Here is a 43,246-nt window from a genome sequence, read left to right on the forward strand (position 1 = left end):
TCATGCCGTGAGTCTGACCAGTCTGCCCCCGACACGCACCAAAGTTTCTCCCACCGCGCGACCGTCCGACGCGGCGCGAGGTTAAAGAACAAGCTTAGGGAGTGTCTTCGAAGGAGCGTCGTCCGCCCGAAGGCAGACGGGACTTTGAAGACACTCCCTAGAGCGGGGCGAGCAGCCAGGTGAGGATCCGGGGAAGGGCGTGCAGCGCGTCGAAGTGCGCGGCGGCCGGTTCCAGTACGGCCGTCGCGCCCGGGATGCGCTGAGCCAGCCAGCGGGAGTGGCCGACCGGCGAGAAGACGTCCTTCTCGCCGTGCCACAGCAGCACGGGCGACGTGATGTCCGCGGGGTCGAACCCCCAGGGGCTGCAGAACGCCAGGGCGTCGTCGATCCAGCCGTACGCCGAAGTACGCAGCGCCTCCTGGTAGTTGCGCAGCAGCATCGTCCGTACACCGGCGTCCGCGACCACCATCCGGTCGGAGTCGGTCAGCTCCCGGCGCAGATCGTCGAGGAGTCTGACCGGATCCCGCCGGATCTCCGCCGAACGCAGGATGAACCGCGCGGTGAGCCCGTCCGGGTCGACGGTGGCCCTCGTGTACTCCAGGACGTTGGAGGCGGCCATTCCCTCGAACCAGTCCAGACCGTCCGCGTCCCGCGGCGCGAGCGTCACCAGCGCCGCGGCCCTCGTCACCCGGTCGGGCAGCAGCGCGGCGCAGGCCAGGGCGTGCGGCGCGCCGCCGGAGCGGCCCACCACGGCGAACCGGTCGAGCCCCATGGCGTCGGCGATCGCCTGTACGTCCTGGACCACATCGGCCACGCTGCGGCCCGCCAACCGGTCCGAACCGCCGTAGCCGGGCCGGTCGTACGCGATCAGCTGCATCCCGCGCTGGTACAGCACCATGCCGCGCGGGGCCGGGCCCAGCCTGCTGCCCGGGGTGCCGTGCAGCAGGAAGACGGGCCTGCCCCGCGGGTCCCCGAGGCGCTCCACCATCAGATGCCGCCCGTCCGACGCGCGCACCCGACGTCGCACCCGCCGCCTCCTTCGCCATCGGGTCCGGTTCTTTCGTATTTGCCGTGTACAGCAATACTGTCCTGGCATTCCCCGCCTCTTCGATGATTACCCATCAAGGGGCGGTGTACGGAAGGCCTCCGTGAGCCCGTTCCCCGTCGAGATCTGGACAGGACTAGTCCTTACGGGCTGCCCATGGCCCTGTCGCACGGGGTGTTCGCAAACGAAACCGACCTGTGGTGACCGCCGGTAGTGAAGAAGCAGAGGGCGCATTGGTGGTGTCGTGTGCGCGTCCTGAAGTCGACCTTGTGTGCTACCGGCGCGTATCGGAATAGTGGGCTCCCCATCCTCCGTGTCCGGGCACCCCACTTGCCCGAATGCGGCCCCCACAGGAGGTCGATGTTGAACCACCGACGTATACCCAAGAGGCGCGCGGCGATGGCAGGTGGAGCCGTCGCCGCACTCGTTGCCGCGGGAATCACCTTCCAGACTGCGAACGCCAGCGAGGAAAAGCCCTCGTTCACCGTCAAGACACTGTCGGCCACAGCGGCCGGAAACCTCGCCTCCACCCTGGGCCAGGACCTGGGCGGCGACGCGGCGGGCGCGTACTACGACACCAAGGCCAAGGCCCTGGTGATGAATGTGGTGGACGAGGCCGCGGCCGATGCCGTGCGCAAGGCGGGCGGCAAGGCCAGAATCGTCGAGAACTCGCTGGCGGAGCTGAAGTCCGCCCGGCAGACCCTCACCGACCGTGCCACCATTCCCGGCACCTCCTGGGCGACCGACCCGGTGACCAACAAGGTGGTCGTCACGGCCGACCGCACGGTCAAGGGCGCCGACTGGGCGAAGCTCGAGGGAGTCGTGAAGGGGCTCGGCACGAAGGCGGAACTGAAGAAGACGGCCGGGGAGTTCAAGCCCTTCATCGCCGGTGGTGACGCCATCCACAGTGGCGGCGGGCGCTGTTCGCTCGGCTTCAACGTCGTCAAGGACGGCGAGCCGCACTTCATCACGGCCGGCCACTGCGGCGAGGCCGGCAGCGAGTGGGCCGAGTCGGCAGGCGGCCCGGCCATCGGCACCATGGTCGACTCGCAGTTCCCCGAGAACGACTTCGCGCTCGTCAAGTACAGCGGCGACACCGAGCACCCGAGCGCCGTGAACCTCTACGACGGCGGCTCGCAGGAGATCACCAAGGCGGGCGAGGCGACCGTCGGCATGCAGGTCTCCCGCAGCGGCTCCACCACGCAGGTGCACGACGGCGAAGTCACCGGCCTCGACGCCACCGTGAACTACGGCAACGGCCAGATCGTCAACGGCCTCATCCAGACGACGGTCTGCGCCGAGCCCGGCGACAGCGGCGGCTCGCTCTTCGCGGGCGACACCGCGATCGGTCTGACCTCGGGCGGCAGCGGTGACTGCTCCTCGGGCGGCGAGACGTTCTTCCAGCCGGTTCCGGAGGCGCTGGAGGCGTTCGGCGCCGAGATCGGCTGACGCCGGGGGAACCGCCCCGAGCTGAGCCGAAGGCCCGGGCCGCCCTCAGGGGCGGGCCGGGCCTTCGGCGCCTGCCTTCTGGATCAGGCCGGATCAGCCCGGCCTGATCCAGAAGGCAGGCCCTGGCCGTGTGTGGCGCGCAGTGCCTGGCGGGCCGCCCAGATCACGGACACCACCGGTACGGCCACGACGGCGCCGATCACCCCGGCGGCGATGGCCCCGCCGATGACCGAGAGCGCCACGACGACCGGATGCAGCCGGACGGCCCAGCCCATCACGATCGGATGCAGCACATGTCCCTCGATCTGGCCGATGACCACGATCAGGGCGATGACCACCGCGGCGATGACCGGGCCCTTGGCCGCCAGTGCCACGATCGCGGCGACGGCGAGCGCGATGGGCGAGCCGATCAGCGGAACGAAGGCGGCGAAGAACTCGAGCAGTGCCAGCGGCACCGCCAACGGGACACCGAGGGCGAAGAGCGCCAGCCCGACCAGGATCGCGTTGGTCGCCGCCACCAGCACGATGCCGTGGGTGTATCCGGTGAACGTCCGCCATGCCGCGCGCCCCGCCACCGCCACCCGGTTCCGGGCCGGCACCGGAAACTGCTCGCAGAACCAGCCCCACTGGCGGTCGCCCGAGTGCAGGAAGAAGACCGAGCAGAACAGTGCCAGCGCCACCGTCGTCAGCACCTCCACCAGCCGGCCCGCGCCGCTGAGCGCCGTACTGATCAGCTTCGACCGGTGCTCGGACAGGAACTGCCCGATCCTCGACTGGAGGTCCGTGAGGGCTTCGGGGTTCAGCCGGAACGGCGGCTGCTCCAGCCACTTCTCGATGCGTCCGATCCCGGCGCCGAACTCCCGCTGCAGCGTGACCCGCTCATGGGCGACCGTCTCACCCACAAGGGCCAGGATGCCGAGGACGACGACGATGCTGCCGAGCAGCGCCACGGTGACGGCGAGCGGTCGCGGCAGCCGGCGGGCCAGCAGATCGGCCACCGGCCGGAGCACCGCCGTGACGACGAGACCGAGGAAGACGGCGACGCCGATCTCGTGAAAGCGCCCGAGGATCATGAAGAGGGCGTACACGACGGCGCCGACCGCCAGGAGCCGCCACGCGTACGCGGCGGCGATCCGCAGCACGGGGGAGACCGGTGGGCCGGTACTCGGCCCGGCGGCTTCCCCGGGGGAGCGGGACACCGGGCGGGCGGGACCGCGCACCGCGCGGCGCGCCGTGCGGATCCGGTGTCGTCGCTGCGCGGATTGCCTGGGCATCGCCCCGACTCGTACCACCGGCGGCGCCCGGGCCAACGTACCGAGCCCGACATTCGCCCGAAGGCACCGCGGACCGGGGGAGGGGTCGGGCGCGTTCGGCCGACCGGGCTCAGGCGCGTTCGACCAGGCGCTGCGCCGCCGAGCGGGCCGAGGCGAGGGCCTGGCGCCGGTCGGCGCCCCGCTGCCCCGGCGCCACCCGGGTGCCCAACCCGTCGAGCAGCGCGAGGAGTTCCGACGGGCGGCCCGGCTCGTCGAGGCCGGGCACGAAGCCGGCCCGGTCCACTCCCTCGGTGAGGAGCGCCTCAAGGTCCCGCTGCCGGCCCCGGTCCATCTCCTCCTGGGCCTGCCGGAGCGGTCGGCCGAGAGGTGGTGCACACGGTCTGATCACCCCGGCGGGGCGGGGTTCCACCGGTCCGGGGCCCCGCCCCGCCTCGCCGGTGGGTGCCTCGCCGGCAGGCGACGACCTGGGGCCTGTCCGAGGCCCCACGGCGCGCCACACAGCCCGGCAGCGCACCCAGCACCGGACCAGGCATGTGCGCAGGTGGGACGGGGTCGAACGACGGATTCCCCGCCCGGCCCCACAGGGATCGCACGAATGTTCGAAACTTGGTCTATGGTGGAGGTGGGGAGGTGAGAACGGATTGATCCAGGAGGTGCGGGTGCCCGGTTTCACGCATCTGCACACCGCGTCCGGATACTCCGTGCGGTACGGGGCCTCGCATCCGGAACGGCTGGTCGAGCGCGCCGCGGAACGGGGCATGGGCGCCCTCGCCCTGACCGACCGCGACACCGTCGCGGGCGCGGTCCGCTTCGCCAAGGCCTGCGTCAAGGAGGGAGTGCGCCCGCTGTTCGGCGCCGAGCTCGCCGTACGGGAGCACGAGCCCACGGCCGCCGCGCGACGGCGCACACCCGCCAAGGGCGGAGCCTTCATCGACGAGTCCGCACCCCGGGTCACCTTCCTCGCCCGCGACGGCGCCGCCGGCTGGGCAGAGCTCTGCCGGCTGATCACCGCCGCCCACACCGCCGACGGCCGGCCCTCCGTCGACTGGCCCACCCTGAGCGGCCCCGCCGGACTCACCGTGCTGCTCGGGCCGGCCTCCGAGGTGGGCAGGGCGCTGGCCGCCGGCCGCCCCGACCTGGCCGCCCGGCTGCTCGCGCCCTGGCGGGAGCGGTACGGCGACGCACTGCGCCTCGAAACCGTGCACCACGGTCTGGCGGGCACGGGCCCCGGCTCGCTGCGGCTCGCCGCCCGCACCGCCGGTTTCGCCGCCGAGCAGGGCGTACGGGCCGTACTGAGCAACGCCGTACGGTACGCCGACCCCGGCCAGGGCCCGGTCGCGGACGTCCTCGACGCGGCCCGCCGGCTCGTCCCGGTCGACCCGGCCAGGGGACTCGACAGCGGTGAGCGCTGGCTCAAGGGCGCGGACGACATGGTCCGCGCGGCCGAGCTGATCGCCGAGGCCGCCGGATGGCGGCGCGACGCGGCGCACCGGCTGCTTGCCGTCACCGAGGAGACCGCCGCCGAGTGCCTCGTCGACCCCGAGGGCGACCTGGGCATGGGGTACGCCTACTACCCGGAGCCGCATCTCGTCGGCGCCGGCCGGCGCACCGCGCAGCGCGTCCTCGCCTCCCGCGCCGCCGCCGGGATGGTGCTGCGCGGTTACGACCGGATGCCGAAAGCGCGCGAGTACTGGGAGCGGATGCACTCCGAGCTGGACATCATCGCCTATCACGGCAACGCCACCTACTTCCTGACGGTCGCTCAGGTCGTCGACGACGTCCGCCGCATGGGCATCCGGGTCGCCGCGCGCGGCTCCGGCGCCGGATCCCTGGTGAACCACCTGCTCGGCATCGCGCACGCCGACCCGGTCGAGCAGCATCTGCTGATGGAGCGCTTCCTGTCCAAACGCCGGTTCGCGCTGCCCGACATCGACATCGACGTCGAGTCCGCGCGCCGGCTGGAGGTGTACCGCGCGATCATCGACCGCTTCGGCGAGGAGCGGGTCGCGGCCGTCGCCATGCCCGAGACCTACCGGGTGCGGCACGCCATCCGGGACGTGGGCGCCGCGCTGAGCATGGACCCGGCCGAGATCGACCGGCTCGCCAAGGCGTTCCCGCACATCCGCGCCCGCGATGCCCGCGCGGCGATGGAGGAGCTGCCCGAACTGCGCGAGGTGGCACGGGAGTACCGGCCTGACGGGGGCCGGTACAGCAGGCTCTGGGAGCTGGTCGAAGGACTGGACGCGCTGCCGCGCGGCGTCGCCATGCATCCGTGCGGGGTGCTCATCTCGGACTCCTCGCTGCTGCGGCGTACGCCGGTGATGCCGACCAGCGGTGAAGTCCCCCACAGTCCTCCGGGCGTGGGTGGTTCCCCCTTCCCCATGTCGCAGTTCGACAAGGACGACGTCGAGGACCTCGGGCTGCTCAAGCTCGATGTGCTGGGCGTACGGATGCAGTCCGCGATGGCGCACGCCGTCGCCGAGATCGAACGGGCGACGGGCCACCGGCTCGATCTGGACGACCCGAAGCAGGTGGCGCCGGGCGACCCGGAGACGTATCGGCTGATCCGCTCGGCGGAGACGCTGGGCTGCTTCCAGATCGAGTCGCCGGGCCAGCGCGATCTCGTCGGCAGGCTGCAGCCCGCGACCTTCCACGATCTGGTCGTCGACATCTCGCTGTTCCGGCCGGGGCCGGTCGCCGCGGACATGGTGCGGCCGTTCATCGAGGCCCGGCACGGACGGGCGCCGGTCCGCTTCCCGCACCCCGATCTGGCCGGACCTCTGGGAGAGACCTACGGAGTGGTGGTCTTCCACGAGCAGATCATCGAGATGGTGAACATCATGACCGGCTGTGGCCGGGACGAGGCCGACCGGGTCCGGCGCGGGCTCTCCCATCCGGAGTCGCAGGGGGAGATCAAGGCGTGGTTCGCGCGGCAGGCGGAGCGGAAGGGGTATGCGGCCGAAGTGATCGCGCGGGCCTGGGAGATCATCGAGGCGTTCGGCTCGTACGGCTTCTGCAAGGCGCACGCGGTCGCCTTCGCCGTACCGACGTACCAGTCGGCGTGGCTGAAGGCGCACCACCCCGCGGCCTTCTACGCCGGGCTGCTCACGCACGACCCCGGGATGTATCCGAAGCGGCTGCTGCTGGCGGACGCGCGGCGGCGGGGGGTGCCGGTGCTGCCGCTGGATGTGAACCGGTCTGCGGTCGCGCACCGTATCGAACTGGCGTCCGGAGAGAAGGGGGAGGAAGGGGTGTGGGGTCTACGGCTGGCGTTCTCCGACGTCCACGGCATCAGTGAGGCGGAGGCGGCACGGATCGAGGCCGGACAGCCCTACTCCTCGCTGCTGGACTTCTGGGAGCGGGCCCGTCCCGGGCGGCCGGTCGCGGAACGGCTCGCGCAGGTCGGCGCACTGGACGCGTTCGGCGCCAACCGGCGCGATCTGCAGCTGCACATCGCCGAACTGCACCGTACGCAGCGCGGCCTGGCCTCCCACGGTGGCCAACTGCCCCTGGGAGGCGGCCGCAGGACCGCGTCCGTCGGGCTGCCCGACCTCAACGAGGCCGAGCGGCTCAGCGCCGAACTGGGCGTTCTCGGCATGGACGCGTCCCGCCATCTGATGGCGGACCACCATGGCTTCCTCGACGAACTCGGCGCGATCCCCGCGAAGCGCCTGCGCGATGTCGAGCACGGGGCGACGGTGCTGGTCGCGGGAGCCAAGGCGGCCACCCAGACCCCGCCGATCCGCTCCGGCCGCCGGGTCATCTTCACCACCCTGGACGACGGTACGGGCCTGGTCGACCTGGCCTTCTTCGACGACAGCCACGAAGCGTGCGCGCACACCGTCTTCCACTCCTGGCTGCTGCTGGTCCGCGGCGTCGTCCAGCGCCGCGGCCCCCGCAGCCTCAGCGTGGTCGGCTCCGCCGCGTGGAACCTCGCGGACCTGATCGAGGTCCGGCGTACGGGCGGTCTGGACGCGGTGGCCCAGCGGCTGGCCGCGGCGGACGCGTCCACCGGCCCGGCCGCCGGTACCGGCTTGGCCGCCGGTTCCGCTCCGGCCGCCGGCCGCAGCATCCGCATGTCCACCGGCTACGAGATGAACGCCTGGGCGGATCTCCGGCCCGCGGGTGAAGGAGCCGCGGCGGTGAGGAAGTTGTGGCACCAGAGTCCGGGGAGCGCGGGATGACGACAGAGACATCGGTTCTGTACCTGCGGTTCCGCGGGGCGGACGGGGCGGCGCCGGACGCGGCCGCGTACGCGGGGCTGCTCGGGCTGCTCGGGGCGTTCACCCCGGTGGTGGAGGCGGTGGGGCCCGATGGGGCGCTCGCCGATGTGCGGGGCGCGCTGCGGTACTTCGGGCGGGATGCCGCCGGGCTCGCCGCCGTGATACGGGTGCGGGCGCTCGCCCTGTACGGGGCCGACTGTGTGATCGGCGCCGGCCCGAACCCGCTGCTGGCCAGGATGGCGGCGCGTGACGCCGGGCCCGGCACGACCCTGGTCGTGGGCGACGCGGCGGAGTTCCTCGCCGGGCGGCCGGTCGCCGCGCTGCACGGCGTAGGGCCCGCGACGGCCCGGGCCCTCTGCGGATACGGGCTCGACACCGTCGACCGGGTCGCCGCCGCGCCCCTCGCCGTACTGCAGCGGATCCTCGGCGCGCGCGCCGGGCGCGAGGTGTACGAGAAGGCCCACGGCATCGACCGCACCCAGGTCGTCCCGAACGCCGCCGCGCGCTCCGTCGCGGCCGAACGCACCTTCCCCCGCGACGAACTGGACCGCGACCGGCACCGTCGTGCCCTGCTCTCGCTCGCCGAGGAACTGGGCGCCCGGATGCGCGGCGACGGCCAGGTGTGCCGCTCGCTGACGCTCACCGTGCGCTACGCCGACCGCACCACGACCACCAGGTCGCGCGCCCTGACCGAGCCGACCGCGCACTCCGCGGCGCTCACCGGCGCCGCGTACCGGCTCCTCGACGCGCTCGGCCTGCAGCGCGCCCGGGTGCGCGCCCTCGCGCTCCGCGCCGAAGGACTGATCCCCGCCGAGCGGGCCGCACATCAGCTCACCTTCGACCCGGCCGACGAGAAGGCCCGCCGCCTGGAGGCGGTGGCCGACCGGGCTCGCGCCAAGTACGGCCCGCGGGCGGTCATTCCCGGCTCGCTCGCCGCGTAGCGCCGCGCACAGTCCGCCGGGGAAGTCTTCCATGGGCCTTCATGGGTGCTCATGAGCCTCCCACGGGCCCCCACGGGCCTTTCAGGGGCTTGCCGACCCGATGCTCTGTGTCTGTGAGTAACCGAACAGACACCGATCTTGACGGTTCTTCAGTTTTTACCGACGCGTAACTTCCCACTCTTAGTTACTCGCGCGTACGTTGACATGAGTACAGCCCTCTTCTTGTGGTCCGGGCCGCAGGGTGAATCCCCACATCCCCACATCAGCCTCGCAATTCCCTTGAGCCGCAAGGAGAACGCACGATGCTGTCCTTGAAGCGTGCCCTCAGACCGCTGACCGCCGTCCTGCTGGCGGTGGCGATCGGACTCGCTCCGGCCGCCACTGCCAGCGCCACCGCCGCCGAGCCCAGCAGCGGATGGAACAACTACTCGTGCAAGCCGTCCGCCGCCCACCCCCGCCCCGTCGTCCTCGTCCACGGCACCTTCGGGAACTCCGTGGACAACTGGCTCGCCCTCGCGCCGTACCTCGTCAAGCGCGGCTACTGCGTCTTCTCGCTCGACTACGGCCAGCTGCCCGGCGTACCGCTCTTCTACGGCCTCGGCCCCATCGAGAAGTCGGCCGAGCAGCTCGACGCGTACGTCGACAAGGTCCTCGCCGCGACCGGAGCCGTCGAGGCCGATCTGGTCGGCCACTCCCAGGGCGGCATGATGCCGCGCCACTACCTCAAGTTCCTGGGCGGCGCGGACAAGGTGAACGCCCTCATCGGCCTGGCGCCCGACAACCACGGCACCACGCTCAACGGGCTCACCGGCCTGCTCAAGTACTTCCCGGGCGCGGCGGACCTGCTCAGCTCGAAGACCCCGGGCCTCGCCGACCAGATGACCGGCTCCGCGTTCCTGACCAAGCTCAACGCGGGCGGGGACACGGTCCCGGGCGTCCGCTACACCGTCATCGCCACCAAGTACGACGAGGTCGTCACCCCGTACCGCTCCGGGTTCCTCGACGGACCGGACGTCCGCAACGTAACGCTCCAGGATCTGTGTGCCCTTGACCTCTCGGAGCACGTGGCGATCGGGCTGCTCGACCTGATCGCGTTCCACGAGGTGGCCAACGCGCTGGACCCGGCGCACGCGAAGGCGACGACCTGCGCGTCGGTCTTCGAGTAGGTCCCTTCCACATCCCTCCGGGATCAACACCCGTTGCCGGCAAGCAGAGTTGGCTTGCCGACAACGGGTGCGCCGCGCCCGTTGGCTCCACCGTGCAGGTAACGGCGCCGAAGCCCGCCAGACCCAGGGGGCTACCTGCTGCCGGTGGGCTGGAACCGGAAGACGGGCACGACGTACGTCATCAACGAGGGAGACGGCATTCGCGTGGAGCTCATGCCCGGCACACATGGAGTGAGCCGGGCATGAACGCATGACCGCCGTGCCGCCCGCGTCAGCGGCTGTGACGACCGCCGGCCGGGGTGGCCTTGCGGCGGGCCGTGGCGAACATGACCGCGGCACCGAGCGCGAGGACGGCGGCGCCACCGACGGCGAGGTACGCGGTGTTGCTGTCGCCGCCGGTCTCGGCGAGGTTCTCAACGGCACCGTTGGAAGCGGGGGTGTTGACGGTGTCCGCGGCCTCCGTGGTCTCCGTCTGCGGGGCGGCCGTGGTCTCCGGAGCCGTCGACGGCTGCTCGGAGTGGTCGTCCCCGCCGTGACCGCCATGGTCGACCGTGGACTTGTCCGTGCCGTCCTCGATCTGCTCCTCCGAGGGCGCGGACGCGGTCGGCGCCGGCGCGCCACCGGGCGCGGAGCCACCGTTGTCCTGGCCGAAGACCACGTCCGAGCAGGTGTAGAACGCCTCGGGCGAGTCGGACCGCTGCCAGACCGAGTAGATCAGGTGCCGCCCGGACGTGTCCGGCACGACGCCGTCGAAGACGTACTCCCCGTTCACCAGCTTCGGGTCGGTGACCTTCGCGAACGGCTGCGCCTCCAGGTCCGACCACTTCAGCGGCTTCGACGGGTCGTACCCGTCCTTCGTGATGTACAGCTCGAAGGAGCCCTTGTGCGGGGCGGTGCCCTTGTAACGGAACGTGTGGTTCCCGGCAGCGAGCTTCGACGACGGCCAGTCCGCACGCGGCAGATCCAGTCCCTTGTACTTGTCCCGGCCCGCACTGCACAGCTTGCCGTCCGGAATCAGCTGCTTGTGGTTGCCCGCCGCATTGGCGATGTTGACCTCGTTCCAGTCGTAGAACGCCTGAGGCCCACTGGCCGCGACCGCCGCCTTGCACGCCGCCGACTGCGGGCTCTCCGGGCCCTCGGCGTAACAGGCGGACACCCGGCTGACCGGATCCGTCATCGACCCGTGCGCGGCGGCCGGGGATGCGGCCAGCCCGGTCAACGCGAGCGGCGCGACCCCGAGCACGGCGACGGCGGCGGCCCTACGGCGAGCGGTCATGGTGACGATCTCCTTCAACAGCGGCGTATGGGGGAGGGGGATCCGAGGCGCGGGGTCCGCTGCGGCGGCACAGCCCCCCGGAACCATCAGCGGCACCGACGCTCGAACCCCGCCCCGGCGATCAGCAAGCTAGTCCCTCGAAACCGCGAAATCGCCTGCTGGGACGGGGTGATGGCGATCCTTATGCTCGCTTTAAGGGTGGGGAAAGAGGGGGCTGAGGAACGCTGCGGAGTGTGGTGGTCTGACCACGGCGTTCGTGGTGCCGGCGTCCGTGGTCGTCCACGGTGAACCACCTTGTGCCGCCTCGTTTGGCTCCTCGTTTGGCTCCCCGACGTGGCTGGCGCCGGAGGGAACACGGCTCCGGTGGACATGCGGAGAGATGCCTGCACCGGATGCCGACTGTGCTCCTCCAGGCGTTGGGTCCTGGGGCATGACCGTTCACGGTCGCGCCGGGGGTCTGTCCGCTGCCGTTGATGTCACCTGGTGATGTCAGGTTGGATGGCCGTATGGAGCGTGTCGAGGCTGAGCTGTTCACGGATGGTGGCAACAACGCAGTGGTACGCCTGGCCGGTCGCCGCTTCCCCGGTGTACTGATCCAGGGTGACTCTCTCGCCATCCTCCGCAGCGATGTCGCTGAAGTAGTGGAGGCCTTCGACCAGGGCGACGTGGCTGGAGCCCGCGAAACTGCCGGCTTTCTCTTGGACGACCTCGACGTGCTGCTCGCGCGCTACTCCGCTGCGCTGGAAGTCCACGAGATCCCGCTGCCTTACCGCCCCTGAGCTCTGAGCTTGGGAATCACCGTGCTTCTGGAGGCTGTTGGCGGCCTGAACAGCGGCAATGGGTGCCAGGGGTGAACCCCCTTCTGATCCGTAGCTCTATGCAGAACGGTCATCGATGTCCGAACCGGCCTCGCCAGGGCATCCGGAGCCCGGGCGGTCCAAGGTCAGTCGACGGGGTTGCTGTACTTCACTGCTGTACCGCAGCCTGGCACCTCGGCGCCAGCCCGGCTCGTGGCTGTAGCCGTGCGCCACGGGCGCCCGGGGGCGAGCGAGTCTTCTCGCCTTTGGGTAGCTTCCCGGCCACGGCCGGGGAGCAGCTCGAGGACACCCCGGCTACGGCCTCGCCGCCGAGATCGCCGACGCCCTGGATAACAACTGCACGGCCTGACATAGGCACGGCCCCGGCACTTCCTCGGAGGCTCGCCCTCGAGCAGCCTCACCCCCGGCGCGGGGGCGGGGCACTGCTGGTGAACCCATTTGGATTGCTCCGCACTGCACGCAACGGAACATTGCCGAATCATGATCGTGGACGACCGAAGGACGCGCCCTGCCACCCCGGAAATGACATCCCACGACGAAAGCAGGTCAGTCATGCGTGCTCGACCCCGATTCGGGCCCCTTCCGCGCGGTACAAAAGTGCTGGCTGGCGGCCTCATGGCCGTGACGGCTCTGTTGAGTTTCGACCTGGTCACACCCGCGCTTGCGACGGGCCCCGCTCCTCGGTCGGGCGCCGAGACTGCCCCTGCAGGCCTCTTTGCGGACCGTCGTTGCGACAAGCACCCCCATGAAGACAGTCTTTCGCGCGTTCAGAGCGGCCGAGACAAGTGCAGGGGGGCAACTGGAGCTACGGGCCCGACGGGTCCGACCGGCCCGACGGGAGACACCGGCCCGACGGGAGACACCGGTCCGGCCGGCCCGACGGGAGACACCGGCCCGACGGGAGACACCGGTCCGGCCGGCCCGACGGGAGACACCGGCGCCACGGGGGCGACCGGCGCCACGGGGGCCACCGGAGCGACGGGGGCAACTGGCGCTACGGGGGCCACCGGAGCGACGGGGGCGACTGGCGCTACGGGGGCCACCGGAGCGACGGGCGCCACGGGCTCTGGCCCGGTCACTGGGTACGAAAGGGTCTCCAACACCGTGCCGTGCACCGGTGACAACATCTGCACCATCTCGGTGAGCTGTCCGGAGGCTGGCCAGGTGGTCATGGGTGGGGGCTTGGACAGTGCCGTCCTCGCCAGCAGCGGTCTCTATGTCATGGAGACTTTTCCGAGCAGCAACACCACATGGACCGGCACCTACCGCAACGCCACCGGCACCTCCATCAACATCACTGTCTGGGCCGTCTGCGTCGACGGCACGTGACTCGGGTGAGCTGACGTGCCGTAAAGCCCAGGGACGCAGCCGTCTTGCGCCCCTGGGGGGCGGTCCGCGCCACGCCCTCCCGGCGTAAACGATCGTGACTCACGCGTCGGCCCCGGGCCTGGCGCTCGCCGGGCCCGGGTTCTACGAGGATGCCGTGGCTCACCCAGGTGTTTCAGCATGGCGCGCATGCCCTCGGGGTGCCGTGTCCGACGGCCGGGCGGAGCGGGGCGGAGACAGGAGCGTCGCCCGGCGTTAAGCCGGGTAGATGCCGAAGGAGGCCCGACAGCTCCGCGTCGGCCGATCGCTCACCACCACCAGGTCCGTGCCTACGACCTGCTGCGGATGTTCGGCCCCGAGGCCACCCCACCCCGCTGGCCGCCGCGTTCGCCGATTACGAGCACCACGACATCAAGGAGGTGGACAGCCTCAGTCCGGACAGAACTGGGCAGTCGGACCTCCGCACTCTCTCAGCCGGTGTGAAGGATCCGAAAGCGATCGGGTTCCGCCGGATCTCGATCAACGACTTGGATCGGCGTCCGAGCCCATTGCCACACGCTGATGCCTGGCGTGCGGGAGAACCGGATCTGCCCGCGGGTGCCTTCGACGGCAACGCGCGGCCACGAATCGGCAGTGCGCGTCCGGTCCGCGCCGTGAGAACGCAGCACATCGGCGAGGACGGCGACCGTGTCGTAGCCCTCGAAGGCGACGAAGGAGGGCGCTTCGGCCAGCCGCTCGCGGAGGGCCGTCCCGACTCGTGCACCGAGTGGGCCGAGGTGCTCGGGCAGGTAGCGCAGGAACGGGATCGCGGCGCCGTCGTCGCCCAGCAACGTCGCCCATTCGGCGAACTCCGGTTGCCCGGCCGGAGCACCGATCATGATCTCGGCGAGGCGCTGGTCGCGGCGGACAGCCTTGACGATCGGCACTGCCGGCTCCGGGTGGCCGACCAGGAGAAGGAGGGCTGTCGCGCGATTGTCGACGAGTTCGTCGCACACGGCCGTGGGCGTGAGCGCGCGCATGTCGAGTTCGATGACGGTGCCGCCGCGTGGGGCGAGGCAGTCCCGCAGAATGCGGGTCCCGGATGCCCAGTAGACACTCGGCTGGGCTGCTACGGCGATTCGGCTGTGGCCCGCGCTGAGGAGGAAGTCTGCGTAGACCTGCCAGCCGCGGGACTGCGGCGGGGAGAGGCGCGCGACCCACTGCGTTGGCTGTTCGGTGAGCGCGTCGAGAACCGCTGACGAGCAGAGGAAGGGCAGGCCGAGGGCGTCGGCCCTGGCGGCGGCGGCGCGAGCGACGACGCTGTGATACTCCCCCGCCAAGGCAGCCACGCCCAGGCGGGCCAATTCATCCACGGCCGCCGCGGCCCTCTGTGGATCAGCCGCGGTGTCTCGGAACACCAGCTCGAGTGGTCTTCCGACGATCCCGCCGGCGTCATTGACTTCGCGAACGCCCAGCTCGAGGCCGGCGAGCAAGTGGTGGCCTGCCTCGACCCAGCCAGGCCGAGTCAGCGGAACGAGAGCGCCGATCCGGACGGACGATCCGTCAGTCCGCTCCGCTCCAGCCGGCGACGGTGGTGTGTTCATGCGTCGGCGTCTCCCGTGTGACGATCCGGTTGCCGTTCGCCCGGTTCGCAGAGTGGCAAGGCCCGGTAGTACGCGTTCATCTCATCTCGCCGTGGTGGGCGCACCTGCGTGGCCATGCCGGACATTGCATCCACCACCATCGCCGACAGGCAACCGATTTCTCACCCGAGCCGCCGGTACCGCCGCTCCGGACGCCCCGTCCCCCCGTACTTGAGCGTCACCTCCGCGCGCCCCGTCTCCGCGAAGTACTCGAGGTAACGGCGGGCGCTCACCCGGGACAGGGAGCCCGCCTCGGCGCATTCCGAGGCGGAGAGACCCTCGGGATGGGCGCGGAGGATGCGGTCGACCAGGTCGGCGGTGTGGGCGGCGAGGCCCTTGGGGAGTTCGCGGGAGCCGGGTGGGCGGGTGCCGAAGATCTGGTCGACGTCCTCCTGGCGGGCCTCGTCCAGTGCGTCGAGCCGGGTCCGCAGGGACGCCACATGCCGCATCTGCTCCTGGAGCGCCGCCTGGCTGAAGGGCTTGATCAGATAGTGGAGGGCGCCGGCGCGCAGTGCGGTGCGGACCGTTCCGGCGTCCCGGGCGGCCGTGATGAACAGGACGTCGGCGGGCTGCCGGTCCTTGTCGCGCCCCTCCGCCGCGCGCAGCTCGCGCAGCACCCCGATGCCGTCCATGTCGGGCAGATAGATGTCCAGCAGCACGAGATCAGGGCGGAGCCGGTCGGCCGCGCGCAGCGCTTGGGCGCCGCTGTGCGCCACCCCGACGACCGTAAAACCGGGCATGACGGACACATAGCGGCTGTGCAGCTTCGCGACCATGAAGTCGTCGTCCACCACCAGCACGTTCACCGGGAGTCACCTCGCGAAGCCGGCCCGGTCAGCCCTGGGTTTCTGCTCTTCGACCGGGGGTCCGGGGGCGGTCCCCCGGGAAAGCACAGCGTCACGCCGACACGCTAGGCGGCGACCGCAAGGACCACAACGTCCGTTGATTCCGGAAGAGAGACAGCTTCTTAACGCGCAGGCAACATGTGGGCCACTTCACAAGGTCCCTGCTCTGCTCGAAAGGCGGCACGCGTGCGATTGCGCACTCCACTCGCTCTGCTCGGGGCGGCGCTGCTGGTGCTCGTGGGCCCGCCGCTGCTCACCACCGGCAGTGGCGCCGATACCGGCACCCAGATTCCCGGCCTGCGCTTCATGGTCCCCAATTCGCCCGGCGGCGGCTACGACATCACCGCCCGTACGGCGGCCAAGAACGCCGAGGACGCCGAGCTCACCCACAACATCGAGGTGTTCAACCTGCCCGGGGCCGGCGGCACCGTCGGCCTGACACGGCTCGTCGGCGAGCACGGAAACGGCAAGCTCGCCATGTCCATGGGCCTCGGGGTCGTCGGCGCCGTCCACACCAACAAGTCGCCGAAGAGTCTCGCCGACACCACCCCGATCGCCCGGCTCACCGAGGAGCAGGACATCGTGGTGGTCGCCAAGGACTCCCCGTACAAGACCGTCCAGGACCTCATCGACGCCTGGAAGAAGAACCCGGGCAAGCTGCCCGTCGGCGGCGGCTCATCGCCCGGCGGGCCCGACCATCTCGCCCCGATGCTGATGGCGCAGGCCGCGGGCATCGCACCCAAGTCCGTCAACTACATCCCCTTCGACGGCGGCGGCGAACTGCTCGCCTCGATCCTCGGCAACAAGGTCGCCTTCGGCGTCTCGGGCGTCGGCGAGTACCTCGACCAGATCAAGTCCGGGGAGCTGCGGCTGCTGGCCGTGACCGGCCCGAAGCGGGTGCCCGGACTGGACGCCCCCACCCTCCGTGAAGCCGGACTCGACACCGACTTCACCAACTGGCGCGGCATCGTCGCCCCGCCCGGGATCTCCGACGCCGAACGCGACAAGCTCATCGGCCTCGTCCAGAAGCTGCACGACTCCGAGCAGTGGCAGGACTCGATGAAGAAGAACGGCTGGGACGACGCGTTCCTGCCCGGAGACGAGTTCGGCGAGTTCCTCGACGAGCAGAACACGCGCGTCGACTCGGTGCTGAAGGAGCTGGGGCTGTGAGCAGCACGGAAACCACGACCGAAACCACGACCGGCGCCACGAAGGCGTCACGCCACTCCTGGGTGCGGGAACACTCGGAACTCGGCGTCAGCCTGCTGCTGTTCCTCATCGGGGTGCTCGTGCTGACGGACGCGCTCACGATGGACGTCGACATCGCACAGCGCGGTCCGATCGGGCCCAGGACCGTACCCGTCGTCGTCGGCGCCGGCTTGCTCCTTGTCGCCGTACTCCTCGCCGTCGACGTACTGCGCGGCGGCCGCGGAGAATCCGAGAGCGGCGAGGACATCGACCTGTCCGAGCCCAGCGACTGGCGTACGGTGCTGCTGCTCGCCGGGGTCTTCCTCGCGGGCGCCGTCCTCATCGGCCCGCTCGGGTTCCCCGTCTCCGGGGCGCTGCTCTTCTGGGGCTCGGCCTACGCGCTCGGCAGCCGCCACCTCCACCGCGACCCGCTGATCGCGGCCGTTCTCTCCCTCGTCACCTTCTTCGTCTTCAACAACCTGCTCGGGGTTCCGCTGCCCGGTGGCCCGCTGATGGGGGTGCTCTAGCCGATGGATTCGCTCAACTCCCTCCTCGACGGTTTCGGGACGGCGCTGACGCCGGTCAATCTCCTCTGGGCCGCGCTCGGCGTGCTGCTCGGCACGGCGATCGGCGTCCTGCCCGGCATCGGACCCGCGATGGCGGTGGCGCTGCTGCTGCCGGTCACGTACGGACTCGAACCGACCGGCGCCTTCATCATGTTCGCCGGCATCTACTACGGCGCGATGTTCGGCGGCTCCACGACATCCATCCTGCTCAACACGCCGGGTGAGAGCGCGGCCGTCGTCGCGGCCATGGAAGGCAACCCGATGGCCAAGTCGGGCCGCGGCGCACAGGCGCTCGCGGCGGCCGCCGTCGGTCACTTCGCCGGCGGCATGATCGGCACGACCCTGCTGGTGGCCCTCGCCCCGACCGTCGCCGAACTCGCCGTCGACATCGGTGCACCCGACTACTTCGCCATCATGGTGCTGGCGTTCATCGCCGTCACGTCCGTGCTCGGCTCGTCGAGAATCCGAGGGCTTGCCTCGCTGCTCATCGGACTCACCCTCGGCCTGGTCGGCCTGGACCAGATGACCGGGCAGCAGCGGCTCACCTTCGGCTCGCTCCAGCTCGCCGACGGCATCGACGTCGTCATCGTCGCCGTCGGACTCTTCGCGATCGGCGAAGCGCTGTGGGTCGCCGCGCATCTGCGACGCACGGCCGGGGAGGCGATTCCCGTCGGGCGGCCGTGGCTCGGCAGGTCCGACGTCCGCAGAACCTGGAAGTCATGGCTGCGCGGACCCGTGATCGGCTTCCCGTTCGGCGCGATCCCGGCCGGCGGCGCGGAGATCCCCACATTCCTCTCCTACGTCACCGAGAAGCGGCTCTCCAAGCACAAGGAGGAGTTCGGCAAGGGCGCGATCGAAGGCGTGGCGGGACCGGAGTCGGCAGCGTCCGCCTCCGCCGCGGGCACGCTCGTCTCGATGCTCACCCTGGGGCTGCCGACGACCGCCGTCGCGGCCGTGATGCTCGCCGCCTTCCAGCAGTACGGCATCCAGCCCGGACCGCTGCTCTTCGAACGCGAACCCGACCTGGTCTGGGGCCTGATCGCCTCGCTCTTCGTCGGCATGGTCCTGCTGCTCGCGCTCAACCTGCCGCTCGCACCGCTGTGGGCGAAGCTGCTGCGGATCCCGCGGCCGTACCTCTACGCGGGGATCCTGTTCTTCGCGGCGGTCGGCGCGTACGCGGTGGGCGGCGAGACGCTGGACCTGGTGATCCTGCTGATCATCGGCCTGATCGGCTTCGGCATGCGACGGTACGGGCTCCCGGTGCTCCCCGCGGTCATCGGGGTCATCCTCGGCCCGGCCGCCGAGCAGCAGCTGCGCCGCGCGCTCCAGATCAGCGACGGCAGCGTGACCGGCCTGGTCAACACCCCGTTCTCGGTGACGGTGTACGCCGTGATCGCGGTGCTGCTGGCGTGGCCCTTGCTCAAGAAGCTGATCACTCGCCGTCGTAATGTGACGGCATGACCGACGACATCCTCCCCGCCGCCGATGCCGACATACCGCGCGTGAAGGCCGTGACCGACGCGGCCTACCACCACTACATCGAGCGGATCGGACTCGTACCGGCCCCGATGGAGGCGGACCACGCAGCCAACGTGGCGGCGGGGAGGGTGTACGTCACGGGCGCCCCGGTGATGGGCGTCCTGGTGCTGATCCCCGGTCCCGACCACCTCTACCTGGACTCGATCGCCGTTCACCCCGAGGCCCAGGGCACGGGCCTGGGCCGGCGCCTGCTGGCCTTCGTCGAATCGCACGCACGGGAGCTCGGCCTGCCCGAGGTCCGGCTGCTCACCAACGCCAAGATGTGGGAGAACCAGAAGATGTACGCGCGGTACGGCTACCAGGTCGTCGAGCGGCGCGTCGAAGGCCCCTACGACCGCATCCACTACCGCAAGCCCCTGCGCTGAGCGGCCCGTTGTCAGTGGTGGCTGCGAGGATCGGACGCATGACGACGATCGACTGGGACGCTGCCGCGGACACCTTCGACAACGAGCCCGATCACGGGCTGCTGGATCCTGCCGTGCGCGCGGCGTGGGCCGCGAGGATGGCGGACTGGCTGCCCGGCGAGCCGTCGGTCGTACTCGACCTGGGGTGCGGTACGGGCAGCCTCGCCCTCCTCGCCGCCGAGCACGGCCATCGGGTGACCGCCGTGGATCTCGCGCCGCGCATGGCCGCGGCCGCGCGCCGCAAGCTCGCGGGTACGAGCGCCGAGGTGCTCGTCGGCCCGGCGGACCGGCCCCCGGTGGGGGAGAGGCGGTTCGACGTCGTCCTGGTCCGCCATGTCCTGTGGGCGCTGCCCGACCCCGAGGCGGCGCTCGGCCGGTGGGCCGCGCTGCTGCGGCCGGGAGGGCGGCTGGTGCTGGTCGAGGGGGTCTGGGGCGAGACCGGGCTGCCGGCGCAGCGGCTGACCACCGCGCTCGCACCGCTCACCGGCCACGTCCGGCTCGAACGGCTCTCGCAGGACCCGGCCTTGTGGGGCCGTGCGGTGGACGACGAGCGGTACGCACTGGTGGCGTACATGGCACCGTCCCGACGGCACAGCGAGGTCGTGGACGTCCATCTCGTCCTGCGCAGGGGCGGCGAGGTCCTGCTGGCCCGCCGGGCGGGCACCGGATACGGGGACGGGTTGTGGAACGGCCCGTCCGGGCACGTCGAGGACGGTGAGGACGTGCGCGAGGCGATGGCGCGCGAGGCGTTCGAGGAGATCGGGATCGAGCTGGCGCCGGACGATCTGCGCGTCGCGCTGGTGATGCAGCACCGCGGGCCGGGAGATCCGCCCCGGACGGGCTGGTTCTTCGAAGCGGAATACGGCACGGGCGGCGAGCCGTACAACCGGGAGCCCCACAAGTGCTCCGAACTCGCATGGCATCCGCTCACCGCGCTCCCGGACGACATGGTCGCCTACTGCAGAGCCGGGTTCGAGGCGTACCGCACGGGGGAGCGGTTCGTCGTCCACTGGCACGAGGACGACGACCCGATCGCGTACGACCCCGGCCTGCCGCAGCGGGCGGTGCCGCTCCCGGTTACGGCTGCCGGTCGATCAGCGTGACGAACCGGCCCTCCCGGGCGAGGAGTTCGAGCGTGTCCAAAGCGCGCTCGGCCTCCTCGGCGGCCCGCGGATCGGCGACCGCGAGGCCGCTCTCGGCGAACTCGTCCTCGTCCAGCCGGAGGATCTGCGTACCGTCGGCCGACACCCACAGATCCAGGTCCAGATCCTCGACGACCAGCTCGTCACCGGAGACGGCGGCCGGCCGCGTGATGTCGCAGTACCAGCCCTTCAGCGTGCCGTCGGGCCCGCGCACCTCCTTCACGGCGTACCACCGGTCCCGCCAGTAGTGCTCCGTGAAGACGTCACCGGGCTCGAAGCGGACGAACCCGAAGTCCCGTACGCCCGCACCGGCCCAGGGCGCCCGGACGGTGATGCGGCTGCCGTCGTCGGAGACGACCTCCGCCGGGTAGCTGATCTTCGTACGGCCGGCCTTGACCAGGACGACGTCAACCCAGCGTGCGGACATGCCGTACCTCCGTCGCGCAGATCTCGTAGCCGAACCACTTGTTGATCGCCAGCATCGGGCCGTTGCCGGCGTCGTTGCCGGTGAAGGCCTGGGTGAACCCGGCGGCGCGGGCGCGGTGCAGCGAGTCGTTCTTGGCGAGCTTGGCCAGCCCACGCCCGCGGAAGGCGCGGGCCGTGCCCGTCATCACCGTGCCGTAGCGGGTCGAGCCGTCCGTACGGGCCAGGCTGAACGCCACCGGGCGGCCGTCCGCCACGGCGACGGAGGTCAGCTCGCGGCTGACCAGCGGATGGCCCCAGGTCTCGGTCAGCCAGTGCCCGTAGTCCGTGAACTCGACACCGACATCGCTCGGTTCGTCCGCCATCGTCTCCGCGTCCAGCTCGAACAGCGGCCGCGGGTCGGCCGCGAAATCGGCGCCGGAGAGGATCCGCACACCGGCGGGTGGCGTCCGCAGCGGCGGGAGGTCCCCGCCGGCCAGATCGAGGCGGAGGAAGTGCGCCGAGCGGCTCGCCCGGTAGCCGCAGCGCTCGGCGAAGGCACGGTTCGCCGGCTCGTCCAGCACCCAGGAGTAGACGCTCGTCGCGCCCGCCTCCGTGAGGTGCTCCTCCGCGGCACGCACGATGATCGCCCCCGCGCCCCGCCCGCGCCGCTCCGGATGGACGTAGACATTCGCGTAGCCGACCCCCGGCTCCGGACTGTCGTACGCGAGCCCCACCTGCGCCGTGCCGATGATCTCGCCGTTCTCCTCGGCGACCAACGGCCGGTATCGCGCGCGGGGGTGCGCGTGCGTCACGTCGAAGCTCACGGATGCGGCGCTGGCCAGCATGAACGGGAGGGCTGCGCGCCGGACCACGGCGAATCCCTCGGCGTCCTCGGGGCGGAAATCCCGGACGATCACAGTCATGAATCCGCACGCTACGCGCGAGCCCCGCGCGCATGCCTCCCATTTTCCGGCGGTGGGCCGAAGTGCGCGACAATCACTCCGTGACCTTGAAAATCGTCATCGACACGGACTCCGCGTCCGCGCCCTACGAGCAGCTCCGCTCCCAGATCTCGGCACAGGCCCGCTCGGGCAGGCTGCCCGTCGGCTACAAACTGCCGACCGTCCGGGGCCTCGCGGAGGAGCTCGGGCTCGCGGCGAACACCGTCGCCAAGGCGTACCGCGCCCTGGAGAGCGACGGGGTGATCGAGACCCGCGGCCGCAACGGCACCTTCGTCGCCGCCGCGGGCGAAGCGGCGGAACGACAGGCCGCGGCGGCGGCTCAGGCGTACGCCGAGCAGGCCCACCGTCTCGGGCTGTCCCGGGCGGACGCGGCGTCGGCGGTCGAGGACGCGCTACGGGCGGCGTACGAGGCATGACCTCGTGGTGGGCAGTCGTTCCTTTCCCAGGACAAAGTCTTGGGAGGACCCACAGCGGAACGACTGCCCGCGCCCTGCGTCACAGATACAGCCCCGCGTCCGCCCCGTCGTGCTGCGACGGGACCGACGCCGGGGTCGTCCCGCGTCGCAGCGCGTACAACTCGGCGAGCGTCGCGCCCTCGCGGCCCACGCCTTCCTCGGTGCCGAGCCAGGACACCGCCTCGTTGCGGGTCAGCGAGCCGACCTCGATGCGCGCCAGACAGCGGCCCGGCCGGACCACCGCGGGGTGAAGCCGCTCCAGGTCCTCGTTGGTGGTGACGCCGACCAGCACGTTGCGGCCCTGGCCCAGCAGCCCGTCCGTCAGGTTCAGCAGGCGGGACAGTGCCTGGCCCGCTGTGTGCCGGGCCTCGCCGCGGATCAGCTCGTCGCAGTCCTCCAGGAGCAGCAGCCGCCAGCGGCCCTTCGCCGTGCCCTCGTCCTCGCCGATCGCGATGTCCATCAGATAGCCGACATCGTTGAACAGCCGCTCCGGGTCGAGCACACAGTCGACCTGGCACCAGTCCCGCCAGGAGCGGGCCAGCGTCCGCAGGGCCGACGTCTTGCCCGTACCCGGCGGACCGTGCAACAGCAGCAGCCGTCCCGCGATGTCGTCGGGCGTCACCTTCATCAGCCGGTCCATCGCATCGGCCACCGGCGCCGTGTAGTTGGACCTGATCTCGGTCCAGGTGCCCGCGCTGATCTGGCGGGTGGTGCGGTACGGGCCACGGCGCGGCGACACGTACCAGAAGCCCATCGTCACGTTCTCGGGCTGCGGCTCCGGCTCGTCCTGGGCGCCGTCCGTGGCCTGCTGGTGGATCTTCTCGGCGAGCTCTGAGCTGACCGCGGTGACGGTGACGTCGGCACCACGGCTCCAGCGGGAGATCAACAGGGTCCAGCCGTCGCCGTCGGCGAGGGTGGCGCTGCGGTCGTCGTCGCGCGCGGCGCGCAGCACCCGGGCGCCCGGCGGCAGCAGTGTGGCGCCGGGCTTGACGCGGTCGATCGTCGAACTGTGCGAATACGGCTGCTCGCCCGTCGCGAAGCGGCCGAGGAACAGCGCGTCGACGACGTCCGACGGCGAATCGCTGTCGTCGACGTTGAGCCGGATCGGCAGAGCGTCCTCAGGGTTGGCAGTCATGGCGACATGATCCGGCACTGCGGTCCTCCGCGCACGATGTTTTGGCGTGTGGCGCTACGTACCGGTTTCGTACTCATGTGTGGAGCCGCCGCACCGCCCTTCGGGCTGCCCGCAGGACGGCGTAGCCCTTCGTCAGCGCCCGGTCCCGGGCGAAATTGCGGGCGACGGCCCGGCCTTCGACGAGCCGCTCGAACTCCTCGATGCCGGTGGAGCGCCGCACGGTCACCCGCTCCAGCGCATACGGTCCCTGGCGCCGGCGGGCCGGCGCATTGCCCACGGCCAGCGACTGGGCGAAGCCGACCGCCCGGACCATCTGCCTGACGCGCCGGCTGGAGTAGCCGTACGGGTAGGCGAACGAGACCGCAGCCGTTCCCAGTTCCTCGGCGATGATCTCCTTGCAGCGCAGGGTCTCGAAGCGCAGCCGGGCGTCGTCGAGCTGGTCGAGCTGCGGATGGGTGTGGGTGTGGCCGCCGATCTCCGTGCCCGCGGCGGCCAGATCCCGTACCTGGTCCCAGTCGAGCATGGTGTCGAGGGCGCCGCCTTCCTCGTGTGCGCCGCGCAGCCATCCGGTCGACACGAAGAGGGTGGCGGCGAAGCCGTGCTCGGTGAGGACGGGGAGGGCGTGCCGGTGCACGCCCTCGTAGCCGTCGTCGAAGGTGATCAGTACGGGCCGCGGCGGCAGCGGTTCCCCGCGCCGCCAGGCCTGTCCGAGCCGGGCCGTCGTGATCGGGGTGAATCCGCGCTCGCCGAGCAGCGCCATCTGCTCGGCGAATGCGTCCGGTGATACGGACAGTCCGTGTGCCGCCGGTGCGGGCCGGTGCCCGACCGCGTGGTACATGAGGATCGGGACGGCCTGGTCCGCGGCCCGGGTCGCGGCCTGGTTCACGGGGACGACTCACCTCCCGTGCCAGGGCCGGTCCGGCCCCCGGGCGCGTACGCGGTGATCGGGCCGTGCGAGAACGCCACCCCGGCGCGGGTGCGCACGCTCGCCAGTGCGTACCCCGCCGCCGCGGTGGCGACACCGGCGACGATCGCGCCGGCCCGGCCCGCGCCGCCCCGGCGCCCGAGCAGGGCGTCGCGCAGCCCGCGCGCGACGCCCGCCGGGAGCACCCGGGTGGTGTACCGCCGCTCGGTCTCCAGGCCCTTGCCACTGCCGACGCTGTGCGAGACCAGCGCCTTGGACAGGCCTTCGGCGTAGGTACGGGTACGGAAGTAGCCGAACCTCTCGCGCCCGGCGGGGACTTTGTGGTGGATGACGGCGCGGTCGTCGATCAGCAGCACCGCGTGCGGGAGAGCACGGCTGAGCCGGATGCACAGCTCGGTCTCCTCGCAGCCCAGCGGCCGCTTGTCGCCGTCGCGTCCGATGCCGGTGGCGAAGCCGCCCGTGGCGTCGAAGGCGGCACGCCGGAAGGACGCGTTGCCACCGAGGACGTTGCGCACCCGGACGCGTCCGCGCGGCAGCCCCCGGTACGTACAGCCGACGACCCAGTCGAACTCCTCGGGGAACCATGCCGGTCTGCGGCCCGATGCCCAGGCCGGCACGGTCCGCCCGCCGACGGCCATGACCCGCGGATCGTCGTAGCCTTCGTCGAACCAGCGCAGCCAGTCGCGCTCGGCCACGGCGTCGTCGTCGAGGAAGGCGACGATGTCGCCGCGAGCCGCGGCGATTCCGGTGTTGCGCCCGGCGGAGAGGCCGCGGGGGCCCGCGTTGGCGAGCACCCGCACCTCTCCCTGTGCCGTGGCGGTCCCGCAGCCCTTGAACTCGTTGCCGAGCCGCTCCAGCAGCGCCGCGTTGTGGTCGACGACGAGCAGTGTCTCCAGGGCCGGCAGCGACTGCTTCCGCACCGAGTCGACCGCCGCGAGGATGTCCTCCCACCGGTCCTCGGTGTAGACGCAGATCACCACGGAGAAACGCCGGTGAATCGCGTTGCTCACGTGACTCAAGAGACCTCTCCCCGGGGGGCCTTGAGGGTGATGGCGGGCGCACGGCGCGCGGTGCGGCGGACGCCCTTCTCCTGCAGGATCACCTTGAGGACCCGCAGCCCGTCCCGTACGGCGCTGAGGTTGCTGACGCCGTGGATGCGCAGGTACTCGTGGCTGGGCACTTCCTGGACCCGCAGTCCGGCCTTGACGACCCGGATGTTCATCAGGGTCTCGATCTCGAAGCCGGTGCAGTCCAGGGTGACTCTGTCGAGGCAGTGACGCCAGAAGGCGTTGTACCCGTAGCAGAGATCGGTGTAGCGGGCGCCGAACTTGGCGTTGACGATTCCGCAGAGGATGCGGTTGCCGAGCTTGCGGATGGGTGTCATGTCGTCGGTGCCGCCGCCGTTGGCGAAGCGTGAGCCCTTGGCGAAGTCGGCGCCGCCGACCAGGGCGGAGACATAGCTGACGATCTCCTGGCCGTCGGCGGAGCCGTCCGCGTCGACCATGACGATGATGTCGCCGGTGCAGGCGGCGAAGCCGCTGATGAGCGCGTCGCCCTTGCCTCTTCCTGCCTGTTTGACGACCTTGACGTCGGGCCACAGTTCCCTGGCCACATTCACGGTGTTGTCCGTGGAATTGCCGTCGACGAGGACGACTTCATGGATCCATTCCGGCAGTGTCTCGAACACGTACGGAAGGTTCTCCGCCTCGTTCATGGCCGGGATCACGACGCTGACCGGCGGCGCGATCGCGAGATGAGAGGAGATCGGACGGTACTGGGCCGGTATTCGGCCGAGCGCTGTCGTGACGGTCGCCGTCGCGGTGGCCGCGGTGGCTGTGGTGGCTGTGGTCAGCGGACCTTGACCCGGGACCGCCGGGCGCAGGAACGAGCTCATGAGTCGGTTTCCCTCTCGTCCGGTGGACCGCCCACCCCCGGGCGGTCCGGATGAGTGTCCGGTTCGAAAGGGGGGTTCTCACCATGGCCAGGACGGCATCGATCTCCGTGCAGGTTGGGTGAGTCGGTATTGCTGGCCGCGCGGCACGCGACTCGGCACAAGTGCATGACCGAGCACGGCACCCCCCTACCGCGCCCCGCCCCGGAGTCATCGCGACGCTCGACTCCTCCCCTGGAGTCGCCTTGCACGATGGGCCGTTGCGGGTGGATGTACGACGGTATTGATGATTAGGACTGTATGGCAAGACCTGGAACGAGGGCTCACCTTTTTACATCTTTTTCCTCCACAGACGGAAATGCTCAACCCTGTTCCGTATTCCGATGACAAAGAGCAAGAAAGTGATCGCTGCGACAGCGGTGACTCCGCTCTCCACCGACCACAGATCCAGCGCCCGCATCGACTGGGCGACGAGCAGGTCGATCAGGACCGCACCGGCCGCGGACAGGGGAATACGGGCCGCCGGCGTCATGGGGCGGAGCGCCGCGGCGAGTCCGGCGGCCGGTGTGGTGGCGAGGTAGAAGAGCGCGAACGGCGCGCGCAGGGGCGAATCGAGTCCGGCGAGCGCCAGCGTCGCGCCCACCGCTGACGCGGCAAGTGCGCCGCCCGCGAGCACCGGAAGGACGTCCGTCCGGAGTACGGCCGGTTTGGTGAAGATCGTCTGCATGGGCGTGTTTGCCCCTCAGGATGGCGGATTGCCTGGATGCTGAGGCTTGTCATGCTGCGCAGTGCCCGATGGGCCGTCAAGAAGCTCTTCCGGAGGAGTGCTTGCGGAGCAGTGCTTCCGGGGTGCCGGGAAGTGGTGCGTCCGTGCTCGGCGGGCGACCGCTCGCCGATTGTTCTTGGCATGAACACTTCCGGTGAACTATGGGACATGCTACGACAGTTGAGCAGAGATCCTGCTAATGGGAGGTTCCATGAAACTGTCCCGAATCGCGGCAATCTCATCCTCACTCCTCCTCGGCGTCGTCCTCTCCCTCAGCGGGGCCGGAACGGCGCAGGCCGCGCAGGCGGCGGCGGTCGACTACGTGGCCCTCGGCGACTCGTACTCCTCGGGCCTCGGCGCCGGCTCCTACATCAGCGGTAGCGGCAACTGCAAGCGCACCAATCGCGCCTATCCCGCACTCTGGGCCGCGGCCAACTCACCCTCGTCCTTCGCCTTCACTGCCTGCTCGGGTGCCAGAACGAACGATGTGACGAGCAGTCAGCTCGCTCCGCTCAACTCCGCGACCGACCTCGTCTCCCTCACCATCGGCGGCAATGACGCCGGCTTCGCCGACGTCATGACCACCTGTGTGCTGCAGTCCGAAGCCAACTGCATCGCCCGTATCGAAGAGGCGAAGCGCTACGTCGACACCACACTGCCCGGGCGGCTCGACTCGGTGTACAGCGCGATCAGGACCAAGGCGCCGGCCGCGCATGTCGTCGTCCTCGGCTACCCCCGCTTCTACAAGCTCGGCGGCAGCTGCCTCGCGGGGCTCAGTGAGAACGAGCGCGCCGCGATCAATGGTGGCGCCGACCATCTCAACGCCGCCATCGCCAAGCGCGTCGCCGACCACGGATTCACCTTCGCCGATGTCGCACCGACCTTCACCGGGCACGAGATCTGCTCCGGCTCCGCGTGGCTGCACAGCGTCAACTGGCTGAACATCAGCGAGTCGTACCACCCCACCGCGTCCGGACAGTCGGGCGGCTATCTGCCGCCGTTCAGGGCGGCGGCGTAACCGAAACCGCAGGATGGGAAGGTCCGCCGGAGGCCCCGTAGGTGGCGCCGCCAGTGGCACCCTGAGTGGAGCCCTCCGTCGATCCGTCCGTGGATCCGCCCGGGTCGCCCGTCGGCGACTCCGGCTCGCACGTCACCGAGAACGCCACCCAGTTGGACCGCGCCACAACCGGACTCCGGACCTCCATCCGGATCCGGTCGTGGTGCGTCGAGCCCTGCGCGTACGTCAGCTCGATGTGATTGACGTGCCGTGACTTCCCCTCCCCGGAGGGGAAGTCGAGCGTCTTCCAGCCCGCGTCGGAACTCTTGCCGCTCTCGGTCACCCAGCGGTACCCGACGGAGACGGGGGTACGGCCCACCGTGACCGTCGCCCTGAAGGCGGGCGCCTCGGCCTCGGGTGCCGGGCAGGTCCCGCTGTAGCTGCCGTGCACCGTCTGGACGTACACCTTCACACTCTGCCGCGGCGGCGCTGTCGTCGCGGAACTGTGGCCGCCCGGAGTCGTGCTGTCCGCGGGCCCCGGCGTGTCGGCGGACGAGCCGTCCCCGGTCGTACCCGGACCGGCCGTGGCGCCGGCGCTCGTTGTGCCACCACTCGTGATGCCGCCGCCGTCGCTGTTGCCGCTGCCGCCCTTGCCGCCGTCGTCCGGGGGGCCGCCGTTCACCAGGGCGTAGGTGAGGCCGCCGATCGACAGGAGCAGGACGGCGATCCCGGCGGTCAGCACGACCGCGGCACGCCGCGGATGGCCCGGTGACGCGGTGGTGGACGGCGTGGGCGTGGGCGGTCCGAAGGACCCGACCGGCGTGGCCGGCGTGGCCGGCGTGGCCGGTGAGGTGGGTGCGGTGGGTGTGGTGGGTGTGGTGGGTGTGGCCGAGGTGACCGTCACGGCATGCGGGCCGGAGGTGGGCGGGGGAGCGGTACGCGGCGTACCGCCGGCTCCCAGGACCCGCAGCCGGCGCTCGGCCTCCTCGGCCGGCAGCCGTTCCGCCGGATCCTTCCGCAGCAGTCCCGCGATGACCGGCTCCAGCGCTCCCGCTCTGCGCGGCGGTGGCAACTCCTCGTCGACGACCGCGCGCAGCGTGCTGAGCGGTGTGTTCTGGCGGAACGGCGAATGCCCCTCGACCGCCGCGTACAGCAGCACACCGAGCGACCAGAGGTCCGACTCCGGGCCCGGTGTCCGGCCGAGGGCCCGCTCCGGTGCGAGGAACTCGGGCGAGCCGACCAGCTCGCCGGTCATGGTCAGGTTCGACGTCCCCTGGACCCTCGCGATCCCGAAGTCCGTCAGGACGACGCGGCCGTCGTTCGCGAGCAGCACGTTCCCCGGTTTCACGTCCCGGTGCAGCACTCCCGCCTCGTGCGCGCCGCGCAGCGCGGCGAGGATCTCGGCGCCGATGTGCGCGGCACGCTGCGGGGTCATGGGCCCCTCGGCATCGAGGACCTCGGAGAGCGACAGACCGCGGATCAGCTCCATCACGATCCACGGGCGGCCGTCCTGGGTCGCCACGTCGTAGACCGTGACCACATTGCGGTGCGAGATCCGGGCGGCGGCCCAGCCCTCGCGCTCCAGGCGTGCGTAGAGCCGCCGCACGTCGCTGGTGTCGAGCGCGGCGGGCGCCCGGACCTCCTTGACCGCGACCTCCCGCCCCAGCAGCTCGTCGCGGGCCCGCCACACGACGCCCATGCCGCCCTCGCCGAGCCGGCCGAGCAGCCGGTACCGCCCCGCGACCAGCATCGTGTCGTCCCGATCGTCGCCCGGCACTTCGCTCATGACGAGCCCCCCATCCGCAGCAGAGCGACCATCACGGTGGAAACCCCTCCAAGCTAGCTCAACTCATGGCTCCTGCGGCCCCCCTCAGCACCAATCCACATCCCAGTACGAATACGGCGACGGCCGTGCTCAGCGGAGCCGACCGCTGGACGAAGCCGGCCAGCCGCCCCGTGGTCCGCCGCCGAGCCAGCCGTGCGGCCACTCGCGCCCCGATCCGTACGACGGCGAACCCGGCCACGGTGAGGGTGAGGGCGAGACCGGCTCCGTAGGCGACGACGAGCAGGAACCCGAACCAGGCATGCCCGAGCGCGGCGGCCCCGACCAGCACGACCACGGCGGACGGGCTGGGTACCAGGCCCCCCGCGAACCCGAGCAGCACGCTCCGCCGCAGCGGCTGCGGCTTCCCGCGCTCGTGCCCGTGCTCATGTGCGTGCTCGTGCGCAGGCTCGTGGTCGTGTGCAGACCCGTGCTCGTGCGCAGGCTCGTGGTCGTGGCGGTGCTCGTGCCCTGGTGCGTGGTCGTCGGCGCGCTCGTGGTCGTGGCCGTGGTGATGGTGATGGTGACCGCCGCCCAGCCAGTGGACATGGGTGTGTCCGTGCTGGTGCGCCCGGTTGTGCCACGCCCGGCGCACCAGTAGCGCACCCGCCACCGTGACGAGCATCCCGCTCGCCACCCCCAGCCAGCCGACGACCGACGGCGCCACGGCCGAGCCCGCCGCGATGAGGGCGCCGAGGGCGAAGACGCCGAGGGTATGGGTCACGGTCACGGAGGCGCCGAGCGTCAGGACCTCCCGAAGGGAACTGCGGCCGCCGGCTGCCGCAGCCGCGGCCATCAGCGTCTTGCCGTGCCCCGGTGCCAGAGCGTGGAGCGCGCCGAGGCCCAGGGCGATGGCCAGGGCGAGCGCGCCGAACGGCACCGTGAGGTCGCGCTGTTCGACGAGTTCGGTCAGGGCCTGGGCCCAGCGGTCGGCCCCGCGCGGCAGCACCGACGGCGGCGCCACCGGTGCCGGTCCGCCGGCGAGCGCCGGTCCGCCGGGTACCGCTGTGAGGACCGCGGTCGTGCGCTCCGGCGGGGAGTCGAGGAGCCCCGCCGGGTACGCCGAGAGCCTGCGTGACACGGAGTCCTCCGGCACGTCCGACGACGTCAGGGTCGTACGGTCGCCCCGCGCCGTGATCTCCCGCCAGCCGGCCCGGTCACCGCCGCCGGCCCGGAAGCCGACACGCGCCGTCCCGCCCGGCAGCGGAGCCTTCAGCGCGCACTCCACCCGCAGCGTGGGCAGCCCCGCCTGGCCCGGGCGGATCTCGGCCCGGGCGGCACCGACCGCGAGGGCGACCGGCCGCCCGTCCACACTCAGCCGCGCCTCGCCCGCGGCCGACGAGCAGCGCTCCTTCGCCCACGCCGAGAGGCCACCGGCCGGAAACCGCTCCGGCCTGATCCGGGCCGTCGGGATCTCCGCCAGGTCCTCGACATGGTCGACCTTCAACTCGTCCTCGCCGACGACGAGTCCGTCGTACCGGTTGACCGTGAAGTTCCCCAGAGGGTGCGCCGCGGCGGGTGCCGCGCCTGCGGCCAGCAGCGCGACGACCGCGACCCCGACCGCCGCGGCGGCGGCCAGGGCGCGCCGCCCCGTGCCGCGCGGCGACGCGCCGGGGCCGGCGGATCCCACCGGGCTCGCGTGTCGTGCTGCCGCACCTAGGGCCTGTCGTTCGGATCTTGCCGGGCTCGCGTGCCCTGGCACGCACTCCCCCAGAGCTTCGCCTGGGGGGACCCCCAGCAGCGTTGTCGTCAGTCGCCAATGCTCCGCAGTGGCTCCCTCCTCCGCCTTGCATCTGCACGCGCCAGACCCCGCTCGCCCCGCGGCGGTAGCCGCAGATGTCGCTGCCGGCCTGATCCAAACGACAGGCCCTAGCCGCTCCCCCTGGGCCCTGCGGGCCCGGGAGGTGCCCCCGGTCGCCGGTCGCCGTGACTCCGCCATGACTCTCCCCCTGCCTTCGGCGGGGGGACGCCCGTCCTCCGGGAAGTCCTCCGCCTCGCGATGCGTCCCCTCGGCCCCTGCGGGGCTGGGGAGAGCCCATGCACCGGACGCCACTCGCCGGCCCGGCCCGAACCGCACGACACCCCCTGGCGGCCGTACGCGCGCCAGGCAGCCCCGAGCCCCGGCCGCCATCGCGGCAACGGCGACCAACACCACGGCGACGGCGCTCCCGATGTCGCTCCTCATGACGCCTCCAGACCGTCCAGCGCGCGCCGTGCCTCGCGGGAACCGACGGGGGAGAAGGCGGGGTTGAGCGCCAGCGCGCGGGACAGGGAGGCCCGTGCGCCGGCCTTGTCCCCCGTGGCCCGCTCGATCATGCCGCGGTGGTACAGGAACACGGCGTTCTGGTAGCCGGACCCGGTCGCCCGGCGGGCGTGGGGGAGCGCGTCCTGGGAACGGCCCGCTCGGTGCAGGGCCCAGGCGAGTGCGTCCTCGGTGTGCACGGTGCGGCGGCGCTGCCATTCGGCCTGGGCCGCGCGCAGGGCCTCGGCGCGGTCGCCGTGATCCGCTGCGGCGAGCGCCGTGTCCAGGTCGGGGTTCACGCCGCCCGCGCGGGCGAGACCCGTCCACGTGCCGACGACCGCGTACTGCTGCTGGGCGAGTTCACGCTTCCCGCTCGCCTCGTACAGCTCACCGAGCGCCACAAGACGTCCAGGCAACGGCGATTGATCGACGATCTCCTCGAACTCCTTGACGGCCGCTGGGAGACCGCCCTTCGCGGCCGTCGCCCGCGCCCGGCATTCGCGCGCCTCCAGATTCCCCGGCTGGGCCTTCAAGGCCAGGCCGCAGTGCCGCAACGCCTCGTCGTACGCGCCCTGCGACCAGGCCAGTTGACCGAGCGCGGTCGCCGTATAGGCGATATCGGCACGCGCGCTCGCCGATCCCCTGGCGAGATCCAGCACCCGCCGCGCCTCCGACGTGTCTCCGCGCAGCTCATGGACGTACGCGAAGCGCGTGAAGACGGGGATGCCGGGACGCCGCGCATCCGCCAGTTCCGCGGCCTTCAACGCCTCGTCGTATCGGCCGAGTTCGACGAGCGCGTCGATCCGTACGGCGAGCCCGCGCTCACTGTACGGATTGACGGAGAGCGCCCGGTCCGCGTCCCGCAGCGCCGCCGTGAAGTCGTGCCGCGCGGCGGCCAGGGCGGCCCGCCCGGCGAGCGCCTCGGCATTGTCATCCGGCCGTAGCCGCAGGGAGCGGGCGAAGGCCTGCTCGGCCTGGGGATAGCGCGAGGGGTCGCCGTCGGCTCTGGCCTCCTCGACGTACGCGGCGCCGAGCGCCGCCCAGGCGCCCGCATCCTTCGGCTGCGCCTTCAGATGCGCCTGCAGGGGACGCACACCTTGACCGACAGCGGCTCCGGCGGCCGCCGGAGCGGTGGGGACGGGCAGCTCGCTCGCGCCCCCCACCACCGCTCCCACGGCTGTCAGCACGAACGCCAGCCCCACGACCCCGGCTCCGAGCTGCCACGCGGCACCCGTGCCTGGCTTCATGACCACCTGCCGCGCCGCCGCATCCGCCACCACGCGAGGCCCAGACCCACGAGCACGATGCCCGCGCCCGCCGCCGCCACCGACGCGGTCAGGACCGTACGGTTGCCCGAGGCGTCGCCCGCCGTGAGCGCGGAGCCTCCGTTGAGCTGGCTGCGATTGCCTGCGCCCTTGGCCAGCGGCCCGTCCGAGCCCGACGTCGGCAGCGCCACGTACGGGAAGGCCGAGCCGAACGCCTGGTCGTTCGCGTCCACCGCGTCGCCCAAGTCGTTCTTCTTGCCCAGCAGTTCGCCCTCGACGACCTGGAGCGAGATGTCCACGACGTCGTCGGTCAGCCGCCGCCCGTTCGGGTAGCCGGCGTTGTCGCCGTCCAGTACGCCCAGCCGCTTCGGCGCGGACGTGGGTGGGACCGCCGTGTTCAGGCGCAGCGCCTCGGCCGGCCGTACGTTCGGCGGCTGGTTCAGGTCCTTGACCCCGGTGAGGAACACGGACACGAGGTCGTCGCGTGGCTCCTCCGGGGCTTCGATCTTGTAGATGCCCTCGATGAGCTTCGGCAGCTCGGGATTGGTGACGGACTTCAGGAAGTCGCCGTCGTTCCACGGCGCGGACGCGTTGAACTTGTCCTTGTCCTTGAGCGGCAGGACGACCTCGTTGACCAGCGGCATACCGAGCCGTGAGACCTGGGTCCAGTCACCGCTCGCGTTCCTGCGGTGGGTGGTGGACCAGATGCCGACCACGGGCTGTCCGACCGACTGCCGGATGTGGTCCGACGGCACCTGCAGCGCGATGGTGTTGACGTTGTAGCCCTTCAGCGTGTCCCGGCCGACCTCGGACAGGTCGCCTCCGTACAGCAGGTCGAAGACGCGCAGGTCGAGGAAGAACGGATCGTCGGCCTGCCCTGCGAACGCCGTGCTGCCGTCCTGCAGTTTGCGCACCGCCTGGTGCCGCAGGTGCGCATAGTCCGGCATGGACGCTTTGCCCACGTTCGAGGGGGCGACCGGCACATCGTCAGCGATCTTGGTGGTGGAGATCACATGCTGGTTCCGCAGTCGCAGCAGCTCGATGTCATAGCTCTGCGTGATGTTGAGGTCCGGGTCGTCCAGGCTGGTCACGGGACCCGTGTTGAACAGGAACGTGTCGCCGTTCTTGACCTGGTCGTGGAACGTCCAGCGGTAGAGCAGGTCGCCCTGGGCGTCCCCGTCCGAATCGATGTGGATGTCGTAGCGGGCGTCGTTCGCGAACCGGTAGAAGTTCGGTCCGCCGGCGGGCTCCTCGAACGGCAGCCAGTTGGCGACGATCGTCGTCGTGTCGGGCCGGTCGGGGCTGACGAACGCGTAGACGTCCGTGTTGTCGTACTGGGGCTGACCGGAGATCAGCGGGGCCTCACGATGGCTCGATGCGTTCGCCGACCCCGGTGCGAGGGTGGTGCTCACGCCGGCGGCCGCGAGCCCCCCGGCTGCCAGCGCACCACAGATGAGCGCGGCAAGACTCCTGCGCCCCCGTGTGCTCCTGTTGAGAGAGATCATGTCCGTCCCGTCCTGTACGAGGAGTTGAGCACTGCCTGGTGACAGGTGTTCGGGACTGATGGGCGGGTGGATTGGCCGACTTCGAAAACTGTCCAACTCGCCCTGGAATCAGATGGATTCAGTGCGTGGCCGTCAACCACCGTACGAGTGTGCTGAATCCGGCGACCGGGATACACGAGTGTCACCGCGGGGCGATAGGGTTAACCTGCCCGGGCCGGGTGCCCTCGTACGGGTGGGGAGTGACATGGAACAGATAACGGTGCGCAGCAGGCCGCGAGTGCCTGCGATCACATGTGGGAGCAGTGCGACCAGCTCGCGTCTCGACCGCCATCTCGCGGTGCTCGGCGGACCTGCCGTGCCGCAGCGCGAGGCGGCCGAGGCGACATCGCTGATGCTTGAGCTGACGACGCGTGATGTCGCGCACACCCGCGGCAGCAAGAGCGCGCGCGTCTCGCTCTTCGCGCCGCTGCGCAGGCTTCGGCGCTCGCTCTTCGGCAGCCGCGGCCAGTAGGCCGGCGGGGTGGCCGGCCGGCGGCGCCGGGCACGCGTGACCGTTCACGCGCACCCGTCCCCTTCTCACCGGCCCGGTTCCAAGGCCCGACCACCCCTGCCCCGCCCGGTTCTTGAGTCCCTGAACCTGAAGTACGGGGCTCAGGACTCCGCACGCCCAGGGCTCCCCACCCGGGTCAGCGGCGTTGCTGAGGCAGAACCGGAAGCTTCGTCTCGTACAGCCACATCGTGAACAGCTTGTCCAGCGGCCGCGTGGAGTGCTGCCGGGCGAGCGCGATGAACTCCTCCGTCGTCACCACACCGTGCCGGTGGGTCGCGGTCCACTCCCGCAGCAGCCCCACGAAGGCCGCGTGCCCGATCTCTGTGCGCAGCGCGTGCAGAGTGAGCGCGCCACGCTCGTAGACCCGGTCGTCGAACAGGCGCCGCAACCCCGGGTCGGCGATCCGGACATCCTGCCGCATCAGCGCGAGCCGGGCCCGGGACTTGGCCGCCATGGCCGTCGCCGACGGGCCGCCGGACATCTCGGACCACAGCCACTCGGCGTACTTCGCGAAGCCCTCGTTGAGCCAGATGTGCCGCCAGTCGGCGACGGTCAGGCTGTTGCCGAACCACTGGTGCGCCAGCTCGTGCGCGACGAGCCGCTCGCTGCCGCGCCGGCCGTCGACATGGTTGGCACCGAAGATCGAAAGGCCCTGTGCCTCGACGGGCACATCCAGCTCCTCGTCGACGACCACGACCGCGTAGTCGTCGAAGGGGTAGGGCCCGAAGAGGTCCTGGAAGACCGTCATCATCTGGGGCTGGCGTGCGAAGTCGTGCTCGAAGCGGCCCAGCAGTTCGCGCGGCACGGCGGCCGGCTGCGGCACCGCCCCCGCGTGCGGCACGTCGACCAGCTCGTAACGACCGATCTGGACGGTCGCCAGATAGGTCGCCATCGGCGCGGGCTGCTCGTACACCCACGTCGTCGTGGAGGCGCTGATCGTACGAGAGGTGAGGGAGCCGTTGGCGATCACGGTGTACGGCGTGGGGGCGGTCACCACGATCCGGTAGGCGGCCTTGTCGTCGGGCCGGTCGTTGCACGGGAACCAGGATCTGGAACCATGCGGTTGCGAGGCCACCAGAGCGCCCTCGTGCAGTTGCTCCCAGCCGATGTCGCCCCACTCCCGGGTGCGAACGGCATGCGGGATGCCGCTGTACCGCACCTCGACGGTGAAGGTGGCGCCGGCGCGGAGCGGCCGTGCCGGCCGTATCCGCAGCTTGTCCCCGCGGTGCGTGTAGCGAGCCGGTCGGCCCCCGTCCACCAGCACCTTTCCCAGGCGGAACTGCCCGAGGTCGAGGACGACCTCGGGCAGCGCACGCTCGGCGACGGCGGTGATCCTGGCCCGCCCGGAGAGCCGGCCGGTGTGCGGCAGGTAGTCCAGTTCCAGGTCGTACTCCGTCGTCCGATAGCCGCCGTCTCCGTGCTGCGGCAGGTAGGAATCCGTCACCCTCGTGCGTCCTCCGGTCTTGCCCTGTGCTGTACCGGTGCTGAGCTGTGCCCGTGCTGTGCGGTTGCGGCTGCGTTCACTTCCTCCACGCCGCGATCGGGTTGCCCAGCCACCGGGTGTCCGCGGGCACCCTCTCCCCGCGCATCACCAGCGACGCCGGCCCGACCGCGGCCCGGTCCCCGAGCACCGCGCCGGGCAGCACGATGCCGTGTGGACCGAGTGTCGCACCCGCTCCGAGGACGACATTGTCCATGCGCATGATCCGGTCGTGGAAGAGGTGGGTCTGCACCACGCAGCCACGATTGACGCTGACACCGCGGCCGATGGTGACGAGGTCGGCCTCCGGGAGCCAGTACGTCTCGCACCAGGCGCCGCGGCCGATGCGGGCACCGAGGCCGCGCAGCCACAGGCTCATCAGCGGCGTACCGGCGGTCGCGCCGACCAGCCACGGCACGGCGAGCACCTCCACGAAGGTGTCGGCAAGCTCGTTGCGCCATACGAAGGACGACCACAGCGGGTGCTCGACCGCCTTGAACCGGCCGACCAGCAGCCACTTCATCGCGATGGCGACCAGGCACGCCACCAGGCCCGCGGCCGTCAGCAGCACGCCGCCGCTCAGCACCGCGACCGCGAAACCGAAGCGGCCGGCCAGCAGATCGAAGGCCGCGAGCGCGAGCACGGCGAGTGCCACCGCACACATGACCGGCACGATCCGGCACAGCTCGACGCACGCACGCGCCCACTTCAGCCGCTGCGGCGGGGCGAAAGTGCGGCTCTGGTCGCTCTCCTCGGCCGCCCGGGGCAGCTTCATCGGAGGCATGCCGAGATACGAGGAGCCCGCCTTCGCCCGCTTCGGGGCCGCCGACAGCACACCGACAAGGCCGCGTTTGGGCACGCGGCGGCCCGCGGCCGTCATCCCGGAGTTGCCGAGGAAGGCACGCTTGCCGACACGTGCCTCGGCGATGTGGAGCCAGCCGCCGCCCAGCTCGTACGAGGCCACCATCGTGTCGTCGGCGAGGAACGCCCCGTCGCCGACCGTGGTCATGGCGGGCAGCGCGAGCACGGTCGACGCCTCGACCCCGCGCCCGATCTTCATGCCGAGGGCCCTCAGCCACACCGGCGTGAAGAGGCTCGCGTACAGCGGGAAGAGATGCACGCGTGCCATGTCCATCAGCCGCTCGGTCGCCCATGCCTGCCAGGCGACCCGGCCGTGGACCGGGTGGTAGCCCTCGCGCAGTCCGATGGAGAGTGCGCGCACCCCGACGAGGATCAGCAGCGCGTACGCGATCATGGCGGCGGCCGTCGCGAACGGTACGGCGGTCAGCGCCGCCGCCACGGCCTCGCCGAGGCCGGTACGGCCACCCACGAAGGAGCCGATCACCAGTAGACCCGGCAGCGCCGCGAGTGCGGGCAGCAGTCCGAGGACCAGCGAGGTCACCGTGTACATCACGGTCCAGCGGCGCCGGCGCACGGGGCGGCCCTCAGGGAGGCGGCGATTGGCCTTGCCCTTGCGCGAGGCAGGGACGCCCGACCAGCGCTCGCAGGACGGGACCGTGCCCGTCACACCCGAGCCCGGGGCGATCTCGGCCCGCTTGCCGACCCGCGCGCCGGGGAAGAGGGTGCTGCGGGCGCCGACGGTGGCGCCGGCCCCGATCCGTACGGTGCCGATGTGCAGCCGGTCGCCGTCCAGCCAGTGACCGGACAGATCCACCTCGGGCTCGACGGCGGCACCCTTGCCGAGCCGCAGCATGCCGGTCACCGGCGGCAGGGCGTGCAGATCGACGTCCTCGCCGATCTGCACGCCGAGCGCCCGGGCGTAGTACGTGAGCCAGGAGCCGGCGAGGCCGGTCGCGCCGCTCAGCTCGGCGAGTCGCTCGGCGGTCCACAGCCGCAGATGGGTGCGTCCGCCGCGGGGGTAGGTGCCGGGGCGCACCCCATGCAGCAGCAGTCGTGCCCCGCCCGCCGCGATCACGATCCGCCCGGGCGGGCTGACGACGAGCAGCCAGCCGAGCGCGACCCACCACCACGAGACGGCGGGTGCCCAGGGCAGCCCGACGACGTTGTTGACGGCGGCGGCCACGACGCTCCACCGCAGGCCGGCGACGGTGAGCAGCGGCAGCATGAGCAGCACTTGCGTGACCCCGGTGCGCAGGGCCACCGGCTGCACCGTGCGGACCTTCGCGCCGCCCTTGGAGGCGGCCTCCAGTGTCCGCGCGAGTGCGCCGAGGGTCGGGTTCTGGTAGATGTCGCCGACGGACCCGGTGGCGAACCGCTCCCGGATCCGCGACACCAGCTGCGCCGCGGCGAGACTGCCACCGCCGTTGGCGAAGAAGTCCGCGTCCGGTCCGGTGACGGGTGTCCCGAGGAGTTCGGCCCACTGCTCGGCGAGCCATGCCTCGGTCTCGCTGAAGCCGGCATCGCCGCCGGAGGTGTCCGGTCCGCTGCCCGGCAGCGGCCAGGGCAGCGCATCGCGGTCCACCTTGCCGGACGTCCGGGTCGGCAGATCGTCCACGACGGCGATGACGGGCACGAGCGCGGCGGGCAGCTCCTTGCGGAGCCGGGCCGTGGCATCGGCCACGTCGAACTCGATGCCGGACTCCGCGCTCGACCCGATGTCGGACTTCGCGCCCGGCCCGATGCCGGACTCTGCGCCCGAGTCCGCGCCCGACCCGATGCCGGACTCCGCGCCGGCCCGCGGGCCCGGGGCCGCGTCCTCGACGGCCTCGGCGTCGGACGACTCCTCGGCGCCGCGGCTCGGGACCACGTAGCCCACCAGCAGCTGGTGCCCCGCGCCCGTCGTGCGGACCGCCGCCGCCGCGCCCGCGACGCCCGGCAGGGCCTGGAGCGCCGCGTCGATCTCGCCCAGCTCGATACGGCGGCCGCCGAGCTTGATCTGTTCGTCCGCGCGGCCGACGAAGAGCAGGCCCTCCGCCTCCGCGCGGACCAGGTCGCCGCTGCGGTAGGCGCGGTCCCAGCCCAGTGCGGGCAGCGGCGCGTACTTCTCGGCGTCCTTGGCCGCGTCCAGGTACCTCGCGAGGCCGACGCCTCCGATCACGAGCTCACCGGTCTCGCCCAGCGCCACGATCTCGCCCCGGGCATCCACGACCGCGAGTTCCCAGCCGTCCAGCGGCAGCCCGATCCGTACCGGCCCTTCGCCGGTCAGCGGGGCGGCGCAGGCGACGACGGTCGCTTCGGTGGGGCCGTAGGTGTTCCAGACCTCACGCCCGGGGACGGCCATGCGCTCGGCCAGCTCGGGCGGGCAGGCCTCGCCCCCGAAGATCAGCAGCCGTACGTCGTCGAGTGCCTCGGCGGGCCAGAGCGCGGCAAGTGTGGGGACCGTCGAGACGACGGTGATGCGCTGCTCGACGAGCCAGGGGCCGAGGTCGAGGCCGGTGCGTACGAGGGAGCGGGGCGCGGGCACCAGGCAGGCGCCGTGCCGCCAGGCCAGCCACATCTCCTCGCAGGAGGCGTCGAAGGCGACGGAGAGCCCCGCGAGCACCCGGTCGCCCGGGCCGAGCGGTGCGCCCGTCAGGAAGAGCCGCGCCTCGGCGTCGACGAAGGCGGCGGCGCTGCGGTGGCTGACGGCGACGCCCTTGGGCTTCCCGGTGGAGCCGGAGGTGAAGATGATCCAGGCGTCGTCGTCCGGGCCGGGGCGGCGGCCGGTGGCGCCACCGGGGGCGCCGCTCGGGGTGATGCTCCGGTCCGCGCCTATGACGGCGCTGACCGCGGCCTCGGCGAAGACGAGTTCGGCACGCTCCTCGGGGTCCTCGGCGTCGACGGGGACGTAGGCGGCGCCGGCCGCCAGTACGGCGAGGATCGAGACGTACAGATCGGCGGTCCCGGACGGGACGCGGACGCCGACCCGGTCGCCGACGCCGATCCCCGCCCCGGTGAGCCGCAGCCGCAGTGTCTCGACCTCGGTGAGGAGGGAGCGGTACGTGAGGGGCGTGGCGCCGTCGTCTACGGCGAGTGCCTCCGGGTGGCGGCGGGCGGTCTCGTCGAGGATGTCGAGGAGGGTTCGTTCCGCCGGGGTACTCCCGGCGGCGAAGAGAGCCGGCGCGGGTGCCTCGTCGAGCAGGGGGTCGAGGAGGGTCGGGGGCTCCGGGGCGACGGTCATACAGTGCGCCGATCGCCGGCCGGCTCTGCACAGGGCCCGTTCATACGCATCTCTCACTCTCCGTCGTCGTGGCGAGTGCGCTGCGAATCCATGTTCCGCGCACGGCAAACGAGGAGTTTATCCAGTGATCATTTGACTTGCCTGTTGTGCTCCACGGCGACGCAGTGGCCCGGCGGTCCCGCCGACGAGCCCCGGGAACGTGCATCACCGCAGGTCACAACCCTCGATCGCGGAATGTGACGCCGCGCCTACCGACCGGTGCCGACCCGTCCCGCTGTGGCGAAGGGCACGCACAAAACGGTCACTCAGGGCGTCCGTCGGGTGCCTGTCCTGTCACGACCACCCCGTCCCGGTGGAGCTCCGCCCTCTGCTCGGGCGTCAGGCCCGCCTCGCGGAGCAGGGCGTCGGTGTGCTCACCGAGGGCCGGGATCGCGCCCATGCGCGGCTCCGGACCACCGGGGAAGGTGATCGGCGGCAGCATCGCCCGCAGCGGACCCGTGGGCGAGGGCACATCGCGCCAGCGGGAGCGGGCCGCCAGCTGCGGATGGTCCGCCAGGTCCTCGACCGTGTTGAGGCGGGCGCAGGCGATGCCCGCGGCTTCCAGCCGGGCCACGGCCTGGGCCGCGTCCAGCCGCGCCAGCGCCCCGGCGACCGCGGCGTCCGTCCTCGCGCGGTTCGCGGTACGCGCCGTGTTCGTCGCGAAGGCCGGATCGGTGGCGAGGTCGGGGCGGCCCAGCACCTGCTCGGCCAGCCGCCGCCACTCCCGGTCGTTCTGCACCGACAGCAGCACCTGCCCGCCGTCCGCCGTCGGATACGCGTCGTAGGGCGCGATGACGGCGTGCGCCACGCCCGTGCGCGCCGGCGCCGAGCCCCCGTGCATCCCGTGGTGCAGCGGATGCCCCATCCACTCGGCGAGCGACTCCAGCATCGAGATCTCCACCGGCCCGCCGCGCCCCGTGGTGCCCCGGCGCAGCAGCGCCGCCAGCACGCCGGAGAACGCGTACATCGCCGCCGCGACGTCCGCCGCCGGGATGCCCGCCTTCACCGGCTGCTCCGGCGTGCCGGTCACGGACACCAGCCCCGCCTCGCACTGGACGAGCATGTCGTAGGCGCGCTTGGGGGCGTACGGGCCGTCCGCGCCGTATCCGGAGATGTCCACCGCGATCAGCCGGGGGTGCGCGGCGCACAGGGTGGCCGCGTCCAGGCCGAGCCGGGCAGCCGCGCCCTGGGCGAGGTTCTGCACGAACACGTCGGCGTCCGCGATGAGCCTGCGGACCACCTCGATCCCCCGTGGATCCTTCAGATCGACGGCGAGGGACTCCTTGCCGCGGTTGCACCACACGAAGTGCGAGGCGAGCCCCTGGGCCGCGGTGTCGTAGCCCCGGGCGAAGTCTCCGCCGTCCGGGCGCTCGACCTTGATGACGCGGGCCCCGAGGTCGGCGAGCTGCCGGGTGGCGAAGGGGCCCGAGACGGCCTGTTCGACGGCGACGACCGTGACGCCGTCGAGGGGCAGTGGCTGTTGGCTCATGACAGCCGTACCTATCGTGTACGGCACACCTTTGTCATCCTCCGGTCCTGCCGGTCCCTGCCGTCCTCCGGCCGGTCTCCGGTCATGTGCGGGCGTACCGGCGGACCGCCGCAGGTGCGCACACCGCGATGAGCAGGAGCGACCAGGCCACGGCTCCGGCGACCGGATGGGCGACGGGCCAGGCGGCGTCCGCCGGCACCGCCGCGTTGCCGAAGAGGTCCCGTACCGCCGTCGTCACCGCGCTGATTGGGTTCCACTCTGCGACCGTACGCAGCCCGGCCGGCAGATTGTCCGTCGGGATGTACGCGTTCGACAGCAGCGACTCCGACAACGCAGCGAGGTGCCGCAGCTGGGGGTACTCCCCCTGGCTCCGCCGGGGGCACCCCCACCCAGGCGAAGCTCTGGGGGAGCGT

At 71.5% G+C, this 43,246-nt stretch carries 35 protein-coding genes; 14 read left to right on the forward strand and 21 right to left on the reverse strand.

The window, feature by feature from the left end; all coding sequences use genetic code 11:
- Positions 1-157: 157 nt before the first annotated feature.
- A complete protein-coding gene (locus tag ACZ6ZQ_RS35720) occupies positions 158-1,027 on the reverse strand; it encodes an alpha/beta fold hydrolase (RefSeq protein ID WP_469772690.1) in 870 nt (289 codons plus the stop codon).
- Positions 1,028-1,408: 381 nt separating this feature from the next.
- Between ACZ6ZQ_RS35720 and ACZ6ZQ_RS35725 the strand changes: the two genes are divergently transcribed.
- Entirely contained in the window at positions 1,409-2,494 is a 1,086-nt protein-coding gene (locus ACZ6ZQ_RS35725; RefSeq protein WP_469772720.1) for a S1 family peptidase, read from the forward strand.
- An 83-nt stretch (positions 2,495-2,577) separates the two neighbouring features.
- On the opposite strand, the gene ACZ6ZQ_RS35730 is transcribed toward ACZ6ZQ_RS35725, so the two are convergent.
- Together ACZ6ZQ_RS35730 and ACZ6ZQ_RS35735 are read right to left on the reverse strand one after the other, a co-directional pair.
- Positions 2,578-3,768: an AI-2E family transporter gene (locus ACZ6ZQ_RS35730; protein ID WP_469772691.1), complete on the reverse strand. Its 1,191-nt coding sequence runs from the start codon at positions 3,766-3,768 to the stop codon at positions 2,578-2,580.
- A gap of 109 nt (positions 3,769-3,877) precedes the next feature.
- A complete protein-coding gene (locus tag ACZ6ZQ_RS35735; protein WP_469772692.1) occupies positions 3,878-4,099 on the reverse strand; it encodes a hypothetical protein in 222 nt (73 codons plus the stop codon).
- A 310-nt stretch (positions 4,100-4,409) separates the two neighbouring features.
- Here ACZ6ZQ_RS35735 and ACZ6ZQ_RS35740 point away from each other — a divergent pair, with 310 nt between their 5' ends.
- The 3 genes from ACZ6ZQ_RS35740 to ACZ6ZQ_RS35750 all read left to right on the forward strand — a co-directional run bounded on the left by ACZ6ZQ_RS35740 (position 4,410) and on the right by ACZ6ZQ_RS35750 (position 10,098).
- Complete coding sequence (locus tag ACZ6ZQ_RS35740; protein WP_469772693.1) at positions 4,410-7,952, forward strand: DNA polymerase III subunit alpha; 3,543 nt, start codon at positions 4,410-4,412, stop codon at positions 7,950-7,952.
- The gene (locus ACZ6ZQ_RS35745) at positions 7,949-8,932 is read left to right on the forward strand and encodes a DNA polymerase Y family protein (protein ID WP_469772694.1); all 984 of its coding nucleotides are present in this window, start codon (positions 7,949-7,951) and stop codon (positions 8,930-8,932) included. The genes ACZ6ZQ_RS35740 and ACZ6ZQ_RS35745 overlap by 4 nt, the downstream gene beginning before the upstream one ends.
- A gap of 302 nt (positions 8,933-9,234) precedes the next feature.
- A complete protein-coding gene (locus ACZ6ZQ_RS35750) occupies positions 9,235-10,098 on the forward strand; it encodes an esterase/lipase family protein (RefSeq protein WP_469772695.1) in 864 nt (287 codons plus the stop codon).
- Positions 10,099-10,369: 271 nt separating this feature from the next.
- Here ACZ6ZQ_RS35750 and ACZ6ZQ_RS35755 read toward each other — a convergent pair whose 3' ends face one another.
- Positions 10,370-11,374 carry a lytic polysaccharide monooxygenase auxiliary activity family 9 protein gene (locus ACZ6ZQ_RS35755; protein ID WP_469772696.1) on the reverse strand — a complete coding sequence of 335 codons (1,005 nt, stop codon included), beginning with the start codon at positions 11,372-11,374 and terminating at the stop codon, positions 10,370-10,372.
- A gap of 506 nt (positions 11,375-11,880) precedes the next feature.
- Between ACZ6ZQ_RS35755 and ACZ6ZQ_RS35760 the strand changes: the two genes are divergently transcribed.
- A complete protein-coding gene (locus tag ACZ6ZQ_RS35760) occupies positions 11,881-12,153 on the forward strand; it encodes a DUF6959 family protein (protein ID WP_469772697.1) in 273 nt (90 codons plus the stop codon).
- A 1,221-nt stretch (positions 12,154-13,374) separates the two neighbouring features.
- Positions 13,375-13,521: a hypothetical protein gene (locus ACZ6ZQ_RS35765; RefSeq protein ID WP_453657367.1), complete on the forward strand. Its 147-nt coding sequence runs from the start codon at positions 13,375-13,377 to the stop codon at positions 13,519-13,521.
- 467 nt (positions 13,522-13,988) lie between these two features.
- Here the strand turns inward: ACZ6ZQ_RS35765 and ACZ6ZQ_RS35770 are convergent, their stop codons facing one another.
- A complete protein-coding gene (locus ACZ6ZQ_RS35770) occupies positions 13,989-15,101 on the reverse strand; it encodes an ABC transporter substrate-binding protein (RefSeq protein WP_469772698.1) in 1,113 nt (370 codons plus the stop codon).
- A gap of 161 nt (positions 15,102-15,262) precedes the next feature.
- Positions 15,263-15,940: a response regulator gene (locus ACZ6ZQ_RS35775; RefSeq protein WP_469772721.1), complete on the reverse strand. Its 678-nt coding sequence runs from the start codon at positions 15,938-15,940 to the stop codon at positions 15,263-15,265.
- Positions 15,941-16,171: 231 nt separating this feature from the next.
- Here ACZ6ZQ_RS35775 and ACZ6ZQ_RS35780 point away from each other — a divergent pair, with 231 nt between their 5' ends.
- From ACZ6ZQ_RS35780 to ACZ6ZQ_RS35800, 5 genes are read left to right on the forward strand one after another with little or no spacing between them, the layout of a single operon-like run.
- On the forward strand, positions 16,172-17,155 hold the full coding sequence (locus ACZ6ZQ_RS35780) for a Bug family tripartite tricarboxylate transporter substrate binding protein (RefSeq protein ID WP_469772699.1): 984 nt from the start codon (positions 16,172-16,174) through the stop codon (positions 17,153-17,155).
- Positions 17,152-17,700: a tripartite tricarboxylate transporter TctB family protein gene (locus tag ACZ6ZQ_RS35785; RefSeq protein ID WP_469772700.1), complete on the forward strand. Its 549-nt coding sequence runs from the start codon at positions 17,152-17,154 to the stop codon at positions 17,698-17,700. Before ACZ6ZQ_RS35780 ends, ACZ6ZQ_RS35785 begins: the two co-directional genes overlap by 4 nt.
- A gap of 3 nt (positions 17,701-17,703) precedes the next feature.
- The gene (locus ACZ6ZQ_RS35790; RefSeq protein ID WP_469772701.1) at positions 17,704-19,200 is read left to right on the forward strand and encodes a tripartite tricarboxylate transporter permease; all 1,497 of its coding nucleotides are present in this window, start codon (positions 17,704-17,706) and stop codon (positions 19,198-19,200) included.
- The gene (locus tag ACZ6ZQ_RS35795) at positions 19,197-19,643 is read left to right on the forward strand and encodes a GNAT family N-acetyltransferase (protein ID WP_469772702.1); all 447 of its coding nucleotides are present in this window, start codon (positions 19,197-19,199) and stop codon (positions 19,641-19,643) included. The genes ACZ6ZQ_RS35790 and ACZ6ZQ_RS35795 overlap by 4 nt, the downstream gene beginning before the upstream one ends.
- A 38-nt stretch (positions 19,644-19,681) precedes the next feature.
- Positions 19,682-20,785, forward strand: coding sequence for a methyltransferase domain-containing protein (locus ACZ6ZQ_RS35800; protein ID WP_469772703.1), 1,104 nt, complete (start codon positions 19,682-19,684; stop codon positions 20,783-20,785).
- Here the strand turns inward: ACZ6ZQ_RS35800 and ACZ6ZQ_RS35805 are convergent.
- Together ACZ6ZQ_RS35805 and ACZ6ZQ_RS35810 are read right to left on the reverse strand one after the other, a co-directional pair.
- Positions 20,760-21,251 carry a ribonuclease FAU-1 family protein gene (locus ACZ6ZQ_RS35805; protein ID WP_469772704.1) on the reverse strand — a complete coding sequence of 164 codons (492 nt, stop codon included), beginning with the start codon at positions 21,249-21,251 and terminating at the stop codon, positions 20,760-20,762. The genes ACZ6ZQ_RS35800 and ACZ6ZQ_RS35805 overlap by 26 nt on opposite strands.
- Complete coding sequence (locus ACZ6ZQ_RS35810; protein WP_469772705.1) at positions 21,232-22,152, reverse strand: GNAT family N-acetyltransferase; 921 nt, start codon at positions 22,150-22,152, stop codon at positions 21,232-21,234. Before ACZ6ZQ_RS35810 ends, ACZ6ZQ_RS35805 begins: the two co-directional genes overlap by 20 nt.
- Positions 22,153-22,232: 80 nt before the next feature.
- On the opposite strand from ACZ6ZQ_RS35810, the gene ACZ6ZQ_RS35815 reads away from it, so the two are divergent.
- Positions 22,233-22,607 carry a GntR family transcriptional regulator gene (locus ACZ6ZQ_RS35815; RefSeq protein ID WP_469772706.1) on the forward strand — a complete coding sequence of 125 codons (375 nt, stop codon included), beginning with the start codon at positions 22,233-22,235 and terminating at the stop codon, positions 22,605-22,607.
- Between the two features lie 79 nt (positions 22,608-22,686).
- On the opposite strand, the gene ACZ6ZQ_RS35820 is transcribed toward ACZ6ZQ_RS35815, so the two are convergent.
- The 5 genes from ACZ6ZQ_RS35820 to ACZ6ZQ_RS35840 form a co-directional block, all read right to left on the reverse strand.
- The gene (locus ACZ6ZQ_RS35820) at positions 22,687-23,781 is read right to left on the reverse strand and encodes a DUF5925 domain-containing protein (protein WP_469772707.1); all 1,095 of its coding nucleotides are present in this window, start codon (positions 23,779-23,781) and stop codon (positions 22,687-22,689) included.
- Positions 23,782-23,854: 73 nt separating this feature from the next.
- Complete coding sequence (locus ACZ6ZQ_RS35825) at positions 23,855-24,619, reverse strand: polysaccharide deacetylase family protein (RefSeq protein WP_469772722.1); 765 nt, start codon at positions 24,617-24,619, stop codon at positions 23,855-23,857.
- Between the two features lie 44 nt (positions 24,620-24,663).
- Positions 24,664-25,716, reverse strand: coding sequence for a glycosyltransferase family 2 protein (locus ACZ6ZQ_RS35830; protein WP_469772708.1), 1,053 nt, complete (start codon positions 25,714-25,716; stop codon positions 24,664-24,666).
- Between the two features lie 5 nt (positions 25,717-25,721).
- Positions 25,722-26,600 (reverse strand): glycosyltransferase family 2 protein, encoded by an 879-nt coding sequence (locus ACZ6ZQ_RS35835; protein ID WP_469772709.1) that lies wholly within the window; start codon positions 26,598-26,600, stop codon positions 25,722-25,724.
- Positions 26,601-26,928: 328 nt separating this feature from the next.
- Positions 26,929-27,324: a hypothetical protein gene (locus tag ACZ6ZQ_RS35840; protein WP_469772710.1), complete on the reverse strand. Its 396-nt coding sequence runs from the start codon at positions 27,322-27,324 to the stop codon at positions 26,929-26,931.
- Between the two features lie 250 nt (positions 27,325-27,574).
- On the opposite strand from ACZ6ZQ_RS35840, the gene ACZ6ZQ_RS35845 reads away from it, so the two are divergent.
- Positions 27,575-28,381, forward strand: a complete 807-nt coding sequence (locus ACZ6ZQ_RS35845) for an SGNH/GDSL hydrolase family protein (protein WP_469772711.1) — start codon at positions 27,575-27,577, stop codon at positions 28,379-28,381.
- Here ACZ6ZQ_RS35845 and ACZ6ZQ_RS35850 read toward each other — a convergent pair.
- The 4 genes from ACZ6ZQ_RS35850 to ACZ6ZQ_RS35865 all read right to left on the reverse strand — a co-directional run bounded on the left by ACZ6ZQ_RS35850 (position 28,365) and on the right by ACZ6ZQ_RS35865 (position 35,194).
- On the reverse strand, positions 28,365-30,146 hold the full coding sequence (locus tag ACZ6ZQ_RS35850; RefSeq protein WP_469772712.1) for a serine/threonine-protein kinase: 1,782 nt from the start codon (positions 30,144-30,146) through the stop codon (positions 28,365-28,367). The genes ACZ6ZQ_RS35845 and ACZ6ZQ_RS35850 overlap by 17 nt on opposite strands.
- 58 nt (positions 30,147-30,204) lie before the next feature.
- On the reverse strand, positions 30,205-31,812 hold the full coding sequence (locus ACZ6ZQ_RS35855; RefSeq protein ID WP_469772713.1) for a HoxN/HupN/NixA family nickel/cobalt transporter: 1,608 nt from the start codon (positions 31,810-31,812) through the stop codon (positions 30,205-30,207).
- A gap of 551 nt (positions 31,813-32,363) precedes the next feature.
- Complete coding sequence (locus ACZ6ZQ_RS35860; protein WP_469772714.1) at positions 32,364-33,671, reverse strand: tetratricopeptide repeat protein; 1,308 nt, start codon at positions 33,669-33,671, stop codon at positions 32,364-32,366.
- The gene (locus ACZ6ZQ_RS35865) at positions 33,668-35,194 is read right to left on the reverse strand and encodes a DUF4331 domain-containing protein (RefSeq protein ID WP_469772715.1); all 1,527 of its coding nucleotides are present in this window, start codon (positions 35,192-35,194) and stop codon (positions 33,668-33,670) included. Before ACZ6ZQ_RS35865 ends, ACZ6ZQ_RS35860 begins: the two co-directional genes overlap by 4 nt.
- Before the next feature lie 244 nt (positions 35,195-35,438).
- On the opposite strand from ACZ6ZQ_RS35865, the gene ACZ6ZQ_RS35870 reads away from it, so the two are divergent.
- Positions 35,439-35,705, forward strand: a complete 267-nt coding sequence (locus tag ACZ6ZQ_RS35870; RefSeq protein ID WP_453666219.1) for a hypothetical protein — start codon at positions 35,439-35,441, stop codon at positions 35,703-35,705.
- Positions 35,706-35,880: 175 nt separating this feature from the next.
- Here ACZ6ZQ_RS35870 and ACZ6ZQ_RS35875 read toward each other — a convergent pair whose 3' ends face one another.
- The 4 genes from ACZ6ZQ_RS35875 to ACZ6ZQ_RS35890 all read right to left on the reverse strand — a co-directional run.
- Complete coding sequence (locus ACZ6ZQ_RS35875) at positions 35,881-37,188, reverse strand: M1 family metallopeptidase (RefSeq protein WP_469772716.1); 1,308 nt, start codon at positions 37,186-37,188, stop codon at positions 35,881-35,883.
- A 76-nt stretch (positions 37,189-37,264) separates the two neighbouring features.
- The gene (locus ACZ6ZQ_RS35880; protein WP_469772717.1) at positions 37,265-41,305 is read right to left on the reverse strand and encodes a Pls/PosA family non-ribosomal peptide synthetase; all 4,041 of its coding nucleotides are present in this window, start codon (positions 41,303-41,305) and stop codon (positions 37,265-37,267) included.
- 301 nt (positions 41,306-41,606) lie between these two features.
- The gene (locus ACZ6ZQ_RS35885) at positions 41,607-42,833 is read right to left on the reverse strand and encodes a CaiB/BaiF CoA transferase family protein (protein WP_469772718.1); all 1,227 of its coding nucleotides are present in this window, start codon (positions 42,831-42,833) and stop codon (positions 41,607-41,609) included.
- A gap of 82 nt (positions 42,834-42,915) precedes the next feature.
- The coding region (locus ACZ6ZQ_RS35890; RefSeq protein WP_469772719.1) for an ABC transporter permease at positions 42,916-43,246 on the reverse strand (331 nt) is incomplete at its 5' end.

It is taken from the genome of Streptomyces sp. NPDC053673 (assembly GCF_055585225.1).

Coding starts and splice junctions, on each gene's coding strand:
- ACZ6ZQ_RS35735 (WP_469772692.1), bottom strand. CDS start 4,099: ATGGACCGGGGCCGGCAGCGGGACCTTGAGGCGCTCCTCACCGAGGGA.
- ACZ6ZQ_RS35730 (WP_469772691.1), bottom strand. CDS start 3,768: ATGCCCAGGCAATCCGCGCAGCGACGACACCGGATCCGCACGGCGCGC.
- ACZ6ZQ_RS35760 (WP_469772697.1), top strand. CDS start 11,881: ATGGAGCGTGTCGAGGCTGAGCTGTTCACGGATGGTGGCAACAACGCA.
- ACZ6ZQ_RS35870 (WP_453666219.1), top strand. CDS start 35,439: ATGGAACAGATAACGGTGCGCAGCAGGCCGCGAGTGCCTGCGATCACA.
- ACZ6ZQ_RS35790 (WP_469772701.1), top strand. CDS start 17,704: ATGGATTCGCTCAACTCCCTCCTCGACGGTTTCGGGACGGCGCTGACG.
- ACZ6ZQ_RS35795 (WP_469772702.1), top strand. CDS start 19,197: ATGACCGACGACATCCTCCCCGCCGCCGATGCCGACATACCGCGCGTG.
- ACZ6ZQ_RS35800 (WP_469772703.1), top strand. CDS start 19,682: ATGACGACGATCGACTGGGACGCTGCCGCGGACACCTTCGACAACGAG.
- ACZ6ZQ_RS35840 (WP_469772710.1), bottom strand. CDS start 27,324: ATGCAGACGATCTTCACCAAACCGGCCGTACTCCGGACGGACGTCCTT.
- ACZ6ZQ_RS35860 (WP_469772714.1), bottom strand. CDS start 33,671: ATGAAGCCAGGCACGGGTGCCGCGTGGCAGCTCGGAGCCGGGGTCGTG.
- ACZ6ZQ_RS35885 (WP_469772718.1), bottom strand. CDS start 42,833: ATGAGCCAACAGCCACTGCCCCTCGACGGCGTCACGGTCGTCGCCGTC.
- ACZ6ZQ_RS35755 (WP_469772696.1), bottom strand. CDS start 11,374: ATGACCGCTCGCCGTAGGGCCGCCGCCGTCGCCGTGCTCGGGGTCGCG.
- ACZ6ZQ_RS35880 (WP_469772717.1), bottom strand. CDS start 41,305: ATGACCGTCGCCCCGGAGCCCCCGACCCTCCTCGACCCCCTGCTCGAC.
- ACZ6ZQ_RS35865 (WP_469772715.1), bottom strand. CDS start 35,194: ATGATCTCTCTCAACAGGAGCACACGGGGGCGCAGGAGTCTTGCCGCG.
- ACZ6ZQ_RS35835 (WP_469772709.1), bottom strand. CDS start 26,600: ATGAGCTCGTTCCTGCGCCCGGCGGTCCCGGGTCAAGGTCCGCTGACC.
- ACZ6ZQ_RS35810 (WP_469772705.1), bottom strand. CDS start 22,152: ATGACTGTGATCGTCCGGGATTTCCGCCCCGAGGACGCCGAGGGATTC.
- ACZ6ZQ_RS35805 (WP_469772704.1), bottom strand. CDS start 21,251: ATGTCCGCACGCTGGGTTGACGTCGTCCTGGTCAAGGCCGGCCGTACG.
- ACZ6ZQ_RS35850 (WP_469772712.1), bottom strand. CDS start 30,146: ATGAGCGAAGTGCCGGGCGACGATCGGGACGACACGATGCTGGTCGCG.
- ACZ6ZQ_RS35745 (WP_469772694.1), top strand. CDS start 7,949: ATGACGACAGAGACATCGGTTCTGTACCTGCGGTTCCGCGGGGCGGAC.
- ACZ6ZQ_RS35825 (WP_469772722.1), bottom strand. CDS start 24,619: ATGTACCACGCGGTCGGGCACCGGCCCGCACCGGCGGCACACGGACTG.
- ACZ6ZQ_RS35845 (WP_469772711.1), top strand. CDS start 27,575: ATGAAACTGTCCCGAATCGCGGCAATCTCATCCTCACTCCTCCTCGGC.
- ACZ6ZQ_RS35820 (WP_469772707.1), bottom strand. CDS start 23,781: ATGACTGCCAACCCTGAGGACGCTCTGCCGATCCGGCTCAACGTCGAC.
- ACZ6ZQ_RS35770 (WP_469772698.1), bottom strand. CDS start 15,101: ATGAACACACCACCGTCGCCGGCTGGAGCGGAGCGGACTGACGGATCG.
- ACZ6ZQ_RS35750 (WP_469772695.1), top strand. CDS start 9,235: ATGCTGTCCTTGAAGCGTGCCCTCAGACCGCTGACCGCCGTCCTGCTG.